Origin of the sequence: Herbaspirillum rhizosphaerae, assembly GCF_001189965.1 — a bacterium.
GTDB lineage: Bacteria > Pseudomonadota > Gammaproteobacteria > Burkholderiales > Burkholderiaceae_D > Herbaspirillum > Herbaspirillum rhizosphaerae.
On record NZ_LFLU01000002.1, the window covers coordinates 226,831 to 283,429 of the forward strand.

Sequence of the window (56,599 nt, forward strand, 5' to 3'; positions counted from 1 at the left end):
TTCGACAGGCACAGGCCGCCGGAGTAGCTGTAGGCGTCGGCGTCGTCCTGCGAGTATTGCTCGAGCTTGCGGATGTCGACCTTGCCGACCAGCGTGGAAATGTCCTGGTTGTTTTCGTCGCCCGGCTCGGTCTTGGAAATCGCGATCTGGCGCAGGATCGACGGATAGCGTTTGACCACGCGGAACTGGCGGATGTCGCCGTTGAACTCGTGCAGGCGCTTGACGGCCCATGGGCTCAGGATGGATTTGAGGTAGCGGCGCGGAATGCCGAACTGCTCTTCCAGGATTTGTCCGTCTTCTTCGTAATCGAACAAGCCCAGCGGCGATTCATTGACCGGCGAACCTTTGATCGAATAGAAGGGGATGTGCTCCATGAGCTGTTTGAGGCGCTCGGCGATGGACGACTTGCCGCCGCCGACCGGACCCAGCAGATACAGAATCTGCTTCTTTTCTTCCAGGCCTTGCGCGGCATGGCGGAAGTAGGCGACCACTTGTTCGATGACTTCTTCCGCGCCGTAGAATTCTTTGAAGGCGGGATAGACCTTGATCACCTTGTTGGCGAACAGCCGGGACAAACGGGGATCTTCGCGAGTGTCGACCTTCTCGGGTTCGCCAATCGCCATCAGCATGCGTTCTGCGGCCGATGCATACACAGCTGGGTCGTTCTTGCAAAGACTCAGGTATTCTTCGAGCGAAAATTCTTCTTCTCTGGTTTTGTCAAAGCGACTCGCAAAGCTGCTGTAGATATCCATACCACCTCCGTAACTTCAATGAGACAACAAATTGCAAATTGAATACGTGCGTTATGTTCTTAGATTTATCGACCGCGTTTCCTGAGTACTGTTGCTGATCATTTTCACTATCGTGCGCGCGTTTGAATTTTTCAACTTTGCACATCTGTGAACTTCGACCAAAAAATCAAATTTTCGTTTTTATTCTATTCCTTTTTTACAGAAGCAATGTGGCACGTTTTGTTTCAGCGTACTGCGAAATCATTTTCCTATATTCAAAAGCACCCGGCGTTTTGCCAGCCATCTTTTCGATATGCCAAAGCACCTGTTCTTTGTGTGGGATTTTGGTGTTGGTCCCTGTTCCTTCAATGGTTGAACGAGAACGCCGGTTGACCTTGCCCAAAGATTTGTCCGGCAGCCGCGCAGGCGAATCGGCGCGGGGCCGGCGGGCGACTTTTTGGTCTCTTTTTGCGAGGCTTTGTGATGTGTTAGCGCAATGCAAGTTTGATGCCGGGTGGTTGTGGCGACGGCGATGCGGTGCGTCTGCGTCTCGCCGGGGTTTTGAAAGTTGCCGGATCGCATGCTGCGTGTTTGTTGCTTTCTTGCCATGTGACCTGGGCACAACGGCGTCGGCGATATGCCTTGGTTATGTATTTTGTCTTTCTGATAGCAAAAAAATGATCTTTCTCTGGGAATGCGTCGCTTATTGTCGCCGTCGGGGCAGGGGGCAGTCATCCTAGGGGCGTCTCGCGGAAAGACGCAAAGTAGATAAGTCATTGACAAACAAGTGAAAAATGCAGTCTAATTCAGGGTTCACCATCCGTTGAATTGCGTTCGTGCTGTGGCCTTGCGGTTTCGGCTCTCAAATGCCTCTCTGATATTTGAAGAGGCACGCGCAGAAAAACAGAAATTCCGCGGAGATTCCGAAGTATTTTTGCCGATTATTGATTAAGTAAGCGAGTCCAACATGAAACGTACCTACCAACCTTCCGTCGTGCGTCGTAAGCGTACTCACGGTTTCCGCGCACGCATGGCAACCCGTGGTGGCCGCGCTGTGATCAACGCACGCCGCGCCAAGGGCCGCAAGCGTCTGGCAGCGGTTTAATACCTGCTCCATACAACGCCAGAAAAGTGCGCTGCTGTTTGTGTGACAGGCGATTCTTCCTATCTCTACTCACGCGATCAGCGAATCGTTAAAACGGATGAGTTTTCATCCGTTTTTCGTTTGCGACCGGTGTATCGTACAGCGCATTTCGTACTGTATGCCCGCAACAACGACTTGCCGCTAGCCCGTCTGGGTGTCGTCGCCGCCAAACGCATGGCGCCGCGCGCGGTCACCCGGAACACGATCAAACGCGTTACCCGCGAGTTGTTCCGGCAAACGGCATTGGCATTGCCCCAGGTAGATTGCATTGTGCGTTTGTCGAAGCCGGTCAACAGCAAGAGCGGGCCGGCGACCAACGCGAAACTGAAAGCGGAATTGCGCGAAGAGCTGTCACAGTTGTTCACCTTTTTGCTGAACGCGACAGCCTTTGCCGGGAAGCCAGGAAATAAGTGATGAAAACGCCTTTACTCCTGCTGTTACGCGCCTACAAGCTGGGAGTCAGCCCCTATCTCGGGCAGAATTGCCGTTTCTATCCCAGCTGTTCGGACTATGCAGCAGAAGCCATTCGCCGCCACGGCGCATGGAAAGGCAGCGTGCTTGCCGGCAAACGCCTGTGCAAGTGCCATCCCTGGCATCCAGGCGGACTCGACCCCGTGCCCGACTCTACCACCCCAGATTCTTCCTCTCCTACTGTAACCGCTGGCGGTTGCAGCCACTCCTGATTTATTGGTCAATACTCTTATGGATATCAAACGTACCGTCCTGTGGGTTGTCTTCTCGTTTTCCCTGTTGTTGCTTTGGGACAGCTGGCAACGCCATAACGGCAAGCCGTCGATGTTTTTCCCGACGGCAACCCAAGAGGCGACACCGGCCGCTGCCGGCGCTGACCCGTCCAAATCGCCTGTGCCGCAAGTCGCCGGCGCTGCTGGTACAACTGCCGGCGCAGCGGATGTTGCCGGTGGCCTGCCGGCTGCTAAGGGTGAGACCATCACCATCACGACCGATGTCGTCAAGGCGGACATCGACACCGTCGGCGGCGAGCTCAAGCGTCTGGAACTGTTGAAACACCGCGACACCGTCGACCCGACCAAGAACCTGGTCCTGTTCGACTCCAGCGCCGGCCACACCTATCTGGCCGAATCCGGCCTGATCGGCGGCCAGTTCCCGACCCACAAGTCGATCTTCACCGCCAAGCCGGGCGCACGCGCGCTGGACAACGGCAATGAAGTCCAGCTGGTGCTGGAAGCGCAGGAAAACGGCGTCAAGCTGACCAAGACCTACACCTTCAAGCGCGGCGACTACGTCATCGACCTGAAGCACACCGTCACCAACGACAGCGCTGCCGCGATCACGCCATCGCTGTACCTGCAACTGGTGCGCGACGGCAACAAGCCGGGCGGCGAATCGCATTTCTACAGCACCTTTACCGGTCCTGCGGTCTACACCGATGCCGAAAAATTCCAGAAGCTGACCTTCGAGAAGATCGAAGAAGGCAAGGAACAGCACGCCAACAAGTCCGACAACGGCTGGATCGCGCTGGTGCAGCACTATTTCGTCTCGGCCTTCATCCCGCCTGAAAAAGCGCAGCGCGACATCTTCACCAAGAAGATCGGCACCAACCTGTACGCAGTCGGCAATATCCTGCCGCTGGGCACGGTTGCTCCGGGCGCCAGCGTCACCATGGACGCGCGCCTGTACTCCGGTCCGCAAGAATCTTCCGTGCTGGAAAAGACTACGCCAGGCTTGGAACTGGTCAAGGATTACGGCTGGCTGACCATCATCGCCAAGCCGATCTTCTGGCTGATGATCCACATCCATGCCTACGTCGGCAACTGGGGCTGGACCATCATTCTGCTGACCATGCTGATCAAGGCGGTGTTCTTCCCATTGTCGGCTGCCAGCTATCGCAGCATGGCCAAGATGAAGGCCGTTACGCCGAAGATGACCGCGATCCGCGAGCGTCACAAGGGCGATCCGCAAGCCATGAACCGCGAAATGATGTCGCTGTACAAGACCGAAAAGATCAACCCGCTCGGTGGCTGTCTGCCGATCGTGATTCAGATCCCGGTGTTCATTTCGCTGTACTGGGTGCTGCTGGCCAGCGTTGAAATGCGCGGCGCGCCATGGCTGGGCTGGATCCACGATCTGACCGCGCCTGATCCGTTCTACATCCTGCCGGTGCTGATGGCTGTATCGATGTTCATCCAGACCAAGCTCAACCCGACGCCTCCGGATCCGGTGCAAGCCAAGGTCATGATGTTCATGCCTATCGTGTTCTCGGTGATGTTCTTCTTCTTCCCGTCCGGCCTCGTGCTGTACTGGGTCGTGAACAACGTCCTGTCGATCACGCAGCAATGGGTCATCACCAGAAAGCTGCAGGCAGGCAAGGCTTAACGACCTGATTGTGAGTCACTTGTTAGTCGAAAAAGCCCGTGGCATGATTTTCACGGGCTTTTTTTTCGTCTTTGTTTTCCTCTTTTTTGAAAAGCAGTGCGCATCATGACTCTCGACACCTCTCCCATCGCCGCCATCGCCACCGCTCCGGGACGCGGCGGCATCGGCGTGGTCCGCATCTCCGGCAAGAACCTGTGGCCCGTGGTCCAGGCGATTTGCGGCAAGGACGAAAGCTCGCTGACGCCGCGCCAGGCGATCTATCTGCCGTTCAGGCGTGCCGACGGCAGCGCGATCGATCAGGGGTTGGCGATCTATTTCAAGGCGCCGCATTCCTATACCGGCGAAGACGTGCTGGAGTTGCAAGGCCACGGCGGCCCGGTGGTCATGCAGATGCTGCTGGCGCGCTGCCTCGAAGCCGGCACCGGGATTGGTCTGCGCCTGGCGGAGCCGGGCGAATTCACGCAACGCGCCTTCCTCAACGACAAGCTCGATCTGGCGCAGGCGGAAGCGGTTGCCGATCTGATCGAAGCGTCTACTGAAGCCGCTGCCAAGTCGGCCTCGGAATCCTTGTCCGGCGCTTTCTCCAAAGTGATCCACGATCTGGTGAACAAGGTCACCAACCTGCGCATGCTGGTGGAGGCGACACTGGATTTCCCGGAAGAAGAAATCGACTTCCTCGAACAGTCCGACGCGCGCGGCCAGCTCGCCGCGATCCGCGCCACGCTCGACGATGTCTTCATGCATGCCTCGCAGGGCGCCTTGCTGCGCGACGGTCTCAATGTCGTGCTGGCAGGCAAGCCGAACGTCGGCAAGTCGTCGCTGCTGAATGTACTGGCCGGTTCCGATGTCGCCATCGTGACGCCGATCGCCGGCACCACGCGCGACAAGGTCACCGAGACGATCCAGATCGAAGGCATGCCGCTCAACATCATCGATACTGCCGGTATCCGTGAAACCGGCGAGGACGGCAGCGGTCCCGACGAAGTCGAGCGCATCGGCATCGAACGTACCTGGGGCGAGGTCGCAAAAGCAGACGTCATCCTGCACATGCTCGACGCCGATCACGGGCCGACACTGGAAGACGAAAAGATCACCGAGCGTTTTCCGGACGGCATTCCCGTCATCCGTATCTGGAACAAGATCGACCGTTCCGGGCACAAGCCGGGCGTCGATCAGATGTCCGACGCCACGCATATCTATTTGTCGGCCATTGATCATCTCGGCATCGATCTGTTGCGCGGAGAACTGCTGCGCATCGCCGGCTGGCAGCAGACGGTGGAGTCGCGCTACCTGGCGCGCGAGCGCCATCTGATTGCCCTGAAGGCGGCGCGCGAATATCTGGAAAGCGCCGCCGCGCACGCGTCCGTCGACAACCAGGCCAGCGACAAATCGCTCGATCTGTTTGCGGAAGAGTTGCGCCTGGCGCAGGAACGTTTGAGCAGCATTACCGGCAAGTTCACGCCGGACGATTTGCTGGGCGTGATCTTTTCTCGCTTCTGTATCGGCAAGTAATTCCGAAGACGTGATGCGCTACCTGCGGGGGAGTATGTGAGACACGATCCTGTAACGGATGTTACAGGGTGTAAAAACGATAGAAGGGCGGGTGAGGGGACGGTATCTTGAGCACTCCCTCCCCTCCAATTCATCACCCCCCTGAGGATTGGATTTAACCCGCAAGCCGCAAGGCCTGCGGGTTTTTTTATGCCGGGATGTTTTGCCCAGCTGCCGTCAGACTTCTTCGGTACGGTCGTGCGGCGCAGTCTGCAAGATCGCCGACGGCGGATACAACTGCATGGCGTTGTGCAATTTGCCGATGGCGCGGCACATGTCTTCAAAGCCGCTGGCCTCCACCTTCGATTTGAACTGGTAGATGGTGCCGTCGACCCAGACTTCGCGCTCGGCTTCTCTGAGGATGTTCATGGGTTTGTCTCCGTATGTTTTTTATATGCTCAGAGCTTAGCATGGCGCGCCGGAAACGCAAGCCGGAAGCGGGTTGCAGCGCAGTAGTTTCTTGTTGCAATACCTTGACGGCGCTTAGCAGGTTTTGTTTGTACAGTCGCACGACGATGAATGCTTGTTGGAAGGAATGGTCATGCGACGTCTCGGTTTGCTGGTTGGATCCCTGGTCTTGTTGTTTTCGCTGGGAGGCTGCGTCTGCGCGCCGTGGCTGTGCGGTCCCGGCCCGGGCGGCTGGGGTGGAGGCGGCGGCCCCCGTGGCGGTGGCGACGGGCCGGGACCGCGTTGAAGCCGGCATCTGCCGTGCATTTGATGCACGACATGGCGCGGCGCCCAGGCAGATCCGGGGCGCGCTCTGCAGACCGGAAAAACACCTGCTAAGATGCCCGTCTGCTCGTTTTGCAGAGCAACATATTTCACTCATCTGGAGCCACAATGTCGCAAACCAACCCACGCGTTGCCGATCATCCTATCGATCCCCAATTCCTGAATCGCTGGTCGCCGCGCGCCTACACCGGCGCCGATATTTCCGAAGAAACGGTGTTGACCTTTCTGGAAGCCGCACGCTGGGCGCCCTCGGCCTACAACTCGCAGCCATGGCGTTTCGTCTTCGCCCGTCGCGGCACGCCGCAATGGGACAGCCTGCTGGGCCTGCTGAACGAATTCAACCGCGGCTGGGCGGAGAAGGCATCGGTGCTGATCATCGTATTGTCCAAGACCACCATGATCCCGCCAGGCACAACGACACCGGTTCCTGCAGGCACGCACGCATTCGACACCGGCTCGGCCTGGGCCTATCTGGCGTTGCAAGCGAGCTTGTCCGGTTGGCACGCGCATGCGATGGCCGGCTTCGATAAAGAAAAGTCGCGCATCGAACTGGGCGTCCCTGCGGAATACTCGATCGAAGCCGCCGTGGCGATCGGCAAACTGGGCGACAAATCGATCCTGCCGGAAGGTCTGCAAGCCCGTGAACTGCCCGGCCCGCGCGAGCCGCTGAGCAAATTGGCGTTCGAAGGCAAATTTCAGGATTAATTTGTAGAAAAGTACTGGAATTCCTGGGAAAGCTCCGCTATAATTGCGGTCTTTCAGCGAGACTGAAAACCAAATCTGGAGTGGTAGTTCAGTTGGTTAGAATACCGGCCTGTCACGCCGGGGGTCGCGGGTTCGAGCCCCGTCCGCTCCGCCAAAACACAAACGCCTGCGCAAGCAGGCGTTTTTGTTTGTATCGTCACTTTTTTCCCGAAGGGAAAACGAATTAGCGGAGCGGAGAGAGCCGCCTGCGCGGCTCTCGGCGGGGCTCGAAGGGTTTCGCTTGCAAGCGAAACCGCGGCCTGCGGAACGTAGGCGAGCCCCAATGCCTCGCAGAAGCAAAAGCCCCGCTTAGTGCAAACTAAGCGGGGCTTTTGCGTCGTAGAAAGAGCTAACGAAGTTTGGCAATCGATCGAAGCGTCACTTCCCCTTCCTCTCCGTAGTCAACTGCTCCACCACATGCCGCGGCGCCTCGGCATAATGCTTGAACTCCATCGTATAAGTCGCGCGCCCTTGCGTCGCCGACCGCAACGAAGTCGAATAGCCGAACATCTCCGACAGCGGCACTTCGGCCTTGATGATCTTGCCGCCGCCGCCGGCGATTTCGTCCATTCCCTGCACCATGCCGCGACGCGACGACAAATCGCCCATCACTGTGCCGGCGTAGTCTTCCGGCGTTTCCACCTCGACCGCCATCATCGGCTCCAGTAGCACCGGGCTGGCCCGGCGCATGCCTTCCTTGAACGCCATCGAGCCGGCCATGCGGAACGCATTTTCGTTCGAGTCGACGTCATGGTAAGAACCGAAGGTCAGCGTCGCACGGATATCGACCACCGGATAACCGGCCAGCACGCCGCTGCCCAGCGTTTCCTGAATGCCCTTGTCGACCGCAGGAATGAATTCGCGCGGCACCACGCCGCCCTTGATGGCGTCGACGAATTCGTAGCCCTTGCCGGGCGGCAGCGGTTCCAGCTTCAGCACCACGTGGCCGTACTGGCCGCGTCCGCCGGATTGCTTGACGAATTTGCCTTCGACATCTTCCACGGTCGAGCGAATCGCTTCGCGGTAAGCCACCTGCGGCTTGCCGACGGTGGCCTCGACGTTGAACTCGCGCTTCATGCGATCGACCAGGATTTCCAGATGCAACTCGCCCATGCCGGAAATAATGGTCTGGCCCGATTCTTCATCGGTGCGCACGCGGAACGACGGATCTTCCTGTGCCAGGCGATTCAGGGCGATGCCCATCTTCTCCTGGTCGGCCTTGGTCTTCGGTTCCACTGCCTGTGAAATCACCGGCTCAGGGAAGACCATGCGCTCCAGGATGATCACGTGATCCGGATCGGTCAGCGTGTCGCCCGTGGTGACGTCCTTCAGCCCGACTGCGGCGGCGATGTCGCCTGCATACACTTCCTTGATTTCCTTGCGCTCATTCGCATGCATCTGCAGGATGCGGCCCAGGCGTTCCTTCTTGCCCTTGATCGGGTTGTAGACGGTGTCGCCCGAATTGACCATGCCCGAATACGCACGGAAGAAAACCAGCTGGCCGACGAACGGGTCGGTCATGATCTTGAATGCCAGCGCCGAGAATTTTTCGTCGTCCGCAGGATGGCGTTCAATCTCATTGTCGTCTTCATCGTGACCCTTGATCGCCGGCACGTCGATTGGCGACGGCAGGTAATCGATCACGGCGTCGAGCATGGCTTGCACGCCCTTGTTCTTGAAGGCGCTGCCGGCCAGCATCGGCACGATTTCACCGGCGATGGTGCGCAGGCGCAGGCCGTGCTTGATGTCGGCTTCGGTCAGGGGCGTGCCGCTGAGATATTTCTCCAGCAGTTGTTCGTTGGCTTCCGCGGCCTGCTCGATCATCTTGTCGTGCCACTCGCGCGCGGTCTCCTCGAGGTCGGCCGGAATCGGCTGGTACTCGAACTTGACGCCCTGGCTTTCTTCATCCCAGATGATAGCTTTCATCTTGACCAGATCGATCACGCCCTGGAAATTGTCTTCCGCGCCGATCGGAATCTGGATCGGCACGGCGTTGCCTTTCAGGCGTTCGCCGATCTGTTTCTGCACGCGGAAAAAGTCCGCGCCGACACGGTCCATCTTGTTGACGAAGGCCATGCGCGGCACGGCGTACTTGTTCGCCTGGCGCCACACGGTTTCCGATTGCGGCTGCACGCCGCCGACCGAGTCATAGACCATGACCGCGCCGTCGAGCACGCGCATCGAGCGTTCGACTTCAATCGTGAAGTCGACGTGGCCCGGTGTGTCGATGATGTTGATGCGATGTTCCGGATAATTGCCGGCCATGCCTTTCCAGAAGGCGGTGGTGGCGGCGGAGGTGATCGTGATGCCGCGTTCCTGCTCCTGCTCCATCCAGTCCATGGTGGCGGCGCCGTCATGCACTTCACCGATCTTGTGGTTGACACCGGTATAAAACAGGATGCGCTCGGTGGTCGTGGTTTTACCGGCATCGATGTGCGCACTGATACCGATGTTTCGGTAATGTTCTATACGGGTCTTGCGTGTCATGACATTTCCTTTCGTTACATCGTGGGATGAACCGGCAGAAAGCAATCGCAGCGGATTCACATTATGCGCATATTTTGACGCAGCATGTGATCCGCCGATACTGGCCGAAAGTCTGGTTAAACAAGCAACTCTCGGATCTCTCCGGTTCGGCTCGGCTTTCTCGCAGAGGAGACAAGAAAGCGCTGCGCATCATCATAGTCTGTATTTATGTAATGCGTGTTACATAATAGTTTTCTCCTGAAATCGCTGTCAAGGTATTTTTGTAATTCAGATTAAAGTAAGCTACACTGGTCGCAGAAAACCCACAGCAATGTGATCACGAAGGAGCATTCCCATGCAGCAAACAAGAGGGCGGCCGCGCAGTTTCGACCGAGACGAAGCGCTACGCCTGGCAATGCAGGTATTCTGGAGCAAGGGCTATGAAGGCACGACCATGGCCGATCTGACGACTGCCATCGGCGTCAAGGCGCCCAGTCTCTACGCCGCATTCGGCGACAAGAACGCGCTGTTCCGCGAAGCCGTCGAGTTCTATTCGACGACTACCGCCGCCGCGCCGATGAACGCCTTGAAAGAAGGCCTCGGCGTACGCGAGGACGTATTCAACATGTTGCACGCCAGTATCGACACCTTTGCCGGCAAGGGATGCATGGTGGTGACCTCGGCCATCAATTGCGCGCCGGAAAACAGCGCGCACGCCGAAGAGTTGCGGGCGCGCCGCCACAAAAAACGCGCCGCCCTGGACAAGCGTTTCCGCCAGGCGCAAACGCAGGGAGAGTTGAGCGCCGATGCTGATATCGACGGCCTCAGCGACTTCTACACGGCTGTGCTGCACGGCCTGTCGCTGAGCGCGCGCGACGGCGTCAGCTGCGAGCGTCTGGCCAATACCATTTGTCACGCGATGAAGGCGCTCGACGCCCTATTGATCGCGCCAAAGAAAAAACGCGCAGTGCAATAAAAAACGCCGGCAGATCCAAGGATCAACCGGCGTTTTTCTTATGCGATCGACTACAAACGATCAGGCCGCCAATGCCGCCGATCCGTCGTTCTCGCGTAACTGGCCGCCCAGTGCTTCGATCAGGTCGGCCAGCATCTTGCTTACTTCGCCTGTCATCAGCATGAAGTCGCCGTCAAAGCGTTCGTCGTCATTCTTGTTCGTCACGTCGCTGTCTTCTTTCAGCACATCCAGCGGCGCGATCTTCTTGACGCTCAGGTTTTCCGTCAGCACGAAGGACACGCGGTCGTTCCAGGTCAACGCCAGGCGCGTGCATTGCTTGCCCGATTCGATATGGCGGCGCACGTCGTCCGGTTCCAGCGTGTGGCGCACGAAACGCACGGTCGCCTTGCTGTCGCCGCTGGCGCGCAGTTCAGTATCCTGATCCACGGTGAAGCCGCTTGGCGCTTCATCCGACGCCAGCCAGTCGGTCATCGACGACAAGGGCGAGCGCACGGTGCGCAGGGTCTCCAGCGGGAATTTCGGAATCGCCTTCAACAACAGTTTCAGGACTTCTTCCGCCTTGCCGGAACTGCCGGCATCGACGATCAGCCAACCGTTGACCGGATCGATCCAGGTCCAGGTGCTGCGCACGATACTGAAGGCGCGCGGCAACAATTCATCGGTGACTTGTTCTTTCAATTCCTTGGTCTGCTTGCGACCAGGAGGAAAACCTTGTTGTTCTTCCAACTCGGCGGCGCGCGCCTTGGTGACCTGATTGACCACGGTGCTGGGCAGCAGTTTCTTCTCGGTGTCCAGCTTCAGCAGGAACTGGCGGTTGACGACGTGCACCAGCTGTTCATTGCCGCGCGGCGAAACCCAGCCCTGCGATTGCATTTCCAGGCTGGGGCAGGCGGCAAATGATTGCGGCGCGAGATAGGATTCGAGCTGTTCGGCGCTGATGGCCCAAGGTGCGGGAAGGCGATAAATCTGAAGGTTCTTAAACCACATGGCGTTCGGGCAAAAGCGTCCATTTTACACGCAGCGGCAATCAAGCCGACCATTTGGAAATACTTTATCTGCGACCGCGGCGGCGAATGTGAACGTGTGCGGTGCCCCGCTCAACATCCGCTATTCAAAGCCCAGCTGGCCTTGCAACAAGGCATCGTTCTCCGGCGCGTCGTCGCCTTTCGACAATGCGCCCACCCGGACACCCAGCAGGCGTATGCGTTGTTCCAGCGGCACGCGTCGCAGACATTCGCCCGCTGCGCGGCGGATCGTGGCGGAATCGGCGACAGACGCCGGCAGCGTGACGTCGCGCGTGACCGTCGAGAAATCGGCGTAGCGCAGCTTGATGCCGATGGTGCGTCCCACGTATCCCTTGCGATGCAGGTCATCGGCCACGCGCATGCATAGCGCGGTGAAGATCTCGGACAGTTTTTCCCTATCCTGGCGCGCGTGCAGGTCGCGCTCAAAAGTGGTTTCCCGGCTGATCGACTTCGGTTCCGAACTGGTGGACACCGGACGCTCGTCGATGCCTTGCGCCACATTGCTCAGCCAGGCCGAATAGCTGCGCCCGAAATGGTCCTGCAACAGGCCGGCATCGGCCCGGGCCAGATCGCCGACGGTCAGGATGCCGAGCGCGGTCAGTTTTTCCGCCGCCTTGGGCCCGATGCCGTTGATCTTGCGCGCCGGCAGCGGCCATATCCGTACCGGCACGTCTTCCATCGCGAGGATGGTCAGGCCGTTGGGTTTTTCCAGATCCGAGCAGATCTTGGCGAGCAGCTTGTTGGGCGCGATGCCGATCGAACACGACAGGCCGGTGGCTGCGCGCACGGCCTCCTTGATGCGCGTCGCCAGGGCGCGGGTGTCTTCCTGGTGCAGGCTCAGGTCGAGGTAGATCTCATCAATTCCCCTATCCTCGATCAGCGGAGCGATTTCCGCCACCGCCTTTTTGAACAACCGCGAATAATGCCGGTACGAGTCGAAATCCACCGGCAGCAAAACCGCATCAGGCGCCAGCTGCGACGCTTTCATCATGCCCATTGCCGAGAACACGCCCAGCGCGCGCGCTTCATAGGTTGACGTCGTAATGACGCCGCGGCCGACGTAGTCGCGCAGCCTGGCAAACTCGCGCGTCCCATCTTCACGCATGACCGGCTGATGCACCGAACGGCCGCCGATGACGACGGCCTGGCCGCGCAGCTCCGGATAGCGCAGCAGTTCGACCGATGCATAGAATGCATCCATATCGAGGTGCGCGATGCGGCGAGTGGCGGTGTTCATGGAAGAGGGGCGGTGGTCAATGTGCATCCGGCAGGCAGCCGGAGCCGATCAGTAGTGCGGCGGTCTTTCGTTCTCGATGCTGCGTTGCTCGCTGATGCTGTTGGCGGTGTCCTTGACTTGCCGCGCCAGCGTGGTCAGCAGCTTTTCGAGTTCGTCGATTTTCTTTTGCTGCTCATAGACGATCTTGTTGAGCGCATCGACAGTATCTTCCTGATGTGTCAGTTTCAGCTCGATGTCGACCAGACGTTCTTCGTCGATCATGATGTTTTCTCCTTGTCGGTTGAAGGTATGTTCAACCAGCGCAACGCGCCTTGTGCGGCAACACGGCCGCTGGCGAAACAGGCGGTCAGCAGATAGCCGCCGGTAGGCGCTTCCCAATCCAGCATCTCGCCGGCGCAGAATACGCCGGGCACGGGACGCAGCATCAGATCGTCATTCATGGCTTCGAATGGTACACCGCCGGCGCTGCTGATGGCTTCGTCGATCGGCCGCGGCGCGCGCAGCCGGACCGGCAGTTCCTTGATGGCGTGCGCCAGCTTGTGCATGTCCTGGAAATCCTCAGCGTCGGTGCATTCGCGCAGCAGCGCTGCTTTCGCGCCCTTGAGTTTGAGACGGCTCTGCAGGTGGCTGGACATCGAACGCGCGCCGCGCGGATGCTGCAATTCGCTCAATACGCGCGAGGGCATCCAGTCCGGCAGCAAATCCAGATACAGCGTCGCCGGCGCGGACGGCGTGATGGCGTCGCGCAAGGGCGCGGACAGCGCATAGATCAGACCGCCTTCGATGCCGGTGTCGGTAATGACGCACTCGCCCTGGCGGCGCAAGGACGTGCCGTCGCTCAGCATGACGGTTGCGGCGACGGTCTTGAGCGGTTCTCCGGCAGCGCGGTTGCGGAAGTGCTCGCTCCAGTCGACGTCGAAGCCGCAGTTGGACGGCTGCAAGGGCGCCAGATCGACGCCGCGTTCGCGCAGCAGCGCCATCCACGCGCCGTCCGAACCGAGCCGCGCCCAACTGCCGCCGCCCAGCGCCAGAATGCTGGCAGAGGCGGAAGCCGAGACTTCTCCTTCCGGTGTGGCGAAACGCAGCTTGCCGTCGGCGTCCCATCCTTGCCAGCGATGCCGCATGTGGAAGCGCACACCGGCTTCGCGCAGACGATGCAGCCAGGCGCGCAGCAAGGGCGCCGCTTTCATGTCGGTAGGGAAAACGCGGCCGGAACTGCCGACGAAGGTATCGATGCCGAGCCCGTGTATCCACGCGCGCAACTGATCCGGGCCGAAGTCTTGCAACATGGCTGCGATCTCGTTGCGGCGCGTGCCGTAGCGGGAGAGAAAGCCGTCGATGTCTTCCGAGTGGGTGATGTTCATGCCGCCCTTGCCGGCCAGCAAAAACTTGCGTCCGACCGACGGCATCGCATCGTACAGATCGACCTGCACGCCCTTGAGCGCCAGCACTTCGGCGGCCATCAGGCCGGCCGGGCCGCCGCCGACGATGGCTACCGTGGTGACGGCTTGCGGATCAGTGGCGGGATGGGGCACTGTATTTCTTTTCCAGTCGGGCGACCAGCATGGCCAGACAAATGGTCATCGTGAAGTACACCACCGAGATCGTGATGTACGGTTCCCAATAGCGGGAATAGTTGCCGGCGACGGTGCGCGCCGCGTAGGCCAGTTCGGCCAGGCCGATGGTCGACACCAGCGAAGAATCTTTCAGCAGCGTGATCGCTTCATTGCCCAGCGGCGGCAGCATGCGGCGAAACGCCTGCGGCAGGATGATGTAGCGCATGCGCAGGCGATAACCCATGCCCAGGCTCGATGCCGCATAGTTTTGGCCGCGGTCGATCGACTGGATGCCGGCGCGGAAAATTTCGGAGATGTAGGCCGCTGCGTTGAGCGACAAGGCCACGATGCCGGATACAAACGCGCCGTAATCCTGCTTGATGGCGCGCGCCAGCTCGCCCGAAATCAGCAGGCCGTGGTCCTGATGGATCAGCACCGGCATCACGGCGAAGTGGATCAGCAGAATCTGTACGAACAACGGCGTGCCGCGGAAAAACGCCACATAAAAGCCGGCGATCCACTTGGTCGCGCGCAACACGTATTTCCACGCGCCGTGCTGCACGTCGGCCAGCCGCAGCATGCCCAGCAACAGGCCCATCACGGTGCCCGCGATGATGCTGATCACGGCGACTTCCAGCGTCATGAAGAAGCCCTTGATGAACAGCGGCGCGTAGCCTTCGATGATGCTCCAGCGGAAATCCATGGTGGGGAAAGAGAGTAGTGGACATGAAAAATGCGCAATCCGGCCGGATTACGCATTTGTTCGAATTATACCGCAGCGCCGCTGCCAGCCTTGATTCTCTTGATCGAAGGCCCGTCGCAACGCGAGGTAAAAATTACTTCTTCGCGCCGAAGTATTGCGCGCTGATCTTGTCGAAAGTGCCGTCGGCCTTCAGGTCGGCCATGCCCTTGTTAACCTTGTTCAGCAACTCGGTGTTGCCCTTGCGCACGGCGATGCCGTAATACTCTTTCGGGAAGCCGGCGTCGGAGACGGTGCGCAGCTTGCTCGACGGATTATTGGTGATGTAGTTCTTGACCACCGCATCATCGGCCACCACGGCGTCGACACCGCCGGTTTCCAGTTCTTTCAGGGCCAGCGGAGTGGAGTCCAGGCGCTTGATGTTGGCGCTGTTCTTGCCGAGCAGGTTCTGCACCACTTCGTCGCCGGTCGTGGCGCTCTGCACGCCGACCTTCAGGGTCTTCAGATCGTCGAATTTTTGCACCTTGGTGTTGCTGTCCGCGACGGCGATCAATTGCGATGCTTCGAAATACGGCTCGGAGAAATCGACGGTCTGTTTGCGCTCGTCGGTGATGGTGATGGCCGAGATCAGCAGGTCGCGGTCGCCTTGCGCCAGGAAATTGAAGAAGCCTTCAAACGGCGTCGGCACGAACTTCACTTCGATGCCGATTTTTTGCGCCAGCGCCTTCATCACGTCGATGTCGAAACCGACCACGTTTTTCTGCTCGTTCTCAGCGGAGAACGGCGCATAAGCCGATTCCACGCCGACCAGATACACCTTGGCCGCCGGAGCGGCTGCCGGCGCCTGAGCGACCGGTTCGTCTTTCTTGCCGCACGCGGACAGCGCGGACACCAGCGCCAATACTGGAACGAATTGTTTGAAGAACTTGCTCATGGGCTACCTTGTAAAAATGAAAACAATACGGACTCCGAAGCCGCACCGGCTGGTGCTTTCAGGGGAATTCGGAAAGGGGAGGATTGTAAACGTTTATGGCGCCGGCAAGCGCGTTTTGCGGAGAAATGCGGCGAAAAGAACAAGCCCGGCGCCTGAATGTTAAATAATATGCAAGATCTGCATTTTGCCGGCAAGCCCGGTCGCCACGCCGGGCGCTCCAGGTGCGGAATCAATCGTTGGATGGCGTCGGCGTAGTGCGCGGCTGTTGCAGCAAGGCTTTGAGATTGGCCAGCCGGTTCTGCGGCGTGATGACTTCGCTTTCCTTGGGGACGGCGTCGCCGACATCGAGGTTCATTTCCTTGATGAAGCGCGACGGATCGCAGGCCGTGTATTCGCGGGCGCGCTTGCGGCGTTTGCACCAGGTGATCTGCAGGCTGCGCTGGGCGCGCGTGATGCCGACGTACATCAGGCGGCGTTCTTCCTCGATGCGCGCGGCAATGGTTTCGGCCGGCGCATCGGCGTCGCCCTTGTGCGGCAGGATGCCTTCTTCCACGCCGATCAGAAACACGTGCGGATATTCCAGTCCCTTGGAAGCGTGCAGCGTCGACATGCGCACTGCATCCTGCTCTTCGTCCTTGCCTTCCAGCATGGACATCAGCGCCACCATCTGGGTCAGTTCCAGCAGATTCTTCTCTTCGCCTTCGCCATCCTTGCCGCCGTTGCCGCGTTCTTTCAGCCAGGTGGTGAAGTCGACCACGTTCTGCCATTTGCTCTGGGCCTGGCGTTCGTCGAAGGCATCGTAGACGTAGCCTTCGTAGTTGATCGCTTCCATCATGTCATCGAGCACCAGCGCCGCGTTCTCGCCGCTGCCGGACGGACCGGGACGGCTGGCGCGCGATTCGAGGTTGTTGATGAAGTCGCAGAACTGGCGCAGCGGCAGCAATTGCTTGTCGGGCAGCTTGTCTTCCATCGCGCCCTTGTACACCGCCTCAAACAGCGAACACTGCCACTGGCCGGCCACCGTGCCGAGCACTTCCAGCGTGGCCTGGCCGATGCCGCGGCGCGGCGTGGTGACGGCGCGGATGAATGCCGGATCGTCGTCCTGGTTGGCGATCAGCCGCAGGTAGCTGATGATGTCCTTGATCTCTGCGCGGTCGAAATAACTTTGTCCGCCCGACATCACATAAGGAATGCGCTCACGCCGCAAGGCCTTTTCGAAGATGCGCGCCTGATGGTTGCCGCGATACAGAATCGCATAGTCGGAGAATTTCGCGCGCCGCTCGAAGCGATGCGCCGACAGCATGATGGCGACTTGCTCGGCCTCGGCCTCGTCGTCGTCCATCGCCATCACCTTGATCGGATCGCCGAGGCCGTGCTCCGACCACAGGGCCTTTTCAAACAGCTTGGGATTGTTGGAAATCACCGAGTTGGCGGCCTGCAGAATGCGCGTGCTGGAGCGGTAATTCTGCTCCAGCTTGATCAGATGCAGATTCGGGAAATCGATCTGCAGCGTCTTCAGATTTTCAATCGTGGCGCCGCGCCAGGCGTAGATGGCCTGGTCGTCGTCGCCCACGGCGGTGAACATCGGTTTCTTGCCGATGCCGCTGACCAGCAGTTTGACCAGTTCATACTGGCAGGTGTTGGTGTCCTGGTATTCGTCGACCAGCAGGTAGCGCAGGCGGCGCTGCCAGCGGTCGCGCACTTCTTCGTTATTGCGGAACAACTCCACGGGCAAACGGATCAGGTCGTCGAAATCGACCGCCTGATACGCCGACAGCGTGGCGACGTAGCTGCGGTAAATGCGAGCGGCCACAGCTTCCTCTTCGTCGACGGCGTTCCTGAGAGCAAGATCCGGATCGACCAGGCCGTTTTTCCACAGCGACATCGAATTCTGGATGCGGCGGATCAGCTGCTTGTCGGTTGTCACCGCCAGATCTTGCACCAGCGAAAAACAATCGTCGCTGTCCATGATCGAGAAGCGGTCCTTCAGCCCCAGATTCTTGGCTTCCTGGCGCAGGATCTTCACACCCAGCGAGTGAAAGGTCGACACCGTCAGATGCTTGGCCTGCTTGGGTTCCTTGAGCAGCTTGGCGATGCGCTCCTGCATTTCCAGCGCGGCCTTGTTGGTAAAGGTCAGCGCGGCGATGTGGCGCGACTCGTAGCCGCAGTTCTCAATCAGATGGGCGATCTTCTGCGTGATCACGCGGGTCTTGCCCGAGCCGGCGCCGGCCAGCACCAGGCAAGGGCCGTTCATGTACAACACAGCTTCGCTTTGCGGGGCGTTGAGGCCAAATGCGGGGGCAGCAGACATGCGGGGATCGATTCGGTACGGTGGGAGATAACGCGCCATTGTAGCAGGCCGGGCCAGCCGGGCCGGGGCCTTCTGTGGGACAATGGCGGCATAAGAAAACAGGTCAAAGCATGAAATTCAACCACTTGATTCAAATCAACGATCCGCTCAATCCGCTGATCGACAATCTGACCCGCGAACAGCTGTGGCGCGGCCTCGTCATGCGCGCCGAAGCGCCGCAATTGTTCATGGAGCATCTCGACGAATGCGTGCTGTCCGAGAAGACGGCCGAATCGGTCAGGCGCATGCTGCGCTACGGCGAACTGCGCATCCACGACGTCGTCACCTACGAGCCGCTGCAGCGCGTGCACTATCAGGTGCCGGCGCAAGGCGAGATCCCGACATCGACGCTGAGCATGACCATCGAAGAGCCGGAAGCGGAGGCCTTATTCGTGCGCTTCGAATACGACGACGGCGCGCCGGAAGAGGTCGATACGGAGAAAGCCTTTTACGACCAGTTCCGCCGCTCGGCGTATGAGGAGGCGGACATTGACACCATCCGCATCATTCGGGAACTGGTGATTAAAGGATCGATGCACTAACTAAAAAGGCGGGGACTTGAAAATGCGTCGGGAAAATGCCTGCAAACTCACAAATACAGATACTTTTCCCGTGGAGCCGGAAGGATTCAAGGCGTGAAACCATGAGAAACTGTAACCTTGCAGTCATGTAGCCGCAGTCGGGATCAGTCCCATTGAGTCATGAAGAAAAGGCGCTTGTGTCGTACGGCGCTTTCCCTTGCAAGGCCTTCCATGGCGACATTGTTGTCGGGTCTTGATTTGTCACAGAAATCACTCTAACTACGATCATCCATGCTAACCCTGATCATTCCCACCAAAAACCACGGAATTTATCTAGAGAATTTGCTTGATAATGTTGTGTTTTCAGGACCGTCGCCAGTCACTCAATTATTAATTTGCAACGATGCTTCTACGGACAATACCGCAGAAATTCTTGCGAAATATTCGGGGGACAAGCGCATACGTGTTTTCGAGAATGCGACCAGCGTCGGCGCCATGCGCGCATGCGAGATGATGTTTTCGCTGGTGGAAACACCTTACGTGATGATGTTAGCCAGCGATGATCTGTTTTTTCCGGAGCAACTGGCTAAGGTCTTTGAAGAAACCGTGCGCCGCAATGCCTACATGGGGTATGGTAAATACATGATTCTTGAGGGAGAGCAACTCACTGAGTTGAACCATCCCGGTTGGCAGGCCAGACGCTTTAAACCAGGATGTGACTTTGAGGCCCTGATGGGTTTCGATCAATACACTTTTCTGATTGTGATGCGTAAGGAATTCTTGCCCAAGCATGGCAGCAGCGAATTTCTGTACGACGCATCATTGGACAAACTGGTAGAAGCCGATGGGCTTGGGATGCTCCGTGCACATGATTGGAATTTTGCACTGGAAATGGCGATTGCTCATCCGGACCGCATATATTTCCTTGATGAATATTGCGGTTGCTTCCGCAAGGTCGAGAATCAGCTTTCGACAGATAGCATCTACGTCCATACCGGCAGAGCCGTATTTGAAATGGCGTTACTGATTTTGAAGTATTTGGTCAACTACGAACTACGGCAACGTATAAAAAGCGAACCTTATTTTCATACCGCCACGAAGAATCTGTTTTATGCGAAATTCGCCGGTGTTACTGAGGCCGCAAAGCAATCCCGGAATTTTCAGGAAATTTATAAACCAATCATCCTTGCAGCAGATGCGCTTTTGAACAATATGTAAACGGAAAGACTCTCAGGCCTGCCTTGCCGCATCATGGCGCGGGCCAATTCAGTGTATTTTGTGGATTCACCGGGCCATTCACTGAGAAACTGCGATTGGCTTCTCGCAAGCTCGCGATATTGCCGATGCCTCCGTGATAGTTGGTATTTTTGTAAATGTGGATATGACCAATCAACCAAGGGCAGGATATCGGCGGAAAGCCTGATTTCATGAGGAAAAGCGGTGCGTGGTATGGTCAAGCCGGGATGGTCTGGCGGATGCCAGACCAAGATATTGCACCCCTTTCAAAGTGCAGAGGCAGCAGAAGTTATTTTTATGAAATGTTTTGGGCAACTCAGCGGAACAGGTAATCAAGCACGGTATTCACCAGTGCGCCGCCGATAATCAGCCACGCGAACAGCAATCCCCCCAGCAGTAACGGACGCATCCCCGCGCGGCGCACCGACGACAGGTGCGTGGTCAGGCCCAGGGCCGCCATCGCCATCGCCAGCAGGAATGTGTCGGCGTCGAGCAAGGCGCCGGTGACGGCGGCCGGGATGGCAAACAGCGAGTGAATCGCCACCACGCCGATGAAAGCAAACGCAAACCAGGGAATGCCTGCCAGGCGGGAAGTCTTGCCGCCGGCCTGCGCCGCCGGTTTGCCGCGTTGCACATAGGCCGACAGGATCAGCAGGAAAGGGGCCAGCATCATCACGCGGACCATCTTGGCGATCACGGCGGTGTTGGCGGTGTGCTCATCGATCGAGCGCGCCGCCGCCACCACTTGCGCCACTTCATGCACGGTCGAACCGATATAGACGCCGAAGTCGGCATGGCCTTGCAGGAAGCTCAGGCTGTGCAACAGCGGGTACAGGAAGATCGCCACCGAGCCGAACACCACCACCGTCGAGACCGCCACCGTCACCTGCTCGCTGCGCGCACGCAGCACCGGCTCCGTCGCCATCACCGCCGCCGCGCCGCAGATCGAGCTGCCGGCGCCGATCAGCATGACGGCATTGCGATCCAGCTTGAACATTTTGACGCCGACGAAGTAAGCCAAAGCAAACGTCGACGTCAGCATACAGGCGTCGATGATGACACCGCTGACGCCGACTTGCGAGATGTCCTGAAACGTCAGGCGCAGGCCGTACAGCACGATGCCCAGGCGCAGCAGGTTTTGTTTGGAGAACGCCACGCCGCTGCCGCAACCGGCGGCGACACGCGGAAATACCGTATTGCCGATCAGCATGCCGAGCACGATCGCCACCGTCAGCGCGCTGAAACCATGCGCCTGCAGCCAGGCGTTCTTGCTGGCTTCGATGGACGCCAATGCCAGCGCTGCGCTCAAGGCGAGGCCCGGAATCAGGCGAGCCAGCGGTGGTGTCGGGATGGCCGTGACGGAGATCGGCGAGGTATTCATGATATGCCTGTCATTCATGGGTGATCGGAATGAGGGCACTTTAACGCGCAGCTATTTAAAAGAAAAACGCGTTATTTTGCTAATATCTACCTGAATAACAGGTTGATTGGTGGATTCGATGAAAATTACCTTACGACAATTGCAGATTTTTCTGGCGGTGGCGCAGTCGGGCAGTACCACCGCGGCGGCGGAAGCGGTGGCCTTGTCGCAGTCGGCGGCCAGCGCCGCGCTCAATGAACTGGAGGCCGGCCTCAACGTGCAACTGTTCGACCGCGTCGGCAAGCGGCTGGTGCTGAACGACAACGGTCGCCTGCTGTTGCCGCAGGCGCAGCACATGCTCGACGCCGCGCACACCATCGAACAGCAATTCCTGGCCCCGGACCAGGCCGGCGCCGAGCTGCATATCGGCGCCAGCACCACCATCGGCAGCTATATGCTGCCCGAGATGGTTGCCGCCTATCGTCAGGATCATCCGCAGTTGCGCGTGCGTGCGCTGGTGGCCAACACGGCGGACATCGTGGCCGCGGTCAGCAACTTCGACGTCGATGCGGCGCTGATAGAAGGGCCCTGCCATGCCAGCGATGTACTAGTCGAACCATGGATGACGGATGAGCTGATCGTGGTGGCGTCGCCGAAGCATCCGCTGGCGGCGCAAGGCAAAAAACTCACGCTGAAGAAACTGAGCGAAGCCGACTGGCTGTTGCGCGAAGCCGGGTCCGGCACGCGCGAAGCGGTCGAGCATGCCTTGCTGCCTTATTTGCATCATTTGCCGTCGGCTTGCGAGTTCGGCAATTCGGAAGCGATCAAGCGCGCCACGGCGGAAGGCATGGGCATCAGCTGTCTGTCGCGCGCTGTCGTGAAGGATTTGCTGGAGTCGGGACGGCTGATCGAACTGGCGACGCCCTTGCCGATGCTGCGCCGGCACTTTTATCTGGTGCGCAACAAGCATCGTGTGTTGTCGCTGCGGCTGGCGTCCTTGCTGGATTTTTTCCGTCGCTGGGCGGTGCGCCACGAGCAGGTTTGATGCGTCCTGCTTGGGAATTATTTGCGCGAGGATGCCGGGAAACGCACCTTCACCACCAGGCCCTGATTTGAACCCGGATCGTTCACGCTGTCGGACAGGATGATTTCTCCGCGATGCGCCGACGCAATGTCGCGCACGATGGACATGCCCAGGCCGGCGCCGTGCGGATTGGCGAGTTGCGCCGACGGTGCGCGATAGAACGGCGCAAACACGCGTTCACGATCGGCTGCGGGGATGCCGGGGCCGTTGTCTTCCACCTCAAGCACTGCATGCAGATCGTCGCCGATGCGCTGTTCAAACACGCGCATGCCGATCTTGCCGTGTGCCGGCGTATAACGGATAGCATTGTCGAGCAGGTTGACCACCAGCTCATGCAGCAGCAGCGGGCTGCCGTCGATCAGCACGTCGTGCTCGCTATCGAAGGACAGGTCGATGTGTTTGGCGACGGCGTGCTGCGCCAGCTCCAGCGCCACCTGGCGCGCCGCGCCGGTGAGCGAGACCGGTGCGATGCCGCCTTCGGCCGCACCGTGTTCGGCGCGCGCCAGGGTCAGCAGGCGATTGGCCAGATGCACCGTGGAGTCGGTGGTGCCGGCAATGCTCTCAACCAGTTCGCGCAGTTCATGCAGCGCACGCGGATCGTCCGGGGCGCGGTCGAACTCGCGCAACGCCAGTTCGGCCTGGGTCTTCAAGACGGTGAGCGGCGTGCGCAACTGATGCGACGCGTCGGCGATGAAGCGGCGCTGTCCGGTGATCAGGGTTTGCAGGCGTTCCATGTAGCCGTTCATGGCCAGCACCAGCGGCCGCATTTCCTTGTGCACGCGGTCGGGGTCGAAATCGGACAAATCCGTCGGCGCGCGCGATTCGACATCGCTGCGCAATTGCATCAGCGGCCGCAGCACGAAACGCACGGCAAACCACACCAGCAACGCGGCGACCACCACCAGCACGCCCTGGCGCCACATGGTGTCGAACAGGATCTTGCGCGTCATGCCGCGCCGCGCATCCATGGTCTCGCCAACCTGGATCAAGGCGATGCCGCGCATGCTGTCGTCGTACACCGGTTGATACAGTGCGGCGATGCGCACGGGTTGGTTGTGATAATCGGCCTGGTAGAAACGCACCAGCGCCGGATAGGCTTCTGAGCGTTTAACGTCGGCCGGCAAGGGCGGCAGGTCGTCATAGCCGGAGACGAATTCGCCCTTCACGCCGGTGACCTTGTAATAGATGCGTCCCAGCGTGTCGGTCTCGAAACTGTCGAGCGCCACGTACGGCACGTCGGCCACGACATGGCCGTTGACCACGGCGACGCGCTCAGCCAGTGCGCGCGTCGAGGCCAGCAGCGAACGGTCGTAGGCAATGTCGGCAACTTCCAGCGCATTGTAGTAAACCGACACGGCGTCGACCGCCACCAGGATGAGCAGCGGCACCAGCAGCCAGCGCATCAGCTGGCTGCGCAGACTGCCGAGTCTGGTCATGGCGAAATGCCGTATCATCCGGCGGATTGCAGCAGGTAACCGAGGCCGCGCAGGGTGGTGATGGAGACGCGCCCTTCATCGATGGCGTCGAGCTTCTTGCGCAGCCGGTGGATGTAGATTTCGATGGCGTCGACGTTGGCGTTGTCGTCCAGCGAGAACACTTCCTGAAACAGTTTCTCCTTCGCCACGGTGCGGCCCACGCGCGAGATCAATGCTTCCAGCACGGCGTGTTCGCGCGGCGTCAGCGCCAGCATGGCGCCGCCGTAAGTGAACATGCGCGACACCGTATCGAAACTCAGCGCGCCGCAATTGACGGTGACGGCTTCATTGCCTTGTGCGCGCCGCAGCAGCGCCTTGACGCGCGCTTCCAGTTCCACCAGTTCGAAGGGTTTGGCGAGATAGTCGTCGGCGCCGAGATTAAGACCGTTGACGCGATCGTTGAGTCCGCCGCGCGCCGTCAGGATCAGCACCGGCGTGCGGCTACCGCGTCCGCGCAGGCGCTTGAGGACTTCCAGGCCATCCATCTTGGGCAGCGTCAGGTCGAGAATGACCAGCGCGTATTCCTGGGTCAGCAGCAGGCTGTCGGCGTCGGCGCCGTTGGCCGCGCATTCGACGGTAAGGTGCGCATCCAACAGAGCCTTCGATAGCCAGCGGGACAGTTCGACGTGATCTTCAACCAATAGAATGCGCATGATGACAATGAAAAAATATGGTGCAACGCAATAAGACAGCGAACAACGACAAGTACCAACGACAGGGACCAACTCCATGAGTGAATCACCACAGCGCAGCAATGCGCAAACACGGATAGCTGCGGATGCTAACAGATGCAGGGCCTTTGTAATAGCGGGTTTGCGCGGCATGCACATACTCACCGGATTCTTTCACCGCACTGAAAGCCGAATGAAAGTTTGGAGAGGTAGCATGCGCCCACATCATCAAATCAATAAAAATAAAAAACCTATATTGGAGAGACAGCATGAACCCGATTCGTCCTCGCGCGCTTATTTGCACGCGTACCTATACCCATTCGCCGCACCGCGTTCTCGCCGCTTCGTACCAGGCCTGACTGTCGTCATGACTTCGACCATCCGGCATCCGGCGCTGCTGCGCTTGCTGCTCGCCGGCGCGCTTTCGCTGTGTGTATTTTCCGCGCAGGCGACGGAATGCATCGTCCCGGCCAAGCCCGGCGGCGGGATGGATGGCGCGTGCAAGATGATGCGCAAGGTGCTGCCTGCCAAAGACGGCGCACCTGAAATCAAGATCAGCTATCTGCCCGGCGGCATCGGCGCCGTGGCCTGGAGCTCGGTGGTCTCGCAGCGGCGCGGCGGGCCGGATACGCTGGTGACGTTCTCGGGCGGCTCGCTGCTGAATCTGGCACAGGGCAAATACGGCAAAGCCGCCGTATCCGATGTGCGCTGGCTGGCCGGCGTTGGCGCCGACTACGGCATGATCGCCGTGCGCAGCGATGCGCCGTACAAGAATTTGCGCGAACTGGTCGACGCCATGGGCAACGACCCCGGCAAGATCACCATCGGCGTCAGCGGTACGGTGGGCAGCCAGGACTGGCTCAAGGTGGCGATGATCGCCCGCCGCGCGGATATCGATCCCAAGAATTTTCGCTTCGTTGCGCTGGAAGGCGGCGGCGATTCGTTCACCGCTTTGCAGGCCAACCACGTGCAAGTGATTTCCGGCGACGCCTCCGAGGCCGCCGCTTATATCAAGGAAGGCCGATTCCGCATCCTCGCCGTGCTGTCGGAAGAGCGCCTGCCCGGCGTGCTGTCCGGCGTCGCCACCGCCCGCGAGCAGGGCTTCGACGTGGTGTGGCCGATCATCCGCGGTTTTTACATGAGCGCGCACGCGTCGGATGCCGACTACCAGCGCTGGGTCGGCATCTTCGACCGCGCCATGGCGACCGAAGAATTCAAGCGCCAGCGCGCCGCCAGCGGCCTCTATCCGTTTTCGATGACGGGGCCGCAACTGACTGAATACGTCCGCAAGGTCGTCGAGCAATACCGCAAGCAATCGCAGGAACTGGGGCTGGTCAGATGAGCGCAAAGAAGCACGCTGACCGGGTCCTTCCTGCCCACTAAAAATCCAAAGGAGATTTCGCATGTCCATTCGTGTATTCGTGAAACGCCACCTCGCTGTTGCCCTGGCCCTGGCTTTGCCGCTGGCCGGATTGTCCTCGTCTGTTTTGGCGCAAGTGCCGGCCGGTTATCCCGCCGACTACGCCAAGGTGATCGACGCGGCGAAGAAAGAAGGCAAGGTGGTGGTCTACAGCACGACGGACTCCAAGGCGGCGGAAGCCCTGATCAAGGATTTCAGTGCGCTGTATCCGGCCGTGAAGGTCGAATACAACGACATGAACTCCACCGAAGTCTATAACCGCTTCATCTCCGAAGCGGCTGCCGGCGGCGCCACCGCCGACGTGATGTGGTCGTCCTCGATGGACCTGCAGGTCAAGCTGGCGTCGGAAGGTTACGGCCTGGCCTACAAGTCGCCGGAAGCGGCCGCCATCCCGGCGTGGGCGAACTGGAAAGACACCGCCTACGGCACCACTTACGAACCTGCCGCCATCGTCTACAACAAGCGTCTGGTGCCGGAAGCCGAAGTGCCGACCACGCATGCGGAATTCACCAAACTGCTGACCACCAAACTCGATAAGTACAAGAACAAGGTCACGACCTACGACATCGAAAAATCCGGCGTCGGTTTCAGCCTGATCACCCATGACCTGAAACTCAATCCGCAGTTCTGGGATTTCGCCAAGGCGCTCGGCGGCGTGGCGGTGCGCGTGCAGTCGTCGACCGGCACCATGCTGGAGCGCATTTCCTCCGGCGAAAACCTGATCGGCTACAACATCCTCGGCCCTTACGCGCTGACCCGCGCCAAGAAGGATCCGTCGATCGGCATCGCTTTCACCAAGGATTACAACCTGGTGTTGTCGCGCGTGATCTTCGTCAACAAGTCGGCCAAGAACATCAATGCCGGCAAGCTGTGGATGGACTACATCCTGTCCAAACGCGGCCAGACCATCATCGCCAATGACGCGCAATTGTTCGCCATCCGCAGCGACGTGACCGGCGCGACAACGTCGGCAGATTTGAATAAGCAACTGGGATCGGCATTGAAGCCAATGCCGGTCAACACTGAATTGCTGGAGTACCTGGACCAGACCAAGCGTCTGGCTTTCCTGAAGCAATGGAAGGACGCCGCCGGCAAGAAATAAGCTGCCGGGCGTCATCTGCAACAAGCAGTCCGGCTAACCGGCCGGATTGCAGTTTTCAAGACATCACCGCTCGTCTCTCTTCGTTCGGGAAGCCGCTTTTGCGCCCTCCCTGGCCGGAGGCTTGTCCGGATTTTCGGATGAGGAGGGGAGCTGTCGCGTCTATTTCTTAGGTAGTAAGACTTATGCAAACACTTTCAACCACCGATCGCATCGATCCCGCCGGCAAACGCTTTCGCATGCGACTGAACTGGCCGCGCGGCGTCGTTGTCGTGCTGGCGTCGCTGGCGATCTTCGTGCCGCTGCTGCTGATTTTTTATCAGAGCTTCTTGTCGGCGCCGTTCTTCGCACCGGTGAAGACGCTGACGCTGGATTCCTACCGTTTTATTTTCGACGATTCGGATTTTCGGCAGGCCTTCGTCAACGGCTTTTATCTCGCCTCCGGCCTGGCGCTGATCGCCGTGCCGCTGGGCGGCATGCTGGCCTTCCTGATGGTGCGCACCGACTTGCCGGGACGCGGCTGGATTGCGCCGATGCTGCTGGTGCCGATTTTCGTGTCGCCGATGGTGATTGCCTTCGGCTACGTGGTGGCGATGGGGCCGGTCGGCTTCTATACGGTGTGGGTGCGCAATTTCTTGTCGGTGTTCGGTTTCGAAGGCGATCCGTGGAATGTGTATTCCTTCCCGGCCATCGTCGTCATCGCCGGCCTGACCCACGTGCCGCACGTTTATCTGTACGCGTCCGCGGCGCTCAAGAGTCTCGGCTCCGACGTCGAAGAAGCGGCGCGCGTCTCCGGCGCGTCGCCGCTGCAGGTGGCGCTCAACGTGTCGCTGCCGATGATCATGCCGGCGCTGGCGTATTCGGGCGTGCTGGTGTTCTTCCTCGGCTTTGAAGTGTTCGGCCTGGTGCTGGTGCTGGGCGATCCGGAAGGCCATCTGGTGCTGGCGACTTATCTCTACAAGCTCACCAACAAGCTCGGCACGCCCTCGTATCACCTGATGGCGGCGGTCGCAGTTTGCCTGGTGGCGGTGACGATGCCGCTGGTGATGCTGCAGCGCTGGTTGCTGAAGTCAGCCAACAAATACGTCTCGATCAAAGGCAAGGGCGCGCGCCAGAAGGCGCTGCCGCTGGGCAAGTGGCGCTGGATCGCGTTCGCACTGATCGCCGGCTGGCTGCTGTTCACCGTGATCGTGCCGCTGTCGGGCATTGCACTGCGCACCTTCGTTTCGCACTGGGGCGACGGCGTGACCTTGCTCGACGTGCTGACGCTGCAAAACTTCCGCGACGTCTGGAGTCAGCCCTCGCTGGTGCGCGGCATCATCAATACCGTGCTGATCGGCGTGATCGGTGGTGCGATTGCCGTTGCCTGCTACAGCGCGATTGCATTGGCGATGCATCGCAAGAACGACGGCATCACCCGTTTTCTCGATTACAGCGTGCTGGTGCCGCGTGCGGTGCCGGGTCTGCTGGCCGGCTTGTCTTTCCTGTGGGTATTCCTGTTCGTGCCGTCGTTGCTGGACAACTTCCTCAAGGGTTTCGACAACGATGTTGCGCGCTGGCTGGTCGAGAATTTCATTCCTCAGTTACGTGAACTGCGCTCGACCATTTTCTCGGTCTGGTTGGCGTATTCCGTGGTGTGGATGGCCTATGGCCTGCGCCTGATCACCACCGCCTTGCTGCAGGTCGGCCCCGAACTGGAAGAAGCGGCGCGCGCCGTCGGTGCGCAGCGCGGCCAGGTCACGCGCGACGTCACGCTACCGCTGGTCAAGTACGGCCTGCTCGGCGCCTGGCTGATGGTGTTTCTGATCTTCGAGCGCGAATACTCGACCGGCGTGTACCTGCTGTCGCCGGGCACCGAAGTGATCGGCTCGATGATCGTCTCGATGTGGGCCGCGGGCGCGGTGGAACTGGTGGCGGCGCTGTCCTTCATCAACATCACGCTGGTCGCGATCGGTTTGGGAATTGCCCTGCGCTTCGGCATCAAATTGCACGATTAACTTATTCAATACACGAGGCTGCAGTGCGATCGCCGCAGCCTGTAATCAAAGGAATCATCATGTCAGAACTTACCGTCAACGACCTGCACCTCGACTACGGCAGCGGCGCCGGCGCCAATCCGATTCTCAAGGGCGTCTCCATGCAATTGCAGCGCGGCGAAGTAGTCGCTTTGCTCGGACCGTCCGGCAGCGGCAAGACCACGCTGCTGCGCGCCGTAGCCGGACTGGAATCGCCCAAGGCGGGCACCATCGACATCGCCGACCGTCGCGTTTTCGACGGTTCGCGCAAGCTTGAGATCCCCGCCGAGGAACGCAATCTCGGCCTGGTATTCCAGTCCTACGCCTTGTGGCCGCACAAGACCGTGTTCGACAACGTCGCCTACGGCCTCAAGCTGCGCAAGATGGGCAGCAGCGAGATTGCCGAACGCGTCAAGACTGTGTTGTCGCAGCTCGGCCTCGGCCATCTGGGCGAACGTTTTCCGCATCAGCTTTCCGGCGGCCAACAGCAGCGCGTCGCCATTGCGCGTGCGCTGGTCTATAACCCGCAAGTCATTCTGCTCGACGAGCCGTTGTCCAACCTCGACGCCAAGCTGCGCGAAGAGGCGCGCGCCTTCCTGCGCGAACTGATCGTGCGCCTCGGTTTGTCGGCGTTGATGGTGACGCACGATCAGGGCGAGGCGATGGCGATTTCGGACCGCATCCTGCTGCTCAACAACGGCAAGATCGAACAGCAAGGCACGCCGCAAAGCATGTACCAGACGCCGGACACCCTGTTCACCGCCGAATTCATGGGCAGCAACAACCGCCTGCCCGGCAAGGTACTGCAGCGCGACGGCCAGCGCGTCACCTTGCAGGTGGAAGGCGGCACGGTGCAGGCCACGGCGCGCGGCGGCAATACCGGCAGCGACGTCACCGGGATCATCCGCCTCGAACAAGTCCGTATCACCGATCACCAGACCGACAACGCCATTCGTCTGCCGCTATCGACCTGCATGTATCTGGGCGATCGCTGGGAGTGCCTGTTCAAAGCCAAAAGCGCGGACAGCACAACGGTCGGCTTGCGCGCCTACGCGCCGCACAAGCTGGAGCAGGGCGAGTACTGGCTGAGCCTGCCGGAGCAAGCGCTCTGGGCATTTTGATTTGACGCATGGGCAGGACGGCCGCCTGCCCGTGCATCAAAACATCGCATCAACGCATAGCAACACAACCATAAAAACGATTTTCATCAAGGAGAGAAAGAGTGCAGAAGAAATTATTGGCAGCAGCAATCCTGTCGGCCGTCAGCGGCATGGCGGCGGCGCAGAGCAATGTCACCGTCTACGGCCTGATCGACACCGGCATCGAATACGTCAACAACGCGAGCGCCCAGGGCGGCAGCGTCACACGCATGAGCTCGGGTGCGATGAATACATCGCGTATCGGCTTTCGCGGCACCGAAGATCTGGGCGGCGGACTGAAGGCCGTCTTCCAGCTGGAAAACGGATTCAAGCTTGATACCGGCGCCTTCGACGGCGACGCCAACCAGCTGTTCAACCGCCAGTCGAATGTCGGCCTCGAAGGCGGTTTCGGCCGTGTGGTCGCCGGACGCTCGTTCAGCACCACGTATGACTTCATCCTGCCGTTCGATCCCATGGGTTACTCGGCGCAGTATTCGTGGGTAACCTCGGCCGGCGCTACCGGCGGCCGCAAGGACGGCATGCCGACCGGGGTATCGAACATGATCAAGTACCAGGGCGATTTCGGCGGCTTCAAGATCGGCGCGATGTACGGTTTCGGTGAAGTTGCCGGCAGCGTCAACGATACATCGAAATATGGCGTCGGTCTGGCTTACGGCAACGGTCCTTTCTCGCTGGCGACCACTTACGATCGCGTCAACGGCACGGCGGCAGTTGCCGGCGGCGCGTATGACAAGACCACCACTGTGCACCTGGCCGGCGCTTATCAACTGATGGAATCGCTGAAGTTCAGCCTCGGCTATCGTTACTTCAAGAAGACGCTGGCGACCGGTGCGGCCGATCTGCGCAGCGATTTCTACTGGGGCGGCGCGACTTACAAGTTCACGCCGGCATGGAGCCTGATCGGCACCATCTACTATCAAAATCAGAAAAATCTGGTCAAAGATGCCGATCCGATCATGTATTCGCTGCGTCTGAAATACGCCTTGTCCAAGCGCACCGATCTGTACGCCAGCGGCGCCTATGCCAAGGCAAAGAACAACCAGCTGGTTGGCCTGTCGCGTGATGACGTCGGGTTTGGCAACAGCCAGACCGGTGTGACATTGGGCATGCAACACCGGTTCTGATCAGTTGTTTGTGCTGTGAGTAGTAAGTAGTGGGCAGTAATAAAAAAGCGAGGCTTTGGCCTCGCTTTTTTTTGCGTCGAGAGAAATGCTGATTCAGTCTAGCGGCTCGATCGGCTCGAACACGCCGGCGGTCCGGTTCTTCTGCACCTGATCCCACGCAAAGACGCGGCCGTTCATCGCCACGTAGACGCCATGCGTCAACACCTGGGCGACGCCGCAGGCGAAACCGAAATTGAATTGTGCATCCGATCCCTGAATGGCGTAAGGAATCATGGCGCCGGTCAGCACGATGGTCTTGGCCAGTTGCGCTGCGCCCAATACGCGTGCGGTGTCTTGCATCGTATCGGTGCCGTGGATGATGACGATGGCGTTTTCTTCGGAGCGGTCGCACGACGCCAGCACGCGGCGGCGGTCGATGTCTTGCATGTCGAGCGAATCGAGCAGGGGCAGTTCTTCCAGCGTCGCAGGGACGGTCAGGCGCGCGCGCGCGATCACGGCCGGCAGATGGCTGTTGGCGAAGCCGAGCTGGCCGGCGATTTCGTCGTAGTGTTTGTCGAAGGTGCCGCCGGTGGCGATGATGCGTAAAGTCATGATGGTGACGAATCAGTAAGAACAAGTCTTCGCCATCATACCCCACATCTCGCCGGCGGCAGCACTCGGCAGACTCAGGCGGCCATGAGTTGCAGCGTGGCGCCGGTATTTTCAGCGGCCTGTTCCGCCGCCTCCGGCGGCATCGGGATCTGGCCGTCGATCAGCAGCGCGAACAAGCGCGCGACATCGATGGCCTGGATCAGCAACTGGCCGTTGTTGGCCTTGATGACTTGCGTCACCAGCATCGACGCGCCTTGCATGGCGAACGGCGTATGGATGATCTGGCCGGGGTTGAATTGCGGCACGGCATGCAGCTCGTCGACCAGCAGGCCGATGGTGTGTTCGCCTTCGCGCACGATCATCACCTGGCTGCTGCCGCTGACGGCCGAGCGCGTGCCGCGCATCATCTGGCCGAGGTCGAAGACCCAGATGAATTCCTTGCGCTTATTGTCTGCATCGTGGTGCTGCAAGCCCAGCACGCCGATCTGTTCCGGGCGCGTTCCCATCGAGGTCGGCAAGACCGAGCTGTACGGTACGGCTTCGACGACATGCGCGGCCGAGATGGCGAACAGATTGTTGTCGCTGAAGAAGGTGGCGTATTCGCTGCCGTCGGCGATGGTGGGATCGGTCTCCAGCAGGAACTGGCGGCTGTCGGTTTGCGAACCTGCACCCTGAACCGCGCCGAAGGATTCGAACACCACGGCGATGATGTCTTCCTGATAGCCGTCGCTGACCTTGAATTCGCGATAACCGCTGGACACCGAGCAGGCCACGATGGCGTATTCGTTGTCGTGCACGGTGACCTGCGAAGCGCGTCCGCCGTTGGCGATGGCCAGCAGCGCCGGATCGATGGCGAGCGTGTCGCCGACGGCGCGCGTGTCGTCGGTGGTCGAGATGATGCGCGCATTGCGGTCGATGTAGAAGGCGGTCATCTTCTTCTTGCCGGTGATGCCGCTGGCCAGCATGTTGGAGAATTCCGGCGTCGAATCGAACACGATACCGATGCCGCCGACCACGACAGCTTCGTTGTCGAGGTCGCGAATCGCCGCATGGTAAATGTAGGTGTTCTTGTCGTCGTACAGCGGCGTCGCCGCAAACTGGCTGACGTGATATTGCTGCTGCGTGCGCAGCGAGAGGACCTGGTTGAGACTGTCTTCATCGACGTGCGTACCGATCATGGCGGCGGCATTGTCGCCGGTGCTGGCGACGATGCGGCCGTGACGGTCGTAGACGAAGATGCGCGTATACACGGTGTAAAGACCGTTGATGTAGGCGAGGATGGTGCTCATCTTCTCCACCGTTGCCTGGTCTTGTTCCGATTGCGCCAGTGCGGTGCGCAGTTCCGGCGTCAAGGCCCACCAGCGGCAGTCGTCGGAGCGTTCATACAGGTTGCGGTCGAGCAGGTCGACCAGCAGGCTGGTGGTGAACTCGGCGTCGCGCATGCCGGACACCAGCACGGTCTGATAAAGGTCGTGGATCGATTGCGCGAACAATTCGTTGCTGCGGTTGCCGGTTTCGCTGATCTGATCGAGGATGGTCTTGAGCTTGAGCATTTCGCCGCGCTGGCCGGCGGTCATGACCTGGCCGTTCCAGACGATGCGCTGGATGGTTTTGGCGGCGGTCATGATGTCGAACAACGGCGGGCAGAAGGACTCCGCATGCGACAGCAAGCCCTCGGCGATGTCGGCCGGCAGCTTGGTCAGCGCGTCGCTGATGACGCCGCTGAATGCGACTTCCACCGGAATCATCACCTGTCCCTGCCAGCCGACGGGACCGGGATAGCCCTGATAACCGTCGGACGACACCGTGCGCACCAGATACTCGCGGCCGCAGAACAGCATCAGCGAGGCATTGCCGTCGCGGTTAACCGGCACTTCGGTGCCGACCGGCACCCACAGCTTGTCGGCGCTGGCGATGACGCGGTTGTCGGCGTCCAGCAGCAGCATGTTGGAGCGCGATTCGGCATCGCGATGCGAAGAGAAAATGCCGGCCATCTCTTCTTCGAAATGGAAGCACAGACAGAGGATGCCGACTACCGCACCAGTTTGGGGATGCTGCATGCGGCGCGAGTAAATCAGCGCGCGCTCCTTGCCGGGACGCAGGTCGCTGAAGCGGAAGGTCTCGACATAGGTATCCGAGTTGAGCGTCTCGCCGATGAGCGCGTCGGCGCTGTGTTCCAGCGGTGTAGCCGGATCGATCTGCACCAGTACGTTGCCCTCGGTATCGAGCAGCATGATCTCGTCGTAGACGGTGTATTTGTTGCGATACTCGCGCAGGCGATAGCGGATCGCGTCGGCGTTGTCGGTGATGCCGGCGACGAAATTGCACAATTCGCGATCAGTCGCGAGGAAGCCGACATCGGCGGTGCGTTCGAACAGGTTGCGGACCACGATGTCGATCACGTATTGCGCTTTGGTGCCGATCTCGGTGAGCACGTTGCGGACTTTTTCCTGGACCAGGCTGACCACCAGCTCGCGTTCAAGACGGCTGAAGCCGGTGCGCGTTGCCGCCATGGTCGGCAGGATGGTCTTGGCCTCACTGGGGCAATTCATTTTGGCCGAGGCCTCAATCACGCGCCACATCAGATTCAATTCCTGCAACGACTGTTCGCATTTCGTCACATCGCGCATGTACGGCAAAAAAGTCTCGGTTTGAATTGCTACGTGCTCACTCATTGTTGTCCCTTGGTTGAAAGCGTTCGTCAGAACCTATCCGCGCCGTGCTTATGTTTTATATAAATTTCTGAGCTGTTGCCGGCGCTCAGTTGTCATTACGCAAATTGCGTGCCACGCATTTTATTAGCGAAACGACATTCATGTTGTCTACAAGATCGTCCGCAAAGCCGCATACAGACTGGCTCCGATAAATTTCCGTGCAGCAATTGCAAAGACGTTTTTCCGATGAATAAAAAGCGTGCGGTTGAATTTCGCAAAAGGAGAGGCACCTAAGTCAACGCTGCGTCACACAATCGTCACGCCGTCGTCAGTCAGATTTTTTATAGTTGGATAAAATCGAGGGGATATGAAACCGATCGCTCCCGGCACCGTCATCTTTCATCGTCATCGCGGCTATGGCGTCATCGTCTCCGTCAATTTATTGACGGGGTGGATTTCTGCGCGCTTCGGCAGCGAGGTGCGCACGCTCGATCTGAATCTGTCCTCGGATGAAGTGCAGCACGCGGACGGCACGCCCATCCTGTTTCGCCGCGCGCCGCCGGACCGCATGCCGCACGCACGCCTGATGGCGATGGTGCGCGAACTGCATGCAGCCGGTTATCAGCGTTTGTATTTATATAGCTGGCCCAAGCCTTCCGGTTTGCATTGGCGCTGGCATTTGTTCGCGGGTCCGCGGCACTGGAATGAACGCCCTTGGCGCGAAGGTTGGTACGGCTCGGGCGCAGACTACAACTTCAATCCGATTTTCGGCTGGGGCGATGTGCCGGGCGCGAGCGCTCAGGATCTGGCGAGCGCACTGGCGCAATTCGATCCGCATGGGTTGGCGCAGGCGCTGGGGAGAGATGAGGATCACACCGACTGGTTTGCATCAGTGTGCGAGGCCTTGTTGCCCGACTATGCATTCAGTCTGGGCTGGGATCACACGGGACAGATGCCGGAACATCTGCCCGTGATTGCGGTGCGTCGCGGCGTTGCGCCGTATGCCGGACCGCCGCTGCCTTGGCCGCCCGGCTGGGCGCATTTATGGAAGGTGTCGCACGCGCCTCATCTGGCGTATGCGCCGCCGAGGCCTGTTCGCATCAAGCCAACGCCTCAGGATTGAGGACATTCTTCGGCGCGCCGGCGGCGAAGTCGACGATGTTCTGGAACGCCGCGCGGAAGTACAACTCATAGCCGTCTTTTTCCACATAGCCGAGATGCGGCGTGGCGACCACGTTGTCCATGCGCAGCAGCGGCGAATCCTGCGGCAGCGGTTCGGTCTCGAACACATCGAGTCCGGCGAAACCGGGACGTCCCTGCTGCAGCGCTGCTTCCAGCGCGCCTTCGGCCACCAGTTCGGCGCGGCTGGTGTTGATGAAGGTTGCGGTCGGTTTCATGTGCGCCAGATCTTCTGCCGTGACGATGCCGCGCGTGGCGTCGTTGAGGCGCAGATGCACCGAGATGAAATCAGCCGCCGCAAAAAATTCTTCCTTGCTCGCCGCGGCGGTATAGCCGTCTTGCTGCGCCTGCGTGCGGCTGGCGTCGCGGCCCCACACCAGCACCTTCATGCCGAAGGCCTTGCCGTAGCCGGCCACCATGCGACCGATCTTGCCGTAACCCCAGATGCCGAGCATGCGGCCCTTGAGCGCGACGCCGAGGGGATTGTGTTGCGGCACGGCGGAAACTTGCTGCCAGATGCCGGCCTTGAGGTTGGCAGTGTATTGCGGTATGCGGCGCGCGGCGGCCATGAGCAGCGCCCAGGTCAGTTCCGCCGGCGCAGTCGGATCGCCGACGCCTTCGACGATGGCGATGCGCTGCGCGGTGGCGGCAGCGACGTCGACGTGGCCGCTGACCTTGCCGGTTTGCGAAATCAATTTCAGCGCCGGCAGTTTTTCCAGTAGCGCCTTGTTGAAGACCGTGCGTTCGCGAATCAATACAACGGCGTCGAACGGCATCAGGCGCGCGACCAGTTGCCCGGTGCCGCGCACGCTGTTGGTGAATACTTTGACGTCATGTCCGTCCAGCATCTTGAAGCAGTCGAGCTGGCGGACGCTGTCCTGGTAGTCGTCGAGGATGGCGATCTTCATAGGGTCTCCGGAGGGCGGTCGCTGTTGGGGAAAGCCACATCATAAAACGCCCGCCGGATTTTTGCCGCGCCCTTTCAATGCCAGCCGCTCATGTCACGATCTCAGGCGGGGATTTCAATCACCAGCTTGCCGCGCGCGCCGCCGGCGTCGATCACGTCGTAAGCGGCGTCCGCCTGGTCGAAGCCGAAGCGGCGTGGATCGACCTGGACGACGATCTTGCCTGCTTCGACCAGCCTGGCGGCTTCTGCCATGATTTCGCCGTGGTGGGCGCGGCCCTTGCCGGTTAGCAGCGGCATCAGCGTGAACACGCCCGAGTAGGTCGCGGCGCGGAACGACAAGGGCGCCAATGCATGCGTGCCCCAGCCCAGGCAACTGACGACGTGGCCGTGGTAGCGGCGTGCGGCGACGAAAGACGCATCCAGCGTGGCGCCGCCGACGGTGTCGTAGACGATGTCGAAACCTTCGCCGTCGGTGTATTGCTGCACGTATTCGTCGACGGTGGCGGCGCGATAGTCGATGAAGGTGGCGCCGTAGCCGGTGATGACGTCGCGCTGTTCGGCCGAGCCGGTAGCATAGACGTCGGCGCCGAAGGCGATGGCGATCTGCACGGCGATATGGCCGACGCCGCCGGCGCCGCCGTGCACCAACACCTTCTGACCGGCGCGAACGTGCGCGCGGTCGACCAGGCCTTCCCAGGCGGTGATGAAGATCAGCGGCAGGGCGGCGGCGTCGCGCATAGCGATGTTGGATGGCTTGTGCGCCAGCAGGTCGGCATCGACGGCGGCATATTGCGCCAGCGAACCTTGTACGCTGCCGACGCCGCCGGTCATGCCATAGACTTCGTCGCCGACGCTGAAGCCGGTGACGCCGGCGCCGACGGCTTCGACCACGCCGGCCATGTCGATGCCGAGGATTGCCGGCAATTGCGCCTGGGCGTGACCGGCCTTGCCGGCGCGGATCTTGGCGTCGAGCGGATTCAGGCCGCTGGCGCGGATGCGCACCAGCACCTGGCCGGGGCCGGCGACCGGGCGGGCGATGTCTGCGACTTGCAGCGGGGTGGCGTTGGCGTTGAGCAGGACGGCTTGCATGGCAGGGGTGTTCATGACGTTTCCTTTCGGTAGGGATGGTTGGGCGCTGGGTTGTTCTTCAGCGATGGAGCCAGTGTAGAGAGGGACGGCGTGCAGAAAAACGGGGCAGGCGGCAATACAGAATGATGAAAACGTGGATAATCGATTGCCGCCCGCAACGGCATGCAAGACACAACACCATCGATTAAAAAAGAGAGCAAAGCATGGACCGACTGGATGCCCTGAAAGTGTTTTGCAGCGTGGTCGAGGCCGGCGGTTTCAGCCGCGCCGCCGATCGTCTCGGGATATCGACCTCTTCCGTGACCAACCAGATCTCCGCGCTGGAGACGCACTTTCGCATCAAGCTGCTCAATCGGACTACGCGCAGCATGTCGCTGACGGCGGAGGGGCGGCAGTGCTACGAGCAGGCGCTCAAGCTGCTGGGCGACATGAGCGAGCTGGAAGAGGGGTTGATGCAGTCGAATGCCACACCCTCAGGCACCTTGCGCGTCGACATGCCCAGCGTCATCAGCCGTCAGTACATTGCGCCGGCCTTGCCCAAGTTTCTCGCGCAGTATCCGGACATCGCGCTCAAGATCACCGTCGGCGACCGCATGATCGACATGGTGGAAGAGGGCGTGGACGTGGTGATCCGCATCGGCGATCTGCCCAGTTCCAACCTGATTGCGAAGACCGTTTTCAAGACCAGCTTCATGACCTGCGCCTCACCGGCTTTCCTCGAACGCCACGGCGTGCCGAAGACGCCGCAGGAGTTGCCGGATTTTACTTGTCTCGGATTTCTTAATCCGCGGTCGCGCATGGTGCGGCCGTGGCAGTTCGCCAAGGGCAAAGACAGCTACACGCATATCCCGCAAGGCGCGCTGGCGATGGATCACGTGGAGTCGCTGATCGAGTCCGCCAAGGCCGGTTGCGGCCTCGTGCAGCAGATGTCGGTGTCGCTGATTCCGCCGGTGCGCAGCGGTGAGCTGGCGCCGGTGTTGCAGGACTGGCTGGCGCCGGGGCCGGATGTGTCGGTGCTGTTTCAGCAGAAGCATCATCGGGCGGCGAAGATCAAGGCCTTTGTCGACTTTGTCGCAGGCATCTTTTGATGTTTTTCAGACACTTTTTGCCGGTCTGCGGCCCAGGTCGTTTTCGGTAACTGCGCCGCCTTAATTTTGTGCTGCTGCACAGCAATGTCAGGCAGGCGCTGACAACAGATCGGCCGTTTGTCCGGTGGCACTTTGATACGGCGGCGGTGTCCATCCAGTATGGCTTCGGCAGGCGAAATCTCTACGCTATCCCGGCACGACTTCTTTTGCTGCACTGCTTCGTAATGAAAAAACGCGATCGCGTTAAAAGCGTATTTCCTACTACATTAGTCGGTTACTTTTCACTACAATTAAGCAGGGTACGGGTGTACAATCGCCGCCTGATTTTCATAAAAGCAGTGGCTGCGGAACAATCTTTCACAGCGCATTTATGAACGGTTTCAGTGAAGACCATGGCGCAATTCCGGCCTGCTCGCCCCTCTCGCGAACAGCCCGGCGGCCATGACCTGAAGCATTCGACAAGACCGCCGTACCACCGGCTGATGGCGCCACCCGCCTCGCCGGCTGCATGCAACGACGATCCTGCCGTGCCAACGAATTCGATTTAACTTTAGGCATTGGAGGTAGTGTTATGAATCAACCCGTGATGGAAGGCGTCGCCGCATTGAACGCCCCCGCTTTCGTCAAACACCAGAAACTGATCAACTGGGTCGCCGAGATCGCCGCGCTGACCAAGCCGGAAAGCATCTACTGGTGCGACGGCTCGCAGGAAGAATACGATCGCCTGTGCGCTGAAATGGTCGCCGCCGGCACCATGAAGAAGCTGAATCAGGAAAAGCGTCCGAACAGCTACCTGGCCTGCTCCGATCCGTCGGATGTGGCGCGCGTGGAAGACCGTACCTTCATCTGCTCCAAAAACAAGGAAGACGCCGGCCCGACCAACAACTGGACCGACCCTGCCGAAATGCGCACGACCCTGAACGGCCTGTTCGCCGGCAGCATGCGCGGCCGCACGCTGTACGTCGTGCCGTTCTCGATGGGCCCGCTGGGTTCGCCGATCGCGCATATCGGCGTGGAGTTGTCCGACTCGCCTTACGTTGCCGTGAACATGCGCATCATGACCCGCATGGGCAAGGCCGTCTATGACGTGCTGGGCACCGACGGCGATTTCGTGCCGTGCGTGCATACCGTCGGCGCGCCGCTGCAAGCAGGCGAGAAAGACGTCGCCTGGCCATGCAACGCCACCAAGTACATCGTTCACTATCCTGAGACCCGCGAAATCTGGTCTTTCGGTTCCGGCTACGGCGGCAATGCGCTGCTGGGCAAGAAGTGCTTCGCCTTGCGCATCGCGTCGACCATGGGCCGCGACCAGGGCTGGCTGGCCGAACACATGCTGATTCTCGGCGTGGAATCGCCAGAGGGCAAGAAGCACTATGTCGCAGCGGCGTTCCCGTCGGCTTGCGGCAAGACCAATTTCGCGATGCTGATCCCGCCGAAGTCCTTCGACGGCTGGAAAGTCACCACCATCGGCGACGACATCGCCTGGATCAAACCGGGCCAGGACGGCCGCTTGTATGCGATCAATCCGGAAGCGGGTTATTTCGGCGTGGCCCCGGGCACCAACGAAAAAACCAACTTCAACTGCATGGCGTCGCTGCGCGCCAACACCATCTTCACCAACGTCGCACTGACCGACGACGGCGATGTCTGGTGGGAAGGCATGACCAAGGAAGCGCCTGCGCATCTGGTCGACTGGCAAGGCAAGGACTGGACGCCGGCAATCGCCAAGGAAACCGGCCGCAAGGCGGCGCATCCCAACGCGCGTTTCACCGTCGCCGCGACACAGAACCCTGTAATCGACGCTGCATGGGACGATCCGGCCGGCGTGCCGATCTCGGCCTTCATCTTCGGCGGTCGCCGTTCGACCACCGTGCCGCTGGTGACTGAAGCGCGCAACTGGGTCGAAGGCGTTTACATGGCGGCGACCATGGGCTCGGAAACCACCGCTGCCGCCGTCGGCCAGCAAGGCGTGGTGCGCCGCGATCCGTTTGCGATGCTGCCGTTCGCCGGTTACAACATGAGCGACTACTTCCAGCACTGGCTGAACCTGGGCCGCAAGATCGCCGCATCGCCTGCCGAACTGCCGAAGATCTACTGCGTCAACTGGTTCCGCACCGATGCCGACGGCAAGTTCGTCTGGCCTGGTTTCGGCGACAACATGCGCGTCCTGAAGTGGATGTTGGAACGCATCGAAGATCCGCAAGGCGTGCGCGTCGGCGGTACGCCGCACATCTTCGGCGTGTCGCCGCGCTATGAAGACCTGCAATGGGACGGCATCGATTTCACGCCGGAACAGTTCGCCATGATCACCTCGATCGACAAGGCGGCCTGGTCCCAGGAAATCGAGCTGCACACCGAGTTGTTCGACAAGCTGAAACACAACTTGCCGAAGGAACTGGTTGAAGTGAAGGTGGCGCTGCAGAAGAAGCTGGCGGCCTGATAGCTACAGCGATCTGATCGTTTCACACTGTTAAGGAAAACGGCCGTCGACGATCTCGACGGCCGTTTTTTTATGCGCGCAAGATCGTCTGCAGCACGCTGCGCATGTGATCCGGCACCTGCACCGGGCGGCGTGTCGCGGCATCCACATAGACGTGGATGAAGTGGCCCTGGGCTGCCGCCGTCGCATCGTTTTCGAGAAAAATCCCGACCTCATAGCGCACGCTGGAATTGCCGATGCTGGCCACGCGCACGCCGATATGCACGGTATCGGGGAAGCTGACCGGCGCGAAATAATTGCAATGCGTCTCGATGACCAGGCCGATGACGTCGCCATGGGGGATGTCGAGCGCCTGGTTTGCCATCAGGAAATGATTCACCGCCGTGTCGAACCAGCTGTAGTACACGACGTTGTTGACGTGGCCGTAGACGTCATTGTCCATCCAGCGTGTCTGCAGGACGTGGAAGTGCGGATAATCGGCGCGATTCGAGGCGGTCGGTTTGTTTGTCATCTTGTTTTGGCTGGTCACACGCGTGTTGCCATGCTGAAGTAATATTGCGACGGGAACGAAGCCCGTCTCCCGATTTCTACTGGACGGCGAGTCAGCAGTGTAAGCGATCGTCTTTGGCGACGCAGCGGGGAGGGCAAGGCCCACGGTTGCATATGACGCCTTCGTGCCCATATGCGACTCATCCCTTGTTGCACGCAGCTTGCCGTTCCATACGAATGTCGATAGTCAAATGCAATCGAAAATATTAAACAAATAAATTTGATTAATATATAGAGGCGCTTTACTATCTCTTCACTCTCTTTCAACCCCTAAGTAAAGGAAATGCAATGTCCCTGATCAATACGACAATCAAGCCATTCAAAGCAACTGCTTACCACGACGGTAAATTCGTCGACATCACCGAAGCAAGCCTGAAGGGCAAATGGTCCGTGTTCGTGTTCTACCCAGCTGACTTTACTTTCGTCTGCCCGACAGAACTGGAAGACCTGGCCAACAACTACGCTGAATTCCAAAAAATGGGCGTGGAAATCTACGGCGTGTCGACCGACACCCATTTCGCGCACAAGGCATGGCACGACACATCGGACGCCATCAAGAAAGTGCAATACCCACTGGTCGGCGACCCAACGACAACACTGGCTCGCAACTTCGAAGTCCTGATCGAAGAAGAAGGACTGGCGCTGCGCGGTACTTTCGTGATCAACCCAGAAGGTCAGATCAAGGTTCTGGAAATCCATGACAACGGTATCGGCCGCGACGCTTCCGAACTGCTGCGCAAGGTCAAGGCAGCGCAATACGTTGCTTCGCACCCAGGTGAAGTTTGCCCAGCGAAGTGGACTGAAGGCGCAGAAACCCTGAAGCCTTCCCTCGACCTGGTCGGCAAGATTTAAATCGCTGATTAAGCTACTGCGCGATTCGATCTCAAGACTGCAGGTGGGAACAATGCGTCGCCGTACCTCCGTACGGCTGCGCTTCTCCTCTTGACCTCGAACCGCTCGCTACGCTTACTCAACGATTTAAGGTAGTTGTAAAGAAATAGAAAAACTGAAGTACCAGTCCGGACTCGGCGCAAGCAACGCCGCAGAGCTCACGAGGCCGAGCGGCGGAGTCCGGACAATATTGAAATCTCACATCAGAGGAAAGTGAAAATCATCATGCTGGATGCCAATCTCAAGACCCAATTGAAAGCCTACCTGGAAAAGGTCACGCAGCCTATCGAGATCGTCGCGTCGCTGGATGATGGCGCCAAGTCTCGTGAGTTGCAGGAGCTGCTGCAGGAAATCGTCACGCTGTCCGAGCGCATCACGCTCGTCGAACGCAACGATCACGCCGCACGCAAGCCGTCCTTTTCATTGAATCGCCCCGGTACCGATATCAGCGTGCAGTTCGCCGGTATCCCGATGGGCCACGAATTTACGTCGCTGGTGCTGGCGCTGCTGCAAGTCGGCGGCCATCCCATCAAGCTCGACGACAAGGTGATCGAACAGATCCGCAATCTGGATGGCGATTACACCTTTGAAACCTATATCTCGCTGACCTGCCAGAACTGCCCGGAAGTCGTGCAGGCGCTGAACGTGATGTCGATCATCAACCCGCGTATCCGTTCGGTGACGGTTGACGGCGCACTGTTCCAGGACGAAGTCGAGAAGCGCCAGATCATGGCTGTGCCGACCGTCTACATGAACGGCGAAGTGTTCGGCCAGGGCCGCACCGGCGTGGAAGAAATCCTCGCCAAGCTCGATACCGGCGCCGCTGCCCGCAAGGGTGAAGAACTGAGCGCCAAGGAAGCCTACGACGTGCTGATCGTCGGCGGCGGTCCTGCCGGCGCAGCGGCTGCAATCTATGCAGCGCGTAAAGGCATCCGTACCGGCGTGGTGGCAGAACGTTTCGGCGGCCAGGTGCTGGATACGCTGGCAATTGAAAACTTCGTCTCCGTCAAGGAAACCGAAGGTCCGCAATTCGCGACCGCGCTGGAACAGCACGTCCGCACTTACGACGTCGATATCATGAACACGCAACGCGCCGAAGCACTGGTGCCCGGCAATGGTCTGATCGAAGTCAAGCTGGCCAACGGCGGCGTGCTGAAGGGCAAGACCGTGATCCTGTCGACCGGCGCCCGCTGGCGCGAAGTCAACGTGCCGGGCGAGCGCGAATACCGTAATCACGGTGTCGCTTACTGCCCGCACTGCGACGGTCCGCTGTTCAAGGGCAAGCGCGTGTCCGTCATCGGCGGCGGCAACTCCGGCGTGGAAGCGGCAATCGACCTGGCCGGTATCGTCAGCCATGTCACGCTGCTGGAATTTGCGGCTGAACTGAAGGCCGATGCTGTGCTGGTGCGCAAGCTGAAGAGCTTGTCCAACGTCACCATCGTGACCTCGGCGCAAACCACCGAGATCACCGGCGACGGCAAGAAGGTCAACGGCATCAGCTACAAGGAACGTGTCAGCGGCGAAGTGAAGCACGTCGAACTGGAAGGCGTTTTCGTCCAGATCGGCCTGGTGCCGAACACTGAGTGGCTGAAGGGTACCGTTGCGCTGAGCAAGCACGGCGAAATCGAAATCGACGCCAAGGGCCAGACTTCGCTCCCCGGCGTGTTCGCAGCAGGCGACGTGACGACGGTGCCGTACAAGCAGATCGTGATCGCAGTGGGTGAAGGCTCCAAGGCAGCGCTGAGCGCCTTTGATCACCTGATCCGCTCTTCGGCGCCGGAAGAAGCGCCGGTTGCAGCGAAAGAAGCGGTCGCGGCCTGACAGAGATTGCAGTATCCGTTTCAGCAGTAAGCCAAACGTAAAAAAGCCACCTCACGGTGGCTTTTTTATTGCGCTGACTTTGACGCACCGTGCGCGGAAATTTCTCGCGCACGGTGCGTTGCCGGATTATTTGAACAGCAGGCGCAGCGAATCCCAGGCACGGCCGAAGATGCCGGCAGGACCAACCGATTCCAATGCCACCAGCGGCAATTCGGTGACCACCTTGTCGTCGATCATGACCTTCAGGGTGCCGACCTTGGCGTTTTCCGAAATCGGCGCGATCAGCGGATCGTTGCGTTCGACGCGCGGCTTGATCTTGTCGGCGCTGCCCTTCGGCACGGTCACGTAGACGTCGCGTGTAAAGCCGATCTTGATCTTGCCTTGCGAACCCTTCCAGACGTCAGGCGTGTCGACGGCCTGGCCCTTGCTGTACAGTTTCACGGCATCGAAGTTCTGGAAGCCCCAGTTCAGCAGCTTCTGGCTTTCCTGCGTACGGACCTGATCCGACACGGTGCCGATCACGACCGAAATCAGGCGGCGCTCGCCATTGGCGACCGGGCGCTTGGCCGAGGTGATCAGCGAGTAGCCCGCGCTTTCGGTGTGGCCGGTCTTCATGCCGTCGACGGTAGGATCCAGCCACAGCAGGCGATTGCGGTTGGGCTGGGTGATGTTGTTGTAGGTGAATTTCTTGACCGAGTAATAGGTTTTGTAAAACTCGGGAAAATCGTTGATCAGGTTGCGGCACAGGATCGCCAGGTCGCGCGCGGTCGTGTAGGTGTCCGGGCTGGGCAAACCGTGCGGATTGCTGAAGTGCGTGCCGGTCAGGCCCTGGCGTTGCGCTTCGCGGTTCATCAGGACGACGAAGGCGTCGGTGGTGCCGGACACGGCTTCGGACAGCGCCACGGCGGCGTCATTGCCGGAGACCGAGATCAGGCCGTACAGCAGGTTGTTGATCGAGACCGGCTTGTTTGGTTCGATGAACATCTTGGAGCTGCTGGGATCGACCTTCCACGCGTTGACGGAAACGTTGATTTCCTGATTCAGGTCGAGGCGCTTGTCGCGTACTGCAGCAAAGGCCAGGTAGGCCGTCATCAGCTTGACCAGCGATGCCGGTTCGACGCGCGTATCGGCTTCTTGCGAGGCCATGATCTGGTTGCTGGAGGCATCCAGCAGGAGCCAGGATTTTGCAGCGACGCTTGGAGGTGGAAGGGTCTGGGCACTTGCTGCCGAGAAAGTGACCGACAAGGTCAGGGCGGTTGCGGCAACAGCCGCGAGTAGTTTTTTCATCTTCAGGTGTAAAAATGTGCCCCGCCGCACTGCTCGCGGGACTGTCGTTTGAAAAGAGATGAGTGAACATCGCACCGGGATTATAAACGCCGAGCCTGACAATAAGGCGGTGAGGCTGTACGGCGTCCGTTTGCTTGCGTGCTTCAAACCTGCTTTGGGTCCGTAGCGAGAGGTCATTTGCCGGTGACGCCCGGAGCGCAGGAACCGGAGTGTACTTTGGTACACGAGGATTCCGAGCACCGGACGGCGCCGGCTGACGGTCTCGCAGTAGGAGCCAGAGCAGGTTTTAGCGATGCCACATTTGGACTATCAGGTTCTTGATATGTTGCAATTTTCTGTGAAAAAAATGATCCGAGCCCGGAATCACGATCACCGGCAGCTCCTGCGGGCGCGCCCAGTCGAGGACTGCGCTGAGCGGAATCGTGTCGTCCAGCTCGCCGTGAATCAGGATGGTATTGGCCGGCGCATCCGGCATCGGCCATTTGCCGGCGGCCGTGCCGACCAGCGCCAGGCGCTCGGCTGGCGCGCCTTCGGCGGTCAGGCGTTGTTGCAGTTGCGCCTGCACGAAGGTGCCGAACGAGAAGCCGCCCAGCGCCAGCGGCAACTCCGGATACTGCCGGCGCATGTGCGCGAGCAGCAGCGCCATGTCGTCGGTTTCGCCCTGGCCGTGGTCATGCACGCCTTCGGATTTGCCGACGCCGCGGAAATTCATGCGCACCGTCACGTAGCCGAGCGCGAGGAAAGAGCGCGCCAGCGTCTGCGCGACCTTGTTGTCCATGGTGCCGCCGAACAGCGGATGCGGATGGGCGACCAGCGCCAGGCCGCGCGGAGTGGCGAATTGCTCGGGGTCCGGCAGGTCCAGCGCGCATTCGAGCTGGCCGACTGCACCGGGGATCAGGAACGGTTGTGTTTGGGCGTTCATTGCGGGTGAGGTGTTCAGGTCTTCAGATTTTCAGGCGATCGACGATCTTGCCGCCGACGATGTGGGAGTCGATGATTTCATCGATGTCTTCGTTGTCGACGAAGGTGTACCAGGTGCCTTGCGGATAGATGACGACTACCGGGCCTTCTTCGCAGCGTTCGAGACAGCCGGCTTTGTTGATGCGGACCTTGCCTTCTCCGGCCAGGCCGAGTTGCTTGATGCGTTTCTTTGCGTGCTCTTGCGCCGCCTGCGCACCCTTGTCGGCGCAGCAGGTGCGTTCGCCGGGTTTGCGCTGATTCAGGCAAAAGAAAACGTGGTGTTCGTAGAAGGGCTTTTCTGGAGTGTCTGCGGTATCTGCCATGTCGGTGCTCGGGGAGGGGGGCGTAGGCCAAAGCATGCATGATACACCCTGGGACCGGACCTTATTTGGAGGCGGCGGGCTTGCGATGCACGGGGTGATACAGGAACCACAGCGCCAGGAAAGGCCACAGCACCGACAGGAATTGCGCGGCGCCGTCGAAATTCAGGAATTTGCCTTGCACCCAGGTCTGCAGCGTCGAGACGAAGTAGGGATTGGCCGGCACCGCATTGGTCGCCACCAGGCTGAAGATCAGCGCCAGTCCAGCGATGCGGCGTTGTGCGACAGGCGGGGCGAACGACAGGCCGGCCAGCATCAGCCCGCCGATGATCATGCCGCCGGCGGCGCCCGGCGTGAACCAGACGAAGGCGTTTTCCGGCGCAAAGAATAAAGCGCACGACAGCGACTTGATAAACACGGCTGCGAGCAGATAGACCGCCGTCAGCGCATTGCGCGGCGCTTGCTTGCGCAGCAGCAGGAGCATGGTCAGGATCGCGCCGGTCACGCCGCACGCGGTCACGATGATTTCGGCGAGCCAGTATTGTTCGGCCGTCAATTGTGCGCTGTTGGTCCACCAGGTTGCCAGATCGATCGGCGTATCGAGCAAGTCGGACAGCAGGCTCGACAGCGGCGGCACCAGGTGACCGAGGCCGAACAGGTGATTCTGCGGATAGATCAGCGCCAGCGGCCACAGTCCTATCACCACCAGCCCGCGGCTTGCTTCCCGCGAGAACCAGCGCCGGCGCAGCTCCAGCAGGCGGCTCTCGCGCAGGAAATAACGGCCGGTCCATGCGCCCAGCAAAGCGCCCAGCAGCGTGCCGCAACTATTCGTAATCAGGTCGAGATTGGAAGGGATGCGCGTGGGCAGATAAGTTTGCACCGCTTCCATCAGGGTCGACAGCGCGATACCTGCGACGGTGCTCAGGATGACCGCCCGATAAGAGCGGATGCGCGGATACAGCGCGAACACGACCAGCGCGCCGAAGGGTGCGTAGCCGACGATATTGGTCCACAGATCGAAGCCGGTCCAATAATACGGCAGGCGCGCCCACAGATAATCCCAGGGCTGCAGGCCCATGTCGCGCCAGCCGGCGAACGGATACCAACTGGCGTACACGATCAGCAAGGTATACATCAGCAGGCTGACTCGGGCGAACGACGACGCGGCCGGCTTGTTGACGGCGCGTGCCGGGGCCGTGGCAACGGCGGCGGAAGACATCGGCGCAGCAGGTGTAACCGGCGCTGGCGGGATGGCTGGCTGAGCAGATTGTGGAGGTCGGTGCGGGGCGTCCATGCTGGCGAGGGTACCCGATTTCTTCGTCGCTTGCATCTTCGACAACCGTTACAATGTGCCCATGTACGCCGCCGATTCCTCTTCTTCCAACGCTGTGACGACCGCCACCAGTATTTCCGCCGGGCGCATTGCCGCATTGATCGCGGCATCGAGCAATGACCACGCCAAACCGGTTGCCATCGAGGTGGTCGCCCAGACCGGCTCGACCAACGCCGATTTGCTCGCGCGCATCGCCAGTCTGACGACGCCGACCTTGCTCGTCGCCGAATCGCAGACGGCAGGTCGGGGACGCGCCGGCCGCGCCTGGCATACGACGGCGACATCGGCGCTGACGTTTTCGCTGGCGTGGAAATTCCGTCGTCCTCTGCACGCGTTGATCGGCTTGCCCCTGGCGATCGGCGTCGCGCTGGCTGAAGCGCTGCAGGTCTTCGGCGTCAAGGTGGAGCTGAAATGGCCGAACGACGTGCTGCGCGACGGCGCCAAGCTGGCCGGCATTCTGATTGAGACGGCGCAAAACAAGGCGACCGATTCCAAGGCAACGGCATCGACCTGGACCGTGATCGGCATCGGCGTGAATCTGGCGATGCCGCAGGATTTGCAAAACCGGATCGGGCGCGCCGTTGCGGACGTCTCCGAATTGCTCGGTCACGATCGGGAACGCTTGCTGGCCTTGTTGCTCAGCGCCTTGTCGGACGCATTGGCCGAATTCGATGCGCAGGGATTTTCGGTTTTCGCGGCACGCTGGAATCGGTTGCATGCTTACGCCGGTCGCGCCGTGCGCATCCTCGACAACGACCGTGTGGTGCACGAAGGCACGGCCGTCGGCGTGGACGACAAGGGCTGCTTCCTGATGGATACCGCAGGCGGACGCGTTGCCGTGGTGGCGGGCGACGTGTCTTTGCGCTTGCAGGAGTGACGTCCGGCCGCGGGCGGCGCCGGACGTAGTTTATGCCGGGACGTCGTAAGCGGCAGGCGGCAAACCGGCGACGCGCCGCTGATGCATGTAACGGTAAGCGTTTTCAATGTGACGGGTAAACAGTCCACTGTCGAACAAGGTGGCGCTCAGACGATTGGCGAGCAAGTGCTGCCGGTACCCGGCAAGCCGTTCGCGATCGGCGGCCAATGCAAGCGCCCGCTCCTCATATTCCGCAACCGACGTCGTAACCAGTTCAGGCAGACCGACGGCATGGAGCAAACTCGCTGCGACCCTGCCCGAGAAGGTATTGCCGATACGCGTGAGCACCGGCAGCCCCACCCACAAAGCATCGCTGGCGGTGGTGTGCGCGTTGTAGTTGCAGGTGTCGAGGAACAGGTCGGCCTGGCGATGACGGGCCAGATGCAATGCCAGTTCCATCTGTGGTGCAAATACCAGCCGGTCAGCATCGATACCGCGTTGTTTCGCTTCAGCGCGCAGGTTGGCGATCACCGTAGGGGTGTCGCCGAAGAGCCACAGCACGCTGCCGGCAACCTTGCCGAGTATCCTCATCCAGATGTCGAAGACTTGCGGCGTGATCTTGTAGTGGTTGTTGAAGCATGCAAAGACGAAGGCATCTTCGGGCAGACCCAGTTCACTCCGACTGAAGCTGCGCTCCGCGATGGCGCGGGTGCGATCATTGATCTGATACGAATGCGGCAGCCGGACGATTTGTTCGGAATAGTGTGTGGCGGCGGCATCAGGCGTGATCACCTTGTCGCCGATGAGGTAGTCGATATAAGGAGCTCCCAGCGTGCCGGGATAGCCGAGGTAGCTGACCTGCACCGGCGCTGCGCCGCATGCAAAAATTCCTATGCGCGAATCCTGCGTGTAGCCCTTCAGGTCTACCGCAATGTCGATGCCGATGTCGCGCGACATCGCGACGACAGCGGCGTCGCTCTCATGCCGTACGTCGATGAAGCGATCCATGGCGGACGAGACACGCTGGCGCATGGGGTCTGTGATGTCGGGGCCGTACGAAAAACCGATCAGTTCAAAAGCCTCTCTATCGTGTTTTTCAAATAATTCCGCCATCAGGTAAGTAGTGGCGTGGTTGTGGAAGTCCGCCGAGTAGTAGCCGATTTTGATTTTTTTCTTACCGGCGGCTGGCGGCCACTGCAGAGAATCGCGCTTGTCCGGATGCGTGATGTCACTGTAGAGTTCGGCGCAACGGCGGTTCAGCATCGGATCATCCGACATCGCCAGAAATGAAAACGGATCCGGCAAGGTCTGTTTGTGTGCGATCAGGATCTCCATGTTGCTGATAGCCTCATCCAGGCCGGCCCAGTCGCACAGAAGCATCTTGTTGCGCAGCCAGTATGCCTGCAACTGCTCGAAATCGGGATTGATTGCGCGGGCATGGGTGTAAGCCGTCATGGCTTCCTGATATCGTCTGCCAATGCTCAAGCTGATGCCTTTGTTGTACCAGGCGTCGATCGATTGCGGATCCAGTTTGAGTGCCTGATCGAAGGCTGCAAGCGCTTCTTCCAGGCGATCCTGGCTTTTCAGCGCCGTGCCGTAATTCACCCAGGTCTCCGATGACGCGGGGTTGATGGACAGTGCTTTTTGGTAGGCGCCCAGTGCCGCCGCATGGCGCTTCAGTGCATGCAAGGCTACCCCGCTGTTGGTCCACGATTCTGCATGATCCGGCGTGATGGCCAGGGCTTTGTCGTAGGCCGACAAAGCGTCGTCATAGCGTTCCATGGCGTTGCAGGTCGCGCCATAGTTGGACCAGGCGTCTGCGTAATACGGATTGATCGACAGCGCGCGCTCATAGCACGCCAGGGCTTCTTCGAAGCGCTTCTGATTGTTGAGCGAGCGGCCGTAGTTGAGCCATGCCTCTGCATGCTGCGGCGCCAGTTGCGTGGCTTTCTTGTGATGGGGGATGGACTCTTCTTCCTTGCCGGCCTCCGACAGTGTCTTCGCCAGATTGAAGTGCGCGAAATTGTTGCCGGGGTCGATGGAAACGGCTTTCTTCAGCAGTTTGACGGCTTCTTGCTTGTCGTTCTGGATGCCTTTGACGACGCCGAGGATATGCAGGGCGTCAAAATTCTTGGCGTGCAATTGCAGAACCTTCTGCAGCAATTGTTCGGCCTCGCTCAGTTTTCCTTGTTCGAAGTGCTGGACGGCTTGCCCCAGTAGAGCGTTGATTTGAGGATTCATGTGCCAGGAGTTTTTGAGGTTGGTTTTTCCGATGCCGCGATCATTGGCGTTCAGGCGGATCTGAAAGAAGGCCGGGAGCGTCTTGCCGACGCAATCCACCGTAGTCAGCCGCGATTATAGCCGAGCACGCGGGCGCCTCCGGAGGGCTGCGGTGCAATGCCGATGCGGCAAATTTCTTGTTTCGCCAATTTAAAAGCCCGATAATCCCTTTGGCGCAAAAATACCTGCTGCGTCCAACACCTAACGTCACCGAGGACAAGCGATCACATGTTGCTATTGATTGATGCTGGCAATACACGCGTCAAATGGGGCGTTCCCCGCGATGATGCATGGTCTGCGGAAATCGCCGGGCAGTGGCTGCATGCCGGAGCGGTCGCACGTGATGACGTGGATGCGTTGCCGCAGGCGTGGCAAGGTCTGACGGTGACGCGCGTTGTGGTCTCGAACGTGGCGGGGACCGGCATGCGGGAGGCGCTGGAGGCGAATGTGCGAGCGGCATGTGGCGATCGCATTGCGATTGAGTGGTTTGCCTCGCAGGCGCAATTGGCCGGCCTGCGCAATTTTTACAAACATCCTGCACAACTGGGTTGCGACCGTTTCGCTTCCGCCATCGGCGCGCATGCCTTGTTCCCGGATCGCGCGTTGATCGTTGCGACCTGCGGCACGGCGACCACGGTGGATGCAGTCACCGCCGACGGCGCGTTCATCGGCGGCATGATCCTGCCCGGCCTCGGCGTGATGGCGAGCTCGCTGGCGCTCAATACCGCCCAGCTGCCGCAGATACAGACGATCAGCGAAGTGACCACGCCGTTCGCTGACAATACGACCGATGCCATTATCGCCGGCTGCATCGCGGCGCAGACCGGGGCCATCGAGCGCGCAGTGGTCGGGCATCGCGCGCAGCATGGCGACGTGCTGTGCGTGGTGGCCGGCGGCGCGGGACCTTTGCTGGCATCGTATCTGGCGATGCCCTGCGAAAAGGTCGATAATCTTGTGTTGATCGGGCTGCATGTGGCAGCGAGCGTCTGAGGCTTTCTCTTTCTTGATAAACCGGGCTGACCGTTATCTATGCTGAAATTGTTTTTTTGGCTATTGCTGCTTGCGAATGGCGTGTTGTTCGCGATGAACCGCGGTTATCTGGGCGCGACGGCTTCCGAACGCCACGAGCCCAAGCGCATGGCGCAGCAGTTGCAACCTGAAACGCTGACCATCCTGCCGCCCAACAGCGCGAAGCTGGTGACGCCGGCCAGAGCGGCGGAACAGGCGGCAACGGAAGCCGACAAGAACGCCAAGGCTGCTGCCGATGCACCGCCTCCGCTGGCCGGCGCCAAGCCCGAGCAGAAAGCGGATGCCAGGGCCGAGGTGAAGCCGGACGCCAAGGAAGCCCCCAAAGCGGCTCCCAAGGCAGAGACCATCGCCTGCACGGAAATAGGCAACTTCAACACTGTCGAGGCGCGTAAATTCGAAGCGCAACTGGCCAGCCTGCGCCTGCCTGCCAAGCCGGTGCCGCGCAGCGTGCAGGAAGCGGCCAGCCACATGGTCTACATTCCCTCGCAAGACGGCAAGGACGGCGCCGACCGTAAAGCCGCCGAGCTGCGCCGGCTCGGCATTCAGGATTTTTATGTGATCCCCGAGTCGCAATCCAACCCAACGCTGCGCTGGTCGATATCGCTGGGCGTCTTCAAGACGGAAGAGGCCGCCAAGGCTTACATCGGGCAGTTGATCCCGCAAGGCGTGCGCAGCGCGCGCATCATGGCGCGCAATGTCACCTCGACCAGGCAGGCGTATCAATGGCGCGACATCGACGCGGCGACCAAGGCGTCTCTCGATAGCCTCAAGGAAAAATTCCCGAATCAGGAAATGCGCAATTGCACGGGTTAAAACGGCCTGCGCTAAGGTGGGCGCGGCTTGCAAGGCGCAGGTTGATTTGGCATACGTGCCGATAAAACACAACATCGGCAACAATGGCGTCGCGCTTTCCATGTAAAATCGCGGACATTCCGAATATCTCTTCACAGCCCAGGATTTGCGCTATGACCGACTTGACCGATCTGACCGACGTTGCCCCTCAAATCAAGGCCGAAATCCTGGCCGAAGCCTTGCCGTACATCCGCAAATTCCACGGCAAGACCATCGTCGTCAAATACGGCGGCAATGCCATGACCGAAGAGCGCCTGAAGCACGGCTTTGCGCGCGATGTGATCCTGCTGAAACTGGTCGGCATGAATCCGGTCGTGGTGCACGGCGGCGGTCCGCAAATCGACAACGCGCTCAAGAAGATCGGCAAGCAAGGCACCTTCGTGCAAGGCATGCGCATCACCGACGAAGAAACCATGGAAGTGGTGGAGTGGGTGCTGGGCGGCGAAGTGCAGCAGGATATCGTGATGCTGATCAACCACTACGGCGGCCAGGCAGTCGGCCTGACCGGCAAGGACGGCGGCCTGATCCGCGCGCACAAGATGCGCATGCCGGACAAGGAAAATCCGGGCCAATTCCTGGACATCGGTTTCGTCGGCGAGATCGAAGCGATCAATCCGGCCGTGGTCAAGGCGCTGCAGGACGATGCTTTCATCCCGATCATTTCGCCGATCGGATTCGGTGACGACGGTCAGGCATACAACATCAATGCAGACGTGGTGGCGGGTAAGATCGCCGAGATCCTGCATGCCGAAAAGCTGATCATGATGACCAATATTGCCGGCGTGCAAGACAAAAAAGGCAATTTGCTGACCGACCTGTCGGCGCGCGAAATCGACGAGATGTTCGAAGACGGCACGATTTCCGGCGGCATGCTGCCGAAGATTTCGTCGGCGCTGGATGCCGCCAAGTCGGGCGTCAACACGGTTCACATCATCGACGGCCGCATCGAGCACTCGCTGCTGCTGGAAGTGCTGACCGAGCAGGCTTTCGGCACCATGATCCGTTCGCACTGATCGCATAGACTTTCGCTGCATAAAAGCAAGGCGCTCCGGGGAGACCGGGAGCGCCTTTTTTCATTCTTGCCCCGGTGCACGGCGGCAGCGAGGCGAAGACAAGCCTCAGTAGAGGCGTTCGATCGTATAGCCGCGTTGTTTCAGTAAGGCCGGCACGCTTGTCGGTCCGACCAGGTGGAGGATGCCGATGGCGGCGAAGACGCCGTCCTGCTGCCCCAGCAGCGCGGCGATGCGATCGGTGAGCGAGGGATTGCGCTGATCGAGCAACACCTCCCTGGTGAAGCGACCGACGAAACTCTTGTCGCTCTCCATCTCGTCCAGCAGGCCTTGCAAACCATCGAGGTTGCCGGTGCGCCAGCATTCCGCCAGTTCCACCACCTTGGCCGCGCTGTCGGGGTCGTTCAGTTCCTTGATGGTGTCTTCCAGCAGCAGGTTCTGCTGCCGTTCGCTCAGGGCGCCGAACAAGGCCAGTTGCGTTGCTGCACCTTCCAGCTCGATCACCGGCTTGTTGCGTTTCTTGACGATGTCGGCGAGATAGCTGTCGACGGCGAGTTCGGAGCGATATCCCTTGCTGTCGAATTCCTGGACGGTCAGCAGGCTGGCGATCATCCATGGGCGAAAGCGCGCGACGGTATCGGGGGCGACATGATATTTCTGCAGCGCCGTCTCCAGCTGTTGACGCAGTTGCGGAGGCAGTTCGGTGCGATAGCTCTTGCCGTCGGGATAGAAGCCGTATTGCAGGACTGCTGCCTGCATGGCCGGAATTTTCTGCGGATCGATTTCCAGCGCAATGGCGGGGGCTTGTTCGAGCGCCTGCATGACGCGCGGCGCCAGCGGGTAGAAATTGTCGGCGCCGACGTGGATGGTGCCGAACAGATACAGGGTGTGATGTGCGTCCTGAACTTTGAAGAGCGCACCGTGTTGCCCTTTGCCCCCAGCTTCCTGCGTTGAGCTTGCCGCGCCCGCAGCAGGCAGATAAAGGCAGAGCAGCCAGGCGAATGTCACTATAATCAGGCGTCGCACCATTGAGTGTCCTTCTTCATTTCATCCAGTTTTATTGTGCCGAATATTAGAACCCATTTCACCCCTTTCCGCGAGTGCGAACAGTCCTGTTTGGGAGGTAGTGCAAGGCGCGTCGCGCAGCCAAGGGTGCCCCTTGCAGGTCGCTGCAAGCGTGAACCGCTACGCAGGCGGACAGCATGCTGTCCGAATTCCCTGCTACACCCCTTGGCAAGCGGCGCAACGCAGCAATACGCCCAAACAGGCTGTTCCCTCCGGGTTCTTGCCCAAAGAGTTGCTGGCTGCGTTGCGCTCCTTGCGTGTAGCACCGCTACGCGACGCGTCGCACGCCTTGCCAGTAACTCTTTGGGCAAGAACGCATCTCGCGGAAAGGGGTGAAATGGGTTCTCAACCGCTCTGGCTTTTCGATCTCGACAACACCCTCCACAACGCTTCGCACGCAATTTTCCCGGCGATCAACGCCAACATGAACGTGTTCATGGAGCGTGTGTTGAAAGAGCAGGGCTTGCCGTCCGATCAGGATGCCGTCAATGCATTGCGCCAGCGCTACTGGCGTTTGTATGGCGCGACCTTGCTGGGGATGGTGCAGCATCACCAGGTGCTGCCGGATGATTTCTTGCGCGAGGCGCATCACTTTGATGATCTGTTCGACATGATCCGCGCCGAGCGCGGCTTGCTGAACATGCTCAAGCGCTTGCCGGGGCGCAAGATTCTGCTGACGAACGCGCCCTTGCGCTATTCGCGTGATGTGGTGCGCCATCTCGGGCTGCACCG

General features: G+C 59.9%; 51 protein-coding genes and 1 tRNA gene (2 of these 52 running past the window's edge). 26 read left to right on the plus strand and 26 right to left on the minus strand.

The window, feature by feature from the left end; genetic code table 11:
- Nucleotides 1-752, minus strand: the 5' end (the start) of a protein-coding gene (locus AKL25_RS03805; RefSeq protein ID WP_050476316.1) for a PrkA family serine protein kinase. The gene continues 1,171 nt to the left of window position 1, outside the view; only the first 752 of its 1,923 coding nucleotides appear in the window; the start codon lies at nucleotides 750-752; its stop codon lies beyond the left edge, outside the window.
- Nucleotides 753-948: 196 nt separating this feature from the next.
- Nucleotides 949-1,134, minus strand: coding sequence for a hypothetical protein (locus tag AKL25_RS24090; protein WP_157050475.1), 186 nt, complete (start codon nucleotides 1,132-1,134; stop codon nucleotides 949-951).
- Between the two features lie 564 nt (nucleotides 1,135-1,698).
- Here AKL25_RS24090 and rpmH point away from each other — a divergent pair.
- The 5 genes from rpmH (at nucleotide 1,699) to mnmE (ending at nucleotide 5,742) form a co-directional block, all read left to right on the plus strand.
- Nucleotides 1,699-1,836, plus strand: coding sequence for a 50S ribosomal protein L34 (rpmH, locus tag AKL25_RS23650; protein WP_006461360.1), 138 nt, complete (start codon nucleotides 1,699-1,701; stop codon nucleotides 1,834-1,836).
- 42 nt (nucleotides 1,837-1,878) lie between these two features.
- On the plus strand, nucleotides 1,879-2,289 hold the full coding sequence (gene rnpA / locus AKL25_RS03815; RefSeq protein ID WP_167541851.1) for a ribonuclease P protein component: 411 nt from the start codon (nucleotides 1,879-1,881) through the stop codon (nucleotides 2,287-2,289).
- The gene (yidD, locus tag AKL25_RS23655; protein ID WP_083444566.1) at nucleotides 2,289-2,558 is read left to right on the plus strand and encodes a membrane protein insertion efficiency factor YidD; all 270 of its coding nucleotides are present in this window, start codon (nucleotides 2,289-2,291) and stop codon (nucleotides 2,556-2,558) included. The genes rnpA and yidD overlap by 1 nt, the downstream gene beginning before the upstream one ends.
- A 19-nt stretch (nucleotides 2,559-2,577) precedes the next feature.
- On the plus strand, nucleotides 2,578-4,230 hold the full coding sequence (yidC, locus tag AKL25_RS03820) for a membrane protein insertase YidC (protein ID WP_050476319.1): 1,653 nt from the start codon (nucleotides 2,578-2,580) through the stop codon (nucleotides 4,228-4,230).
- A 105-nt stretch (nucleotides 4,231-4,335) separates the two neighbouring features.
- The gene (gene mnmE / locus AKL25_RS03825; RefSeq protein WP_050476613.1) at nucleotides 4,336-5,742 is read left to right on the plus strand and encodes a tRNA uridine-5-carboxymethylaminomethyl(34) synthesis GTPase MnmE; all 1,407 of its coding nucleotides are present in this window, start codon (nucleotides 4,336-4,338) and stop codon (nucleotides 5,740-5,742) included.
- A gap of 216 nt (nucleotides 5,743-5,958) precedes the next feature.
- On the opposite strand, the gene AKL25_RS03830 is transcribed toward mnmE, so the two are convergent.
- On the minus strand, nucleotides 5,959-6,150 hold the full coding sequence (locus AKL25_RS03830; protein WP_050476320.1) for a hypothetical protein: 192 nt from the start codon (nucleotides 6,148-6,150) through the stop codon (nucleotides 5,959-5,961).
- 471 nt (nucleotides 6,151-6,621) lie between these two features.
- Here AKL25_RS03830 and AKL25_RS03835 point away from each other — a divergent pair, with 471 nt between their 5' ends.
- Both AKL25_RS03835 and AKL25_RS03840 read left to right on the plus strand, forming a co-directional pair.
- Nucleotides 6,622-7,218, plus strand: a complete 597-nt coding sequence (locus tag AKL25_RS03835) for a nitroreductase family protein (RefSeq protein ID WP_050476321.1) — start codon at nucleotides 6,622-6,624, stop codon at nucleotides 7,216-7,218.
- Nucleotides 7,219-7,295: 77 nt separating this feature from the next.
- Nucleotides 7,296-7,372, plus strand: a tRNA-Asp gene (locus AKL25_RS03840).
- Between the two features lie 263 nt (nucleotides 7,373-7,635).
- Here the strand turns inward: AKL25_RS03840 and fusA are convergent.
- Entirely contained in the window at nucleotides 7,636-9,744 is a 2,109-nt protein-coding gene (gene fusA / locus AKL25_RS03845) for an elongation factor G (RefSeq protein WP_050476322.1), read from the minus strand.
- A gap of 334 nt (nucleotides 9,745-10,078) precedes the next feature.
- On the opposite strand from fusA, the gene AKL25_RS03850 reads away from it, so the two are divergent.
- Complete coding sequence (locus AKL25_RS03850; protein WP_050476323.1) at nucleotides 10,079-10,699, plus strand: TetR/AcrR family transcriptional regulator; 621 nt, start codon at nucleotides 10,079-10,081, stop codon at nucleotides 10,697-10,699.
- A 60-nt stretch (nucleotides 10,700-10,759) separates the two neighbouring features.
- On the opposite strand, the gene AKL25_RS03855 is transcribed toward AKL25_RS03850, so the two are convergent.
- From AKL25_RS03855 to AKL25_RS03885, 7 genes are all read right to left on the minus strand, one after another.
- On the minus strand, nucleotides 10,760-11,686 hold the full coding sequence (locus AKL25_RS03855; RefSeq protein ID WP_050476324.1) for a recombination-associated protein RdgC: 927 nt from the start codon (nucleotides 11,684-11,686) through the stop codon (nucleotides 10,760-10,762).
- 120 nt (nucleotides 11,687-11,806) lie between these two features.
- Nucleotides 11,807-12,961 carry a DNA polymerase IV gene (gene dinB, locus AKL25_RS03860; protein WP_050476325.1) on the minus strand — a complete coding sequence of 385 codons (1,155 nt, stop codon included), beginning with the start codon at nucleotides 12,959-12,961 and terminating at the stop codon, nucleotides 11,807-11,809.
- Nucleotides 12,962-13,009: 48 nt separating this feature from the next.
- A complete protein-coding gene (locus tag AKL25_RS03865) occupies nucleotides 13,010-13,222 on the minus strand; it encodes a SlyX family protein (RefSeq protein ID WP_050476326.1) in 213 nt (70 codons plus the stop codon).
- Nucleotides 13,219-14,496, minus strand: a complete 1,278-nt coding sequence (locus AKL25_RS03870; protein ID WP_050476327.1) for a TIGR03862 family flavoprotein — start codon at nucleotides 14,494-14,496, stop codon at nucleotides 13,219-13,221. Before AKL25_RS03870 ends, AKL25_RS03865 begins: the two co-directional genes overlap by 4 nt.
- Nucleotides 14,477-15,220 carry an amino acid ABC transporter permease gene (locus AKL25_RS03875; RefSeq protein WP_050476328.1) on the minus strand — a complete coding sequence of 248 codons (744 nt, stop codon included), beginning with the start codon at nucleotides 15,218-15,220 and terminating at the stop codon, nucleotides 14,477-14,479. Before AKL25_RS03875 ends, AKL25_RS03870 begins: the two co-directional genes overlap by 20 nt.
- Nucleotides 15,221-15,353: 133 nt before the next feature.
- Entirely contained in the window at nucleotides 15,354-16,151 is a 798-nt protein-coding gene (locus AKL25_RS03880) for a basic amino acid ABC transporter substrate-binding protein (protein ID WP_050476329.1), read from the minus strand.
- 229 nt (nucleotides 16,152-16,380) lie between these two features.
- A complete protein-coding gene (locus AKL25_RS03885) occupies nucleotides 16,381-18,462 on the minus strand; it encodes a UvrD-helicase domain-containing protein (protein WP_050476330.1) in 2,082 nt (693 codons plus the stop codon).
- Nucleotides 18,463-18,572: 110 nt separating this feature from the next.
- Between AKL25_RS03885 and AKL25_RS03890 the strand changes: the two genes are divergently transcribed.
- Together AKL25_RS03890 and AKL25_RS03895 are read left to right on the plus strand one after the other, a co-directional pair.
- Nucleotides 18,573-19,043, plus strand: a complete 471-nt coding sequence (locus tag AKL25_RS03890; protein ID WP_050476331.1) for an SRPBCC family protein — start codon at nucleotides 18,573-18,575, stop codon at nucleotides 19,041-19,043.
- Between the two features lie 270 nt (nucleotides 19,044-19,313).
- Entirely contained in the window at nucleotides 19,314-20,240 is a 927-nt protein-coding gene (locus tag AKL25_RS03895) for a glycosyltransferase family 2 protein (RefSeq protein WP_050476332.1), read from the plus strand.
- A 334-nt stretch (nucleotides 20,241-20,574) separates the two neighbouring features.
- Here AKL25_RS03895 and AKL25_RS03900 read toward each other — a convergent pair whose 3' ends face one another.
- A complete protein-coding gene (locus tag AKL25_RS03900) occupies nucleotides 20,575-21,639 on the minus strand; it encodes a YeiH family protein (RefSeq protein ID WP_050476333.1) in 1,065 nt (354 codons plus the stop codon).
- Between the two features lie 118 nt (nucleotides 21,640-21,757).
- Here AKL25_RS03900 and AKL25_RS03905 point away from each other — a divergent pair, with 118 nt between their 5' ends.
- Entirely contained in the window at nucleotides 21,758-22,663 is a 906-nt protein-coding gene (locus AKL25_RS03905; RefSeq protein WP_050476334.1) for a LysR family transcriptional regulator, read from the plus strand.
- 17 nt (nucleotides 22,664-22,680) lie between these two features.
- Here the strand turns inward: AKL25_RS03905 and AKL25_RS03910 are convergent, their stop codons facing one another.
- The 3 genes from AKL25_RS03910 to AKL25_RS24095 all read right to left on the minus strand — a co-directional run bounded on the left by AKL25_RS03910 (nucleotide 22,681) and on the right by AKL25_RS24095 (nucleotide 25,119).
- Entirely contained in the window at nucleotides 22,681-24,138 is a 1,458-nt protein-coding gene (locus AKL25_RS03910; RefSeq protein WP_240475638.1) for a sensor histidine kinase, read from the minus strand.
- Between the two features lie 14 nt (nucleotides 24,139-24,152).
- The gene (locus AKL25_RS03915) at nucleotides 24,153-24,830 is read right to left on the minus strand and encodes a response regulator (protein WP_050476336.1); all 678 of its coding nucleotides are present in this window, start codon (nucleotides 24,828-24,830) and stop codon (nucleotides 24,153-24,155) included.
- Nucleotides 24,831-24,915: 85 nt separating this feature from the next.
- Nucleotides 24,916-25,119: a hypothetical protein gene (locus tag AKL25_RS24095; protein WP_157050476.1), complete on the minus strand. Its 204-nt coding sequence runs from the start codon at nucleotides 25,117-25,119 to the stop codon at nucleotides 24,916-24,918.
- Between the two features lie 96 nt (nucleotides 25,120-25,215).
- On the opposite strand from AKL25_RS24095, the gene AKL25_RS03920 reads away from it, so the two are divergent.
- The 5 genes from AKL25_RS03920 (at nucleotide 25,216) to AKL25_RS03940 (ending at nucleotide 31,666) form a co-directional block, all read left to right on the plus strand.
- Nucleotides 25,216-26,190 (plus strand): tripartite tricarboxylate transporter substrate binding protein, encoded by a 975-nt coding sequence (locus AKL25_RS03920; RefSeq protein ID WP_205627208.1) that lies wholly within the window; start codon nucleotides 25,216-25,218, stop codon nucleotides 26,188-26,190.
- Between the two features lie 61 nt (nucleotides 26,191-26,251).
- On the plus strand, nucleotides 26,252-27,370 hold the full coding sequence (locus AKL25_RS03925) for an ABC transporter substrate-binding protein (protein ID WP_050476337.1): 1,119 nt from the start codon (nucleotides 26,252-26,254) through the stop codon (nucleotides 27,368-27,370).
- Between the two features lie 236 nt (nucleotides 27,371-27,606).
- A complete protein-coding gene (locus AKL25_RS03930) occupies nucleotides 27,607-29,364 on the plus strand; it encodes an ABC transporter permease (protein WP_240475645.1) in 1,758 nt (585 codons plus the stop codon).
- Nucleotides 29,365-29,423: 59 nt separating this feature from the next.
- Complete coding sequence (locus AKL25_RS03935; protein ID WP_050476339.1) at nucleotides 29,424-30,503, plus strand: ABC transporter ATP-binding protein; 1,080 nt, start codon at nucleotides 29,424-29,426, stop codon at nucleotides 30,501-30,503.
- A gap of 101 nt (nucleotides 30,504-30,604) precedes the next feature.
- Nucleotides 30,605-31,666 carry a porin gene (locus AKL25_RS03940; protein ID WP_083444567.1) on the plus strand — a complete coding sequence of 354 codons (1,062 nt, stop codon included), beginning with the start codon at nucleotides 30,605-30,607 and terminating at the stop codon, nucleotides 31,664-31,666.
- Between the two features lie 93 nt (nucleotides 31,667-31,759).
- Here AKL25_RS03940 and AKL25_RS03945 read toward each other — a convergent pair whose 3' ends face one another.
- Entirely contained in the window at nucleotides 31,760-32,257 is a 498-nt protein-coding gene (locus AKL25_RS03945) for an asparaginase domain-containing protein (RefSeq protein WP_050476340.1), read from the minus strand.
- Between the two features lie 74 nt (nucleotides 32,258-32,331).
- Nucleotides 32,332-34,932 (minus strand): chemotaxis protein CheW, encoded by a 2,601-nt coding sequence (locus AKL25_RS03950; protein WP_050476341.1) that lies wholly within the window; start codon nucleotides 34,930-34,932, stop codon nucleotides 32,332-32,334.
- A 346-nt stretch (nucleotides 34,933-35,278) separates the two neighbouring features.
- Between AKL25_RS03950 and AKL25_RS03955 the strand changes: the two genes are divergently transcribed.
- Nucleotides 35,279-36,034 carry a hypothetical protein gene (locus AKL25_RS03955; RefSeq protein WP_050476342.1) on the plus strand — a complete coding sequence of 252 codons (756 nt, stop codon included), beginning with the start codon at nucleotides 35,279-35,281 and terminating at the stop codon, nucleotides 36,032-36,034.
- On the opposite strand, the gene AKL25_RS03960 is transcribed toward AKL25_RS03955, so the two are convergent.
- Both AKL25_RS03960 and AKL25_RS03965 read right to left on the minus strand, forming a co-directional pair.
- Nucleotides 36,012-36,998, minus strand: coding sequence for a D-2-hydroxyacid dehydrogenase family protein (locus tag AKL25_RS03960; protein WP_050476343.1), 987 nt, complete (start codon nucleotides 36,996-36,998; stop codon nucleotides 36,012-36,014). The two genes, AKL25_RS03955 and AKL25_RS03960, sit on opposite strands and share 23 nt — an antisense overlap.
- Nucleotides 36,999-37,099: 101 nt before the next feature.
- On the minus strand, nucleotides 37,100-38,101 hold the full coding sequence (locus AKL25_RS03965) for a zinc-dependent alcohol dehydrogenase family protein (RefSeq protein WP_050476344.1): 1,002 nt from the start codon (nucleotides 38,099-38,101) through the stop codon (nucleotides 37,100-37,102).
- A 188-nt stretch (nucleotides 38,102-38,289) separates the two neighbouring features.
- Between AKL25_RS03965 and AKL25_RS03970 the strand changes: the two genes are divergently transcribed.
- The gene (locus tag AKL25_RS03970) at nucleotides 38,290-39,174 is read left to right on the plus strand and encodes a LysR family transcriptional regulator (RefSeq protein ID WP_050476345.1); all 885 of its coding nucleotides are present in this window, start codon (nucleotides 38,290-38,292) and stop codon (nucleotides 39,172-39,174) included.
- Between the two features lie 571 nt (nucleotides 39,175-39,745).
- Nucleotides 39,746-41,614: a phosphoenolpyruvate carboxykinase (GTP) gene (locus AKL25_RS03975; protein ID WP_050476346.1), complete on the plus strand. Its 1,869-nt coding sequence runs from the start codon at nucleotides 39,746-39,748 to the stop codon at nucleotides 41,612-41,614.
- 70 nt (nucleotides 41,615-41,684) lie between these two features.
- Here AKL25_RS03975 and AKL25_RS03980 read toward each other — a convergent pair whose 3' ends face one another.
- Nucleotides 41,685-42,125 carry a thioesterase family protein gene (locus tag AKL25_RS03980; RefSeq protein ID WP_050476616.1) on the minus strand — a complete coding sequence of 147 codons (441 nt, stop codon included), beginning with the start codon at nucleotides 42,123-42,125 and terminating at the stop codon, nucleotides 41,685-41,687.
- Between the two features lie 326 nt (nucleotides 42,126-42,451).
- On the opposite strand from AKL25_RS03980, the gene ahpC reads away from it, so the two are divergent.
- Both ahpC and ahpF read left to right on the plus strand, forming a co-directional pair.
- Complete coding sequence (ahpC, locus tag AKL25_RS03985; RefSeq protein ID WP_050476347.1) at nucleotides 42,452-43,015, plus strand: alkyl hydroperoxide reductase subunit C; 564 nt, start codon at nucleotides 42,452-42,454, stop codon at nucleotides 43,013-43,015.
- A 264-nt stretch (nucleotides 43,016-43,279) separates the two neighbouring features.
- Complete coding sequence (gene ahpF, locus AKL25_RS03990; protein ID WP_050476617.1) at nucleotides 43,280-44,875, plus strand: alkyl hydroperoxide reductase subunit F; 1,596 nt, start codon at nucleotides 43,280-43,282, stop codon at nucleotides 44,873-44,875.
- A gap of 126 nt (nucleotides 44,876-45,001) precedes the next feature.
- Here ahpF and AKL25_RS03995 read toward each other — a convergent pair whose 3' ends face one another.
- The 4 genes from AKL25_RS03995 to AKL25_RS04010 form a co-directional block, all read right to left on the minus strand.
- A complete protein-coding gene (locus tag AKL25_RS03995) occupies nucleotides 45,002-46,162 on the minus strand; it encodes a D-alanyl-D-alanine carboxypeptidase family protein (RefSeq protein WP_050476348.1) in 1,161 nt (386 codons plus the stop codon).
- A gap of 286 nt (nucleotides 46,163-46,448) precedes the next feature.
- Nucleotides 46,449-47,084: an alpha/beta hydrolase gene (locus AKL25_RS04000; protein WP_050476349.1), complete on the minus strand. Its 636-nt coding sequence runs from the start codon at nucleotides 47,082-47,084 to the stop codon at nucleotides 46,449-46,451.
- A 22-nt stretch (nucleotides 47,085-47,106) separates the two neighbouring features.
- Nucleotides 47,107-47,445, minus strand: coding sequence for a (2Fe-2S) ferredoxin domain-containing protein (locus AKL25_RS04005; RefSeq protein WP_050476350.1), 339 nt, complete (start codon nucleotides 47,443-47,445; stop codon nucleotides 47,107-47,109).
- A gap of 61 nt (nucleotides 47,446-47,506) precedes the next feature.
- Entirely contained in the window at nucleotides 47,507-48,661 is a 1,155-nt protein-coding gene (locus tag AKL25_RS04010) for a VanZ family protein (RefSeq protein ID WP_050476351.1), read from the minus strand.
- Nucleotides 48,662-48,797: 136 nt separating this feature from the next.
- Between AKL25_RS04010 and AKL25_RS04015 the strand changes: the two genes are divergently transcribed.
- Complete coding sequence (locus AKL25_RS04015; RefSeq protein WP_050476618.1) at nucleotides 48,798-49,652, plus strand: biotin--[acetyl-CoA-carboxylase] ligase; 855 nt, start codon at nucleotides 48,798-48,800, stop codon at nucleotides 49,650-49,652.
- Nucleotides 49,653-49,682: 30 nt separating this feature from the next.
- Here the strand turns inward: AKL25_RS04015 and AKL25_RS04020 are convergent, their stop codons facing one another.
- The gene (locus AKL25_RS04020; RefSeq protein WP_157050477.1) at nucleotides 49,683-51,872 is read right to left on the minus strand and encodes a tetratricopeptide repeat protein; all 2,190 of its coding nucleotides are present in this window, start codon (nucleotides 51,870-51,872) and stop codon (nucleotides 49,683-49,685) included.
- A gap of 267 nt (nucleotides 51,873-52,139) precedes the next feature.
- On the opposite strand from AKL25_RS04020, the gene AKL25_RS04025 reads away from it, so the two are divergent.
- From AKL25_RS04025 to argB, 3 genes are all read left to right on the plus strand, one after another.
- The gene (locus tag AKL25_RS04025) at nucleotides 52,140-52,901 is read left to right on the plus strand and encodes a type III pantothenate kinase (protein ID WP_050476353.1); all 762 of its coding nucleotides are present in this window, start codon (nucleotides 52,140-52,142) and stop codon (nucleotides 52,899-52,901) included.
- Nucleotides 52,902-52,994: 93 nt separating this feature from the next.
- A complete protein-coding gene (locus AKL25_RS04030) occupies nucleotides 52,995-53,753 on the plus strand; it encodes an SPOR domain-containing protein (RefSeq protein WP_338034466.1) in 759 nt (252 codons plus the stop codon).
- A gap of 152 nt (nucleotides 53,754-53,905) precedes the next feature.
- Nucleotides 53,906-54,805 carry an acetylglutamate kinase gene (argB, locus tag AKL25_RS04035; RefSeq protein ID WP_050476355.1) on the plus strand — a complete coding sequence of 300 codons (900 nt, stop codon included), beginning with the start codon at nucleotides 53,906-53,908 and terminating at the stop codon, nucleotides 54,803-54,805.
- A gap of 105 nt (nucleotides 54,806-54,910) precedes the next feature.
- Here the strand turns inward: argB and AKL25_RS04040 are convergent, their stop codons facing one another.
- A complete protein-coding gene (locus AKL25_RS04040) occupies nucleotides 54,911-55,831 on the minus strand; it encodes a TraB/GumN family protein (protein WP_050476356.1) in 921 nt (306 codons plus the stop codon).
- A 373-nt stretch (nucleotides 55,832-56,204) separates the two neighbouring features.
- Between AKL25_RS04040 and AKL25_RS04045 the strand changes: the two genes are divergently transcribed.
- Nucleotides 56,205-56,599: the 5' portion of a pyrimidine 5'-nucleotidase gene (locus AKL25_RS04045; protein ID WP_050476357.1), read on the plus strand. Its footprint extends 334 nt past the window's final position; the window shows 395 of its 729 coding nt (coding positions 1-395); the start codon lies at nucleotides 56,205-56,207; its stop codon lies off the right edge, out of view.

Bases quoted from the DNA above. Each gene is read 5' to 3' on its own strand.
- rpmH (WP_006461360.1), top strand. From the start codon at position 1,699: ATGAAACGTACCTACCAACCTTCCGTCGTGCGTCGTAAGCGTACTCAC.
- yidD (WP_083444566.1), top strand. From the start codon at position 2,289: ATGAAAACGCCTTTACTCCTGCTGTTACGCGCCTACAAGCTGGGAGTC.
- yidC (WP_050476319.1), top strand. From the start codon at position 2,578: ATGGATATCAAACGTACCGTCCTGTGGGTTGTCTTCTCGTTTTCCCTG.
- mnmE (WP_050476613.1), top strand. From the start codon at position 4,336: ATGACTCTCGACACCTCTCCCATCGCCGCCATCGCCACCGCTCCGGGA.
- AKL25_RS03830 (WP_050476320.1), bottom strand. From the start codon at position 6,150: ATGAACATCCTCAGAGAAGCCGAGCGCGAAGTCTGGGTCGACGGCACC.
- AKL25_RS03835 (WP_050476321.1), top strand. From the start codon at position 6,622: ATGTCGCAAACCAACCCACGCGTTGCCGATCATCCTATCGATCCCCAA.
- fusA (WP_050476322.1), bottom strand. From the start codon at position 9,744: ATGACACGCAAGACCCGTATAGAACATTACCGAAACATCGGTATCAGT.
- AKL25_RS03850 (WP_050476323.1), top strand. From the start codon at position 10,079: ATGCAGCAAACAAGAGGGCGGCCGCGCAGTTTCGACCGAGACGAAGCG.
- AKL25_RS03855 (WP_050476324.1), bottom strand. From the start codon at position 11,686: ATGTGGTTTAAGAACCTTCAGATTTATCGCCTTCCCGCACCTTGGGCC.
- dinB (WP_050476325.1), bottom strand. From the start codon at position 12,961: ATGAACACCGCCACTCGCCGCATCGCGCACCTCGATATGGATGCATTC.
- AKL25_RS03865 (WP_050476326.1), bottom strand. From the start codon at position 13,222: ATGATCGACGAAGAACGTCTGGTCGACATCGAGCTGAAACTGACACAT.
- AKL25_RS03875 (WP_050476328.1), bottom strand. From the start codon at position 15,220: ATGGATTTCCGCTGGAGCATCATCGAAGGCTACGCGCCGCTGTTCATC.
- AKL25_RS03880 (WP_050476329.1), bottom strand. From the start codon at position 16,151: ATGAGCAAGTTCTTCAAACAATTCGTTCCAGTATTGGCGCTGGTGTCC.
- AKL25_RS03885 (WP_050476330.1), bottom strand. From the start codon at position 18,462: ATGTCTGCTGCCCCCGCATTTGGCCTCAACGCCCCGCAAAGCGAAGCT.
- AKL25_RS03890 (WP_050476331.1), top strand. From the start codon at position 18,573: ATGAAATTCAACCACTTGATTCAAATCAACGATCCGCTCAATCCGCTG.
- AKL25_RS03895 (WP_050476332.1), top strand. From the start codon at position 19,314: ATGCTAACCCTGATCATTCCCACCAAAAACCACGGAATTTATCTAGAG.
- AKL25_RS03900 (WP_050476333.1), bottom strand. From the start codon at position 21,639: ATGAATACCTCGCCGATCTCCGTCACGGCCATCCCGACACCACCGCTG.
- AKL25_RS03905 (WP_050476334.1), top strand. From the start codon at position 21,758: ATGAAAATTACCTTACGACAATTGCAGATTTTTCTGGCGGTGGCGCAG.
- AKL25_RS03910 (WP_240475638.1), bottom strand. From the start codon at position 24,138: ATGACCAGACTCGGCAGTCTGCGCAGCCAGCTGATGCGCTGGCTGCTG.
- AKL25_RS03915 (WP_050476336.1), bottom strand. From the start codon at position 24,830: ATGCGCATTCTATTGGTTGAAGATCACGTCGAACTGTCCCGCTGGCTA.
- AKL25_RS24095 (WP_157050476.1), bottom strand. From the start codon at position 25,119: ATGCTGTCTCTCCAATATAGGTTTTTTATTTTTATTGATTTGATGATG.
- AKL25_RS03920 (WP_205627208.1), top strand. From the start codon at position 25,216: ATGACTTCGACCATCCGGCATCCGGCGCTGCTGCGCTTGCTGCTCGCC.
- AKL25_RS03925 (WP_050476337.1), top strand. From the start codon at position 26,252: ATGTCCATTCGTGTATTCGTGAAACGCCACCTCGCTGTTGCCCTGGCC.
- AKL25_RS03930 (WP_240475645.1), top strand. From the start codon at position 27,607: ATGCGACTGAACTGGCCGCGCGGCGTCGTTGTCGTGCTGGCGTCGCTG.
- AKL25_RS03935 (WP_050476339.1), top strand. From the start codon at position 29,424: ATGTCAGAACTTACCGTCAACGACCTGCACCTCGACTACGGCAGCGGC.
- AKL25_RS03945 (WP_050476340.1), bottom strand. From the start codon at position 32,257: ATGACTTTACGCATCATCGCCACCGGCGGCACCTTCGACAAACACTAC.
- AKL25_RS03950 (WP_050476341.1), bottom strand. From the start codon at position 34,932: ATGAGTGAGCACGTAGCAATTCAAACCGAGACTTTTTTGCCGTACATG.
- AKL25_RS03955 (WP_050476342.1), top strand. From the start codon at position 35,279: ATGAAACCGATCGCTCCCGGCACCGTCATCTTTCATCGTCATCGCGGC.
- AKL25_RS03960 (WP_050476343.1), bottom strand. From the start codon at position 36,998: ATGAAGATCGCCATCCTCGACGACTACCAGGACAGCGTCCGCCAGCTC.
- AKL25_RS03965 (WP_050476344.1), bottom strand. From the start codon at position 38,101: ATGAACACCCCTGCCATGCAAGCCGTCCTGCTCAACGCCAACGCCACC.
- AKL25_RS03970 (WP_050476345.1), top strand. From the start codon at position 38,290: ATGGACCGACTGGATGCCCTGAAAGTGTTTTGCAGCGTGGTCGAGGCC.
- AKL25_RS03975 (WP_050476346.1), top strand. From the start codon at position 39,746: ATGAATCAACCCGTGATGGAAGGCGTCGCCGCATTGAACGCCCCCGCT.
- AKL25_RS03980 (WP_050476616.1), bottom strand. From the start codon at position 42,125: ATGACAAACAAACCGACCGCCTCGAATCGCGCCGATTATCCGCACTTC.
- ahpC (WP_050476347.1), top strand. From the start codon at position 42,452: ATGTCCCTGATCAATACGACAATCAAGCCATTCAAAGCAACTGCTTAC.
- ahpF (WP_050476617.1), top strand. From the start codon at position 43,280: ATGCTGGATGCCAATCTCAAGACCCAATTGAAAGCCTACCTGGAAAAG.
- AKL25_RS03995 (WP_050476348.1), bottom strand. From the start codon at position 46,162: ATGAAAAAACTACTCGCGGCTGTTGCCGCAACCGCCCTGACCTTGTCG.
- AKL25_RS04000 (WP_050476349.1), bottom strand. From the start codon at position 47,084: ATGAACGCCCAAACACAACCGTTCCTGATCCCCGGTGCAGTCGGCCAG.
- AKL25_RS04005 (WP_050476350.1), bottom strand. From the start codon at position 47,445: ATGGCAGATACCGCAGACACTCCAGAAAAGCCCTTCTACGAACACCAC.
- AKL25_RS04010 (WP_050476351.1), bottom strand. From the start codon at position 48,661: ATGTCTTCCGCCGCCGTTGCCACGGCCCCGGCACGCGCCGTCAACAAG.
- AKL25_RS04015 (WP_050476618.1), top strand. From the start codon at position 48,798: ATGTACGCCGCCGATTCCTCTTCTTCCAACGCTGTGACGACCGCCACC.
- AKL25_RS04020 (WP_157050477.1), bottom strand. From the start codon at position 51,872: ATGAATCCTCAAATCAACGCTCTACTGGGGCAAGCCGTCCAGCACTTC.
- AKL25_RS04025 (WP_050476353.1), top strand. From the start codon at position 52,140: ATGTTGCTATTGATTGATGCTGGCAATACACGCGTCAAATGGGGCGTT.
- AKL25_RS04030 (WP_338034466.1), top strand. From the start codon at position 52,995: ATGAACCGCGGTTATCTGGGCGCGACGGCTTCCGAACGCCACGAGCCC.
- argB (WP_050476355.1), top strand. From the start codon at position 53,906: ATGACCGACTTGACCGATCTGACCGACGTTGCCCCTCAAATCAAGGCC.
- AKL25_RS04040 (WP_050476356.1), bottom strand. From the start codon at position 55,831: ATGGTGCGACGCCTGATTATAGTGACATTCGCCTGGCTGCTCTGCCTT.